Annotated in this window: 65 protein-coding genes and 2 other annotated features (1 of these 67 running past the window's edge); of the genes, 26 read left to right on the plus strand and 39 right to left on the minus strand. The window is 39.9% G+C overall.

Features of this window, described 5'->3' with window-relative positions:
• From ATZ99_RS02515 to ATZ99_RS02605, 20 genes are all read right to left on the minus strand, one after another.
• A partial coding sequence (locus ATZ99_RS02515; protein ID WP_281178153.1) for a tetrahydrofolate dehydrogenase/cyclohydrolase catalytic domain-containing protein occupies positions 1-398 on the minus strand: 398 nt, incomplete at its 3' end.
• Between the two features lie 13 nt (positions 399-411).
• Positions 412-1,047 carry a cyclodeaminase/cyclohydrolase family protein gene (locus ATZ99_RS02520; RefSeq protein WP_068747673.1) on the minus strand — a complete coding sequence of 212 codons (636 nt, stop codon included), beginning with the start codon at positions 1,045-1,047 and terminating at the stop codon, positions 412-414.
• Positions 1,048-1,074: 27 nt separating this feature from the next.
• Positions 1,075-2,754 carry a formate--tetrahydrofolate ligase gene (locus ATZ99_RS02525; protein WP_068747674.1) on the minus strand — a complete coding sequence of 560 codons (1,680 nt, stop codon included), beginning with the start codon at positions 2,752-2,754 and terminating at the stop codon, positions 1,075-1,077.
• Positions 2,755-2,825: 71 nt separating this feature from the next.
• Positions 2,826-3,206: a glycine cleavage system protein GcvH gene (gene gcvH, locus ATZ99_RS02530; protein WP_068747675.1), complete on the minus strand. Its 381-nt coding sequence runs from the start codon at positions 3,204-3,206 to the stop codon at positions 2,826-2,828.
• 22 nt (positions 3,207-3,228) lie between these two features.
• Complete coding sequence (locus ATZ99_RS02535; protein WP_068747676.1) at positions 3,229-4,035, minus strand: formate/nitrite transporter family protein; 807 nt, start codon at positions 4,033-4,035, stop codon at positions 3,229-3,231.
• 140 nt (positions 4,036-4,175) lie between these two features.
• Positions 4,176-4,322, minus strand: coding sequence for a hypothetical protein (locus tag ATZ99_RS11770; protein ID WP_157074688.1), 147 nt, complete (start codon positions 4,320-4,322; stop codon positions 4,176-4,178).
• A gap of 12 nt (positions 4,323-4,334) precedes the next feature.
• Positions 4,335-5,486: a uroporphyrinogen decarboxylase/cobalamine-independent methonine synthase family protein gene (locus tag ATZ99_RS02540; RefSeq protein WP_068747677.1), complete on the minus strand. Its 1,152-nt coding sequence runs from the start codon at positions 5,484-5,486 to the stop codon at positions 4,335-4,337.
• Between the two features lie 70 nt (positions 5,487-5,556).
• Positions 5,557-6,249 carry a DUF1638 domain-containing protein gene (locus ATZ99_RS02545; protein WP_068747678.1) on the minus strand — a complete coding sequence of 231 codons (693 nt, stop codon included), beginning with the start codon at positions 6,247-6,249 and terminating at the stop codon, positions 5,557-5,559.
• Positions 6,250-6,365: 116 nt separating this feature from the next.
• Entirely contained in the window at positions 6,366-7,652 is a 1,287-nt protein-coding gene (locus tag ATZ99_RS02550) for an adenylosuccinate synthase (RefSeq protein WP_068747679.1), read from the minus strand.
• A 12-nt stretch (positions 7,653-7,664) separates the two neighbouring features.
• Positions 7,665-9,056 (minus strand): NAD(P)/FAD-dependent oxidoreductase, encoded by a 1,392-nt coding sequence (locus ATZ99_RS02555; RefSeq protein WP_068747680.1) that lies wholly within the window; start codon positions 9,054-9,056, stop codon positions 7,665-7,667.
• A 116-nt stretch (positions 9,057-9,172) separates the two neighbouring features.
• Complete coding sequence (dnaB, locus tag ATZ99_RS02560; RefSeq protein WP_068747681.1) at positions 9,173-10,519, minus strand: replicative DNA helicase; 1,347 nt, start codon at positions 10,517-10,519, stop codon at positions 9,173-9,175.
• Positions 10,520-10,525: 6 nt separating this feature from the next.
• A complete protein-coding gene (rplI, locus tag ATZ99_RS02565; protein WP_068747682.1) occupies positions 10,526-10,972 on the minus strand; it encodes a 50S ribosomal protein L9 in 447 nt (148 codons plus the stop codon).
• Between the two features lie 24 nt (positions 10,973-10,996).
• Positions 10,997-11,935: a YybS family protein gene (locus ATZ99_RS02570; protein WP_068747683.1), complete on the minus strand. Its 939-nt coding sequence runs from the start codon at positions 11,933-11,935 to the stop codon at positions 10,997-10,999.
• Between the two features lie 48 nt (positions 11,936-11,983).
• Positions 11,984-12,208 carry a 30S ribosomal protein S18 gene (gene rpsR / locus ATZ99_RS02575; protein ID WP_068747684.1) on the minus strand — a complete coding sequence of 75 codons (225 nt, stop codon included), beginning with the start codon at positions 12,206-12,208 and terminating at the stop codon, positions 11,984-11,986.
• A gap of 24 nt (positions 12,209-12,232) precedes the next feature.
• Positions 12,233-12,685: a single-stranded DNA-binding protein gene (locus ATZ99_RS02580; protein WP_068747685.1), complete on the minus strand. Its 453-nt coding sequence runs from the start codon at positions 12,683-12,685 to the stop codon at positions 12,233-12,235.
• An 11-nt stretch (positions 12,686-12,696) separates the two neighbouring features.
• Complete coding sequence (gene rpsF, locus ATZ99_RS02585; RefSeq protein WP_068747686.1) at positions 12,697-12,984, minus strand: 30S ribosomal protein S6; 288 nt, start codon at positions 12,982-12,984, stop codon at positions 12,697-12,699.
• A gap of 69 nt (positions 12,985-13,053) precedes the next feature.
• Complete coding sequence (locus ATZ99_RS02590) at positions 13,054-13,272, minus strand: DUF951 domain-containing protein (protein ID WP_068747687.1); 219 nt, start codon at positions 13,270-13,272, stop codon at positions 13,054-13,056.
• A 7-nt stretch (positions 13,273-13,279) separates the two neighbouring features.
• Positions 13,280-14,086 carry a mechanosensitive ion channel family protein gene (locus ATZ99_RS02595; RefSeq protein WP_068747688.1) on the minus strand — a complete coding sequence of 269 codons (807 nt, stop codon included), beginning with the start codon at positions 14,084-14,086 and terminating at the stop codon, positions 13,280-13,282.
• Positions 14,087-14,100: 14 nt separating this feature from the next.
• On the minus strand, positions 14,101-14,676 hold the full coding sequence (yedF, locus tag ATZ99_RS02600; protein ID WP_068747689.1) for a sulfurtransferase-like selenium metabolism protein YedF: 576 nt from the start codon (positions 14,674-14,676) through the stop codon (positions 14,101-14,103).
• A 13-nt stretch (positions 14,677-14,689) separates the two neighbouring features.
• The gene (locus tag ATZ99_RS02605) at positions 14,690-15,265 is read right to left on the minus strand and encodes a CvpA family protein (protein WP_068747690.1); all 576 of its coding nucleotides are present in this window, start codon (positions 15,263-15,265) and stop codon (positions 14,690-14,692) included.
• A 132-nt stretch (positions 15,266-15,397) separates the two neighbouring features.
• Here ATZ99_RS02605 and yyaC point away from each other — a divergent pair, with 132 nt between their 5' ends.
• Positions 15,398-15,982, plus strand: a complete 585-nt coding sequence (gene yyaC / locus ATZ99_RS02610) for a spore protease YyaC (RefSeq protein ID WP_068747691.1) — start codon at positions 15,398-15,400, stop codon at positions 15,980-15,982.
• On the opposite strand, the gene ATZ99_RS02615 is transcribed toward yyaC, so the two are convergent.
• The 17 genes from ATZ99_RS02615 to rpmH form a co-directional block, all read right to left on the minus strand.
• Entirely contained in the window at positions 15,972-16,832 is an 861-nt protein-coding gene (locus ATZ99_RS02615; protein ID WP_068747692.1) for a diacylglycerol/lipid kinase family protein, read from the minus strand. The genes yyaC and ATZ99_RS02615 overlap by 11 nt on opposite strands.
• Positions 16,833-16,859: 27 nt before the next feature.
• Positions 16,860-17,225: a bactofilin family protein gene (locus ATZ99_RS02620; protein WP_068747693.1), complete on the minus strand. Its 366-nt coding sequence runs from the start codon at positions 17,223-17,225 to the stop codon at positions 16,860-16,862.
• Between the two features lie 18 nt (positions 17,226-17,243).
• Positions 17,244-18,182: a M23 family metallopeptidase gene (locus tag ATZ99_RS02625; RefSeq protein WP_068747694.1), complete on the minus strand. Its 939-nt coding sequence runs from the start codon at positions 18,180-18,182 to the stop codon at positions 17,244-17,246.
• Between the two features lie 15 nt (positions 18,183-18,197).
• Entirely contained in the window at positions 18,198-18,710 is a 513-nt protein-coding gene (locus ATZ99_RS02630) for a DUF4446 family protein (protein ID WP_068747695.1), read from the minus strand.
• A 40-nt stretch (positions 18,711-18,750) separates the two neighbouring features.
• Entirely contained in the window at positions 18,751-19,446 is a 696-nt protein-coding gene (locus ATZ99_RS02635; protein ID WP_068747696.1) for a DUF554 domain-containing protein, read from the minus strand.
• A gap of 86 nt (positions 19,447-19,532) precedes the next feature.
• On the minus strand, positions 19,533-20,960 hold the full coding sequence (gene hydG / locus ATZ99_RS02640) for a [FeFe] hydrogenase H-cluster radical SAM maturase HydG (RefSeq protein ID WP_068747697.1): 1,428 nt from the start codon (positions 20,958-20,960) through the stop codon (positions 19,533-19,535).
• A 160-nt stretch (positions 20,961-21,120) separates the two neighbouring features.
• Positions 21,121-21,966 carry a ParB/RepB/Spo0J family partition protein gene (locus ATZ99_RS02645; RefSeq protein WP_068747698.1) on the minus strand — a complete coding sequence of 282 codons (846 nt, stop codon included), beginning with the start codon at positions 21,964-21,966 and terminating at the stop codon, positions 21,121-21,123.
• Positions 21,959-22,720 (minus strand): ParA family protein, encoded by a 762-nt coding sequence (locus ATZ99_RS02650; RefSeq protein WP_068747699.1) that lies wholly within the window; start codon positions 22,718-22,720, stop codon positions 21,959-21,961. Before ATZ99_RS02650 ends, ATZ99_RS02645 begins: the two co-directional genes overlap by 8 nt.
• A gap of 86 nt (positions 22,721-22,806) precedes the next feature.
• A complete protein-coding gene (gene noc, locus ATZ99_RS02655) occupies positions 22,807-23,604 on the minus strand; it encodes a nucleoid occlusion protein (protein ID WP_068747836.1) in 798 nt (265 codons plus the stop codon).
• A 97-nt stretch (positions 23,605-23,701) separates the two neighbouring features.
• Complete coding sequence (gene rsmG, locus ATZ99_RS02660; protein ID WP_222927057.1) at positions 23,702-24,427, minus strand: 16S rRNA (guanine(527)-N(7))-methyltransferase RsmG; 726 nt, start codon at positions 24,425-24,427, stop codon at positions 23,702-23,704.
• A complete protein-coding gene (gene mnmG, locus ATZ99_RS02665; RefSeq protein WP_068747700.1) occupies positions 24,417-26,312 on the minus strand; it encodes a tRNA uridine-5-carboxymethylaminomethyl(34) synthesis enzyme MnmG in 1,896 nt (631 codons plus the stop codon). Before mnmG ends, rsmG begins: the two co-directional genes overlap by 11 nt.
• Before the next feature lie 12 nt (positions 26,313-26,324).
• A complete protein-coding gene (gene mnmE / locus ATZ99_RS02670) occupies positions 26,325-27,707 on the minus strand; it encodes a tRNA uridine-5-carboxymethylaminomethyl(34) synthesis GTPase MnmE (RefSeq protein WP_068747701.1) in 1,383 nt (460 codons plus the stop codon).
• A 51-nt stretch (positions 27,708-27,758) separates the two neighbouring features.
• A complete protein-coding gene (gene jag, locus ATZ99_RS02675; RefSeq protein ID WP_068747702.1) occupies positions 27,759-28,373 on the minus strand; it encodes an RNA-binding cell elongation regulator Jag/EloR in 615 nt (204 codons plus the stop codon).
• Complete coding sequence (locus tag ATZ99_RS02680; RefSeq protein ID WP_068747703.1) at positions 28,373-29,002, minus strand: YidC/Oxa1 family membrane protein insertase; 630 nt, start codon at positions 29,000-29,002, stop codon at positions 28,373-28,375. The genes jag and ATZ99_RS02680 overlap by 1 nt, the downstream gene beginning before the upstream one ends.
• A 24-nt stretch (positions 29,003-29,026) precedes the next feature.
• A complete protein-coding gene (gene yidD / locus ATZ99_RS02685) occupies positions 29,027-29,257 on the minus strand; it encodes a membrane protein insertion efficiency factor YidD (RefSeq protein WP_068747704.1) in 231 nt (76 codons plus the stop codon).
• Positions 29,241-29,597, minus strand: coding sequence for a ribonuclease P protein component (rnpA, locus tag ATZ99_RS02690; protein WP_068747705.1), 357 nt, complete (start codon positions 29,595-29,597; stop codon positions 29,241-29,243). Before rnpA ends, yidD begins: the two co-directional genes overlap by 17 nt.
• Before the next feature lie 54 nt (positions 29,598-29,651).
• Positions 29,652-29,786, minus strand: coding sequence for a 50S ribosomal protein L34 (gene rpmH / locus ATZ99_RS02695; protein ID WP_068747706.1), 135 nt, complete (start codon positions 29,784-29,786; stop codon positions 29,652-29,654).
• A gap of 167 nt (positions 29,787-29,953) precedes the next feature.
• Here rpmH and dnaA point away from each other — a divergent pair, with 167 nt between their 5' ends.
• From dnaA to dapA, 17 genes are all read left to right on the plus strand, one after another.
• Entirely contained in the window at positions 29,954-31,300 is a 1,347-nt protein-coding gene (dnaA, locus tag ATZ99_RS02700) for a chromosomal replication initiator protein DnaA (protein WP_068747707.1), read from the plus strand.
• 254 nt (positions 31,301-31,554) lie between these two features.
• Positions 31,555-32,664 carry a DNA polymerase III subunit beta gene (dnaN, locus tag ATZ99_RS02705; RefSeq protein ID WP_068747708.1) on the plus strand — a complete coding sequence of 370 codons (1,110 nt, stop codon included), beginning with the start codon at positions 31,555-31,557 and terminating at the stop codon, positions 32,662-32,664.
• A 3-nt stretch (positions 32,665-32,667) separates the two neighbouring features.
• The gene (yaaA, locus tag ATZ99_RS02710) at positions 32,668-32,883 is read left to right on the plus strand and encodes a S4 domain-containing protein YaaA (protein WP_068747709.1); all 216 of its coding nucleotides are present in this window, start codon (positions 32,668-32,670) and stop codon (positions 32,881-32,883) included.
• 1 nt (position 32,884) lies between these two features.
• Positions 32,885-33,952, plus strand: a complete 1,068-nt coding sequence (gene recF / locus ATZ99_RS02715) for a DNA replication/repair protein RecF (protein WP_068747710.1) — start codon at positions 32,885-32,887, stop codon at positions 33,950-33,952.
• A gap of 4 nt (positions 33,953-33,956) precedes the next feature.
• Complete coding sequence (locus ATZ99_RS02720) at positions 33,957-34,442, plus strand: DciA family protein (protein WP_068747711.1); 486 nt, start codon at positions 33,957-33,959, stop codon at positions 34,440-34,442.
• Between the two features lie 5 nt (positions 34,443-34,447).
• Positions 34,448-34,705 (plus strand): extracellular matrix regulator RemB, encoded by a 258-nt coding sequence (gene remB / locus ATZ99_RS02725; RefSeq protein ID WP_068747712.1) that lies wholly within the window; start codon positions 34,448-34,450, stop codon positions 34,703-34,705.
• A gap of 15 nt (positions 34,706-34,720) precedes the next feature.
• Positions 34,721-36,628: a DNA topoisomerase (ATP-hydrolyzing) subunit B gene (gene gyrB / locus ATZ99_RS02730; RefSeq protein WP_068747713.1), complete on the plus strand. Its 1,908-nt coding sequence runs from the start codon at positions 34,721-34,723 to the stop codon at positions 36,626-36,628.
• A 20-nt stretch (positions 36,629-36,648) separates the two neighbouring features.
• Positions 36,649-39,075, plus strand: coding sequence for a DNA gyrase subunit A (gene gyrA, locus ATZ99_RS02735; RefSeq protein WP_068747714.1), 2,427 nt, complete (start codon positions 36,649-36,651; stop codon positions 39,073-39,075).
• Between the two features lie 19 nt (positions 39,076-39,094).
• The gene (locus tag ATZ99_RS02740; protein ID WP_068747715.1) at positions 39,095-40,522 is read left to right on the plus strand and encodes an aminotransferase class I/II-fold pyridoxal phosphate-dependent enzyme; all 1,428 of its coding nucleotides are present in this window, start codon (positions 39,095-39,097) and stop codon (positions 40,520-40,522) included.
• Positions 40,515-41,147, plus strand: a complete 633-nt coding sequence (tmk, locus tag ATZ99_RS02745; RefSeq protein WP_068747716.1) for a dTMP kinase — start codon at positions 40,515-40,517, stop codon at positions 41,145-41,147. Before ATZ99_RS02740 ends, tmk begins: the two co-directional genes overlap by 8 nt.
• Positions 41,148-41,164: 17 nt before the next feature.
• Positions 41,165-41,488 (plus strand): cyclic-di-AMP receptor, encoded by a 324-nt coding sequence (locus ATZ99_RS02750; protein ID WP_068747717.1) that lies wholly within the window; start codon positions 41,165-41,167, stop codon positions 41,486-41,488.
• Complete coding sequence (locus ATZ99_RS02755; protein ID WP_068747718.1) at positions 41,485-41,925, plus strand: YaaR family protein; 441 nt, start codon at positions 41,485-41,487, stop codon at positions 41,923-41,925. Before ATZ99_RS02750 ends, ATZ99_RS02755 begins: the two co-directional genes overlap by 4 nt.
• Positions 41,909-42,709, plus strand: coding sequence for a DNA polymerase III subunit (locus tag ATZ99_RS02760; RefSeq protein ID WP_068747719.1), 801 nt, complete (start codon positions 41,909-41,911; stop codon positions 42,707-42,709). Before ATZ99_RS02755 ends, ATZ99_RS02760 begins: the two co-directional genes overlap by 17 nt.
• A gap of 4 nt (positions 42,710-42,713) precedes the next feature.
• Positions 42,714-43,553 (plus strand): PSP1 domain-containing protein, encoded by an 840-nt coding sequence (locus ATZ99_RS02765; RefSeq protein ID WP_068747720.1) that lies wholly within the window; start codon positions 42,714-42,716, stop codon positions 43,551-43,553.
• Positions 43,554-43,605: 52 nt separating this feature from the next.
• Complete coding sequence (locus ATZ99_RS02770; RefSeq protein WP_068747721.1) at positions 43,606-44,313, plus strand: zinc metallopeptidase; 708 nt, start codon at positions 43,606-43,608, stop codon at positions 44,311-44,313.
• 54 nt (positions 44,314-44,367) lie between these two features.
• Positions 44,368-46,131 (plus strand): NHL repeat-containing protein, encoded by a 1,764-nt coding sequence (locus ATZ99_RS02775; RefSeq protein ID WP_068747722.1) that lies wholly within the window; start codon positions 44,368-44,370, stop codon positions 46,129-46,131.
• Positions 46,132-46,136: 5 nt separating this feature from the next.
• The gene (dapA, locus tag ATZ99_RS02780) at positions 46,137-47,012 is read left to right on the plus strand and encodes a 4-hydroxy-tetrahydrodipicolinate synthase (protein WP_068747723.1); all 876 of its coding nucleotides are present in this window, start codon (positions 46,137-46,139) and stop codon (positions 47,010-47,012) included.
• Positions 47,013-47,056: 44 nt separating this feature from the next.
• On the opposite strand, the gene hslO is transcribed toward dapA, so the two are convergent.
• Complete coding sequence (hslO, locus tag ATZ99_RS02785; protein ID WP_068747724.1) at positions 47,057-47,929, minus strand: Hsp33 family molecular chaperone HslO; 873 nt, start codon at positions 47,927-47,929, stop codon at positions 47,057-47,059.
• Positions 47,930-48,237: 308 nt separating this feature from the next.
• On the opposite strand from hslO, the gene rsmI reads away from it, so the two are divergent.
• Complete coding sequence (gene rsmI, locus ATZ99_RS02790) at positions 48,238-49,092, plus strand: 16S rRNA (cytidine(1402)-2'-O)-methyltransferase (RefSeq protein ID WP_068747725.1); 855 nt, start codon at positions 48,238-48,240, stop codon at positions 49,090-49,092.
• Positions 49,093-49,135: 43 nt separating this feature from the next.
• Here the strand turns inward: rsmI and ATZ99_RS02795 are convergent, their stop codons facing one another.
• Complete coding sequence (locus tag ATZ99_RS02795) at positions 49,136-49,384, minus strand: AbrB/MazE/SpoVT family DNA-binding domain-containing protein (protein ID WP_068747726.1); 249 nt, start codon at positions 49,382-49,384, stop codon at positions 49,136-49,138.
• 117 nt (positions 49,385-49,501) lie between these two features.
• Here ATZ99_RS02795 and ATZ99_RS02800 point away from each other — a divergent pair, with 117 nt between their 5' ends.
• From ATZ99_RS02800 to rsmA, 7 genes are all read left to right on the plus strand, one after another.
• On the plus strand, positions 49,502-50,461 hold the full coding sequence (locus ATZ99_RS02800) for a DNA double-strand break repair nuclease NurA (protein ID WP_068747727.1): 960 nt from the start codon (positions 49,502-49,504) through the stop codon (positions 50,459-50,461).
• A 21-nt stretch (positions 50,462-50,482) separates the two neighbouring features.
• On the plus strand, positions 50,483-52,318 hold the full coding sequence (locus tag ATZ99_RS02805) for an ATP-binding protein (protein ID WP_068747728.1): 1,836 nt from the start codon (positions 50,483-50,485) through the stop codon (positions 52,316-52,318).
• Positions 52,319-52,358: 40 nt separating this feature from the next.
• Positions 52,359-52,564: a binding site (T-box leader), on the plus strand.
• A 56-nt stretch (positions 52,565-52,620) separates the two neighbouring features.
• Complete coding sequence (gene metG / locus ATZ99_RS02810; protein ID WP_068747729.1) at positions 52,621-54,546, plus strand: methionine--tRNA ligase; 1,926 nt, start codon at positions 52,621-52,623, stop codon at positions 54,544-54,546.
• Between the two features lie 13 nt (positions 54,547-54,559).
• Positions 54,560-55,318 (plus strand): TatD family hydrolase, encoded by a 759-nt coding sequence (locus ATZ99_RS02815; RefSeq protein ID WP_068747730.1) that lies wholly within the window; start codon positions 54,560-54,562, stop codon positions 55,316-55,318.
• Positions 55,319-55,410: 92 nt separating this feature from the next.
• Positions 55,411-55,719, plus strand: a binding site (T-box leader).
• Positions 55,720-55,768: 49 nt separating this feature from the next.
• The gene (locus ATZ99_RS02820) at positions 55,769-56,278 is read left to right on the plus strand and encodes a tryptophan transporter (protein WP_068747731.1); all 510 of its coding nucleotides are present in this window, start codon (positions 55,769-55,771) and stop codon (positions 56,276-56,278) included.
• A gap of 119 nt (positions 56,279-56,397) precedes the next feature.
• Positions 56,398-56,988 carry a TatD family nuclease-associated radical SAM protein gene (locus ATZ99_RS02825; RefSeq protein WP_157074690.1) on the plus strand — a complete coding sequence of 197 codons (591 nt, stop codon included), beginning with the start codon at positions 56,398-56,400 and terminating at the stop codon, positions 56,986-56,988.
• Between the two features lie 19 nt (positions 56,989-57,007).
• Positions 57,008-57,389: the start of a 16S rRNA (adenine(1518)-N(6)/adenine(1519)-N(6))-dimethyltransferase RsmA gene (rsmA, locus tag ATZ99_RS02830; protein WP_245641289.1), read on the plus strand. It continues 461 nt past the right edge of the window; the window shows 382 of its 843 coding nt (coding positions 1-382); its start codon is at positions 57,008-57,010; its stop codon lies off the right edge, out of view.

Genomic DNA, 57,389 nt, shown 5'->3' on the forward strand with positions numbered 1-57,389 from the left:
TCTCCCGCGGTTATTTTTGCTACGTTTATGGGCGAAAAGCAGTCTACGTCTTTTTGGGGGTCTATGTGGTATTTTATCTGGTCTTCAGATAGGTGGGAGGGCAGCGGCCTCATTATGAGTATGCCGTGAGTGTCGGGGTCGCTGTTCAGTTCCTTTATTTTGTTTATTAGTTCCGTTTGTGTTATTTTTTCGGGAAGCTGAATTACGCTTCCTTTAATTCCTATTTCTTCGCACTTTTTGAGGGCACCTTTTATGTAAGCTACGGAGTCGGGTTTTTCTCCCGCTATTATTATTTTTAATGAGGGCATATGGCCTTTTTGTTGTAGCTGTTTCACTTCTTCTGTTAGCTGCTGTTTTAAGGCTTCGGCTACTTCTTTGCCGGATAGTATTTTTGCCATTTTTTCCGCCTCCTTATTTTTGGATTATTAGTTTTTGCAGAACTATACGGTAGGTTTCTTCGGCTATGGCTTCTGCCATGACGCTTATTTTTTCTATGTGTTCTGTGGTTTTTTCTTTAAATTCAACGTCTTCTATGCCGCCCAAGTTTATGTATACGTTGAGTTTTCCGCTTAATACAGCGGATTTTAAAAGGAGCGCTCCCACTCCCGCATCGCTTATTGCAAGTTTGTTGCCTATGTCGGCAAGCCTCCTTTGAAGTTTGAGGGCTTCCAAGGAGTATTCCATTATTTTAACGGGAACCTGGCAGGCTTCTTTTAGTGCTTTTTCTAAGGCCTGCCGTTTTTTTTCTTTTTCTTCTTCGGTGTTTTTGGGCATTTTGTAGGCGGCGGCTACGCTGCTGAATACTTTTGCGTCTTCGTCTATGAGCAAAAGGAGTTTTTCCTGCAGTTCCTGGGTTTTTTGTAATATTTGTTTTACTTCGGATTCTACGTCTTTGTATTTTTCTTTCCCCACCGTCAGGTTTGCTACCATGCTGCCCAGGGCATTACCGAGGGCGCCGGCTAATGCAGCGGCGCCCCCTCCCCCTGGTACGGGCTCCTTTGACGAGAGAGCTTCGGTAAATTGTCTTACAGTTTTTTCTATATACATCGGCATCCCCCTATCCCGTTTTCTACTTTAGAAAAGCCCGGAAATCCTTCCGTTTTCGTCCACATCTATATTCTCCGCAGCCGGCCTCCTGGGCAGCCCGGGCATCGTCATTATCTCTCCTGTCAGTACAACTACAAAACCTGCCCCCGCCGATACTTTTACGTTCCTTACGGTTATCCTGAAACCGGTGGGCCTTCCCAGAAGCGCCGGATTATCACTTAAGGAATACTGGGTCTTGGCCATGCATACCGGTAGATTGCCGAACCCCAGCTTCTCCAAGTTCTCTATGTCCTTTTGCGCAGCCGGAGTGTAATCCACTCCATCGGCCCCGTATATTTGTTTTGCAATCGTCTCTATCTTTTCTTTTATGGATAGTTCGAGGGGATATAAGGGAGCGTATCCGTTTTCGCCTTCCTCTATCAGCCTCAATACTTCATTGGCAAGGTCTACTCCGCCTTCTCCGCCCTTTGCCCATACTTCGGATAGCACCACGTTTACCCCCAGGGCTTTGCATTCTTCTTTTAATAAAGTTAACTCTTCTTCTTTATCCGTAGGGAATCTGTTCAATGCAACTACTGCGGGAAGTTTAAATTTCTTCGTTATATTCTCTACATGCTTCAAAAGGTTTTCAATTCCTTTCCTTAAGGCATCCAAGTTTACTTCACTTAACTTATCTTTTGTCACACCGCCGTGATGCTTTAGTGCCCTTATGCTGGCAACTATAACCACCGCATTGGGTTTAAGCCCCGCATACCTTGCTTTTATGTCCAAAAACTTCTCCGCTCCCAAGTCCGCACCGAATCCGGCTTCGGTCACCACGTAGTCGGCAAGTTTAAGCGCAAGCTTGGTAGCCATTACGCTGTTGCACCCGTGGGCTATATTGGCAAAGGGTCCTCCGTGGATGAAAGCCGGCGTGCCTTCCAAGGTCTGAACTAAGTTGGGCATCAGGGCATCCTTTAGAAGGGCTGTCATGGCGCCGTGGGCTTTCAAATCCCCCGCAGTAACGGGTCTTCCGTCGTAGGTGTAAGCTACTATTATCCTTGAGAGCCTTTCTTTTAAGTCCATTAAATCCCTTGAAAGGCAGAACACCGCCATAACTTCCGAGGCTACCGTTATATCAAAGCCATCTTCCCTGGGCATGCCGTTGGCCTTTCCGCCGAGCCCGTCGACTATGAATCTCAGCTGCCTGTCATTCATGTCCATGCAGCGTCTCCACACAATGCGCCGGGGATCAATGCCCAGTTCATTTCCCTGGTAGATATGGTTGTCAATCATTGCAGCAAGCAGGTTGTTTGCTGCTGTTACTGCGTGAATATCCCCGGTAAAATGCAGGTTTATATCTTCCATCGGGACCACCTGGGCATAGCCTCCTCCGGCTGCCCCACCCTTCACTCCGAAAACGGGGCCCAGGGAGGGCTCCCTCAAGCATATCATCGCATTTTTCCCAACTTTTCTAAGGGCATCCCCCAGACCTACAGTAGTGGTGGTTTTACCTTCGCCCGCCGGTGTAGGGTTAATCGCGGTTACAAGAATGAGCTTCCCGTCTTTTTTATCCTCTAACCTTGCAAAGACTTTTTCGTAATGTACCTTTGCTTTGTACTTTCCGTAGTATTCAATTTCGTCTTCCGAGAGGCCAATTTTTGATGCTATATCCTTAATATGCTCCAATTTGGCCTCCTGAGCAATTTCAATATCGCTTTTGTACATTTTTCATACCTCCATTTTTAGTAATTTTTTTGGTAAATATTTTAGAAAAATAATTGACACTGAGTCAATTACTAAATATTAATCTTTTCTAAATATTCCCGTCGTTCTAAAAGATCTTCAAGTTCCGATGTATCGCTTAATCTTACTTTTATCAGCCAACCTTTATCATAGGGTGATTCGTTCACAAGTTCCGGACTCTCTTCCAGTTCCTCGTTTACCGCGATTACTTCCCCGCTCACCGGTGAATAAAGGTCAGATGATACTTTTCCGGATTCAATGGCACCGAAAATACCGTCTTTTTCTACTTTATCGCCTACTTGCGGTAAATCCACGTATAATATCTCTCCCAGCTCCTCCTGAGCATAATCCGTAATGCCTATAGTACCCGTATCGCCTGCCACTTTAATCCAGGTATGTTCCGGATGATATTTAATATCTTCAGGAAAGTGCATGCTAATACCTCCTGATTCTTATTTAAACATTTAGACCAATTTTTTCATCCGTTTTTTCTCGTTTTTTAATATAAGCTATATGATACAGCAAGGGTACAAATATTGCTCCTCCCACTACATTCCCCAGGGTTACGGGAATGATGTTTTTCAATAAAATATCTCCCCAGCCCATATTAAACCCCCCATATTTTGCAAGGGGCAAAAAGAACATATTGGCTACACTATGTTCGTACCCGGATAGTACAAAAAGCATAATTGGAAACCAGCAGGAAAAAATTTTTGAAATTATATCTTGAGATGCGGCAGCCATCAATACTGCCAAAACCACCAGGATATTGCATAAAATCCCTCTTACAAAGGCCTGAGCAATGCTCAAGGAAATTTTGCTTTGAGCAATGGAAAAAGCCATGTTCATGACGTTATCCTTTAATAAACCGCTTTTTGCAATTAAATACGCGAGTATCATGGAACCCGCAAAATTCGAAAAATAAACGGTTATCCAATTTCTGATAAGAGCGTAAAACGTAATTTCTTGCTTTAAAAATGCGAAGGTCATTAGGTTATTTCCGGTAAATAGCTCGGCTCCGCACACCACCACAAGCATGAGACCCACCGGGAATACCATAGCCCCAAAAAACTTCATCAGACCCGCATCGATATTTTTCATCGTCTGCATTATTGTAATACTGCCAAACCCTCCAAATCCTATGTAGATTCCGGCAAATATACCCAAAGCCACCATCTGTTCGATGGAAAGCTGGGCTTTTTTGATGCCGTTAGTCACCGTCAAATTAATGGTTTCCTGAGGTGATAAAAATCTTTTTTCCAATATAGACCCCCTTTCAAAATCTGTTTACATGTATATACATTTATATACTATCACATAATTTTATAATTTGTCAATATTATAAAATTATTATAATTTTATAACATTGCTATTATTCATTATTAAGGCTATTTTTTTATTCCTTACATCAGCAAAAACATGATAAAATTAAAAATCGAATCCTCTTCCCTTCTAATATTTGGTATAATGAATGACTCCTCTTCTGGAGAAATATTGTACTCCTCAATGTAATCCTTTTCCCCTTTGTAATACTCAGAAAATATTTCCATTTTTTCGCCTCCTTAATACACCGCATATTCCCTTACAAATCTGTTAACCGCAATTATGTTCTCGGGTTTTGCATCTTTCAGCGCCATGGGGAGTTTATCAAAATTGAAAATAAACCCTCCGCCCGGGGCTAAAATATCTACCAGTTCTCTGGCTACATTAACGCATTCCTCAGGAGTGCCCGTCCTCAATATGGAAATGGGATAAAGACCAGTTATTATATATTTTTTGCCGAGCTTATTTTTAATTAAAAGAGGATCTCCGTATTCAAACCACATTTTTATTCCCCGAGGAAGTTCTGATAAATAATCCAAATAACGCATCCAATCCTGTTCCAAATAAAGGTCTACTCCCACATTATTTTCCGCAAGTCCTTCTACCAGCTTTTTAAAGGTAGGCCAGAATAGTTTCTCAAAGTCGGAAGTGCGAAGATAGGGAGGCATATGAAGGGGTATGAATGTCCTTTTATAAATTGAAGGTTCCCTCGGAATCCCCGCTTTTATCATTAAGGGAAGCACCGCTTCACACGCTTCTGCAACTTTTTCGGGAATTCTTCTTATATCTCTCACCATCCCGGTAAACCCTCTTATTTGATCGGCTATAAAATCAAAGGGGGCTTCGGTTAATGCGCTCATTCCCTCTATACTCAAACCATATTTTTGAGCGGCTTTTGATGAGAACGTTTTTATTTTTATCGTGGAATTAATATATACCCTGTAAGCCTTTGCAAAAACCAAAGTTTTTTTTTCAGCACTGTCGTTTAATTTCTCATATATTCTTGGAAGGACCTTTTCAATTATAAATTTATAGGGATCCCGGATAAGTTCATCATATTCTTCTGCACGCATAGCACTTACTTCGGGATGCTGAATGAAACCTTCCGAGCCCATAACAAAGTTTTTTGCTCCGAGCAATTTGTACATCAGCGGAAACCTTAAAATTACCGTAGGCACCACATCGCTTTCTAAGTCTTTCGATACCTTATCAATTACTTCTTCCAGTAAATCTAAATTCCACTGGGCTTCTTTTAAATTAAACCCCGAATACTGGATAGCGTAAGTTATGTCCACCTTTGTAGCTACAGGCACCCTTTTGGGTAATTTCCCTTCATAGATGTCCCTAAAAATTTGAGCCCTTTCCTCAATTATTTTTTTTCTTTCATCCATTTATTCGAAGCTCACCTCCTTTAAATTATCATTATTTTTTGAAATTTCGCCGTACAATATGTGTAAAATTTTATAAGATTATTGAATCCTGATGAAATGAATCTTTATCCGTAAATCCAAAATGTTCTACCGTTACCTTTTCTCCTTTTTTAACCACGCAAAAATCTTCATCATAAGGTCCTTTCAAAAGTTTAATCAAAAACCAGATATCTCCTTTTTCCAGCAGTAATTTCAGCGAAGTCATCCTCGCGATTTCTTCAGCCTTTGGAATATATTCCGCTACATTGTATGCCCCCGTATCGATGAGCATTAAATACTTGTAGTTCTTAAGCATAATCTCGAAAATCATTTTAGTTTTTTTTAATCCGTATTTTTTTAAAGCATTTTCAAATTCTTTGCTAATGCTTTTTGAACTCTCTATCCACCCTTTGGTAAGAAAATAAGTTTCTTTCACCCTCTCGTACTTTTCTCCGGGCTTGCTCATGACCATTGAAATACAATCCTCGGTTTTGGGTATTATTAGATTGGCGGTGGAAGCGTGTATCCCCACAAGCCCATTTCCGCAGCAGCCATATGCAAATAGCAGGTTATCGGCATCCTTTACCGAATCTACCGTTTCCTGAAGTTTTTTTCTAAGTTTATTAGGATCCGAATGATATTCGGAATCTATCCAAATTACGGGATAAGTGCAGTTGGTCAATGCATAAGCTAAATTTAATTCATCACTCAGGGTGTGGCAAGCTATTACTACATTATTCAACAATTATTCACCTCCGATATATCTTTATATTGTTTTCTACTTTAATAAAAAAAATTCCTGCAAGTAATCACTTACAGGAATTATATATTTATAAATTCGGCTTTATGCCACTTAAAAATCTAAAAAAGATCGGTTATTTCAAAACCCTGCTCCCTTCCGGGCCCTATGGATATAAAAGCTGCTTTTACCCCGGTTAATTCTTCAATTCTTTCCACATATTTTATCAGGTTATCGGGCAGCTCTTCGATTTTTTTGATTCTTGAAACTCCTTCCTCCCAGCCCGGGAGCTCTTCGTAAACGGGCTCGCATTCGGCAAGTACATTTAAACTTGCCGGGAAGTCGGTGAGGATTTTCCCTTTATACCTGTACCCTACGCATATTTTTACCTTGTTTATTCCTCCCAGCGTATCGAGTTTGGTAATAGCAATATAGGAGAGGCCGTTGACCTTTACCGCATAACGGAGCATAACTATATCCAGCCAGCCGCACCTTCTCGGTCTTCCCGTAGTGGTGCCGTATTCATATCCTTTTTCCCTGATAAAATCACCGGTGGCATCAAATATTTCGGTAGGGAAAGGTCCTTTCCCCACGCGCGTGGTATAGGCTTTAACCACTCCCACAACTTTATCGATAAATGTCGGACCTACGCCTGCACCTATGCACACCCCTCCCGCCACCGGATGAGAGGAGGTTACATAGGGATATGTCCCCAGGTCCACATCGAGTAGGGTCCCCTGGGCGCCTTCGTACAGTATTTTTTTATCGCTTTTAGAAAATTCATATATTATTGACGTGGTGTCGCATACCATTTCTCTAATCTCTTCCCCGGCTTTCAGGTAAAGGTCAATTATCTCTTCTTTGTTTACGCCCTTTTTCCCGTATACTTTCTGAATAATCTCGTTTTTTATTCTCAGGTTCTGTTCCACCTTCTCTTCAAAGTATTCTGGTTCCAGAAGGTCGCATACCCTTATCCCCATTCTTTCGGCTTTGTCCACGTAGGCGGGACCGATACCCCTTCGGGTGGTTCCCAGTTGCAATTCTCCCTTATGTTCCTCTATAACTTCATCTAAAAGTTTATGATAGGGCATTATTAAATGTGCCCTGTCGCTGATTTTAAGTCTGCTTCTCACTTCTATTCCGTAGCTTTCCAGATACCTTATTTCTTCCACCAGAGCAACGGGGTCTATTACCATGCCGTTCCCAATGATGCAGACCTTTCCGGAATGAAGTATTCCCGAAGGAATCAGGTGAAGTTTATATCTTTTATCGTCCACCTCCACCGTATGGCCCGCATTATTCCCTCCCTGATACCGTACCACCATATCAGCGCGGGATGCTAAAAAATCCACTATCCTGCCCTTTCCTTCATCGCCCCACTGGGCTCCTATGACCACTATCCCCGGCATAACATCACCTCGTTATCCTTTTAATATCCTTTTTATTATTTCTCTTGCCACAATAACTCCGGAAACCGAAGCCTGGGCTAAACCCCTTGTAACCCCGGCCCCATCTCCCGCAGCAAAAAGATTTTTTACCTGCGTCTCCAGGGATGAAGAAAGGGCGGGTCTTGATGAATAAAACTTCACTTCTACACCGTAAAGTAGAGTGTGATTGGAGTTTACTCCCGGTACCAATTTGTCCATTGCCTGAAGCATTTCCAAAATGCTTACCAGATGCCTGTAGGGGAATACTAAGCTGAGGTCCCCCGGAGTTGCCTCTTTCAGCGTGGGCTCCACCAGACCCCTTTTTATTCTCTCAGGGGTGGAACGCCTGCCGGACAAAAGGTCTCCCAACCGCTGTACTATAACCCCTCCGCTCAGCATATTGGCAAGGGTAGCGATGTACTTACCGTAGGAGATAGGCTCTTTAAAAGGTTCCGTAAAGGTCTTACTTACCAGTAAAGCAAAATTTGTGTTTGTGGTTTTCCTATCCGCATAGCTGTGCCCGTTGACGGTAATTAATCCACTATTGTTTTCTATGACCACTTCACCGTAAGGATTCATGCAAAAAGTCCTTACCTTGTCATCGAAGGATTTGGAGTAGTATACTAATTTGGATTCGTATACCACATCCGTCAGGGGTTCCATCACCACAGAAGGTACTTCCACCCTTACACCAATATCCACGGGATTTATTTCCATATCCAGTCCAAGTCTGACGGCTTCCCTGGCGAACCATTCAGCACCTTCCCTTCCGGGAACGGTCACGATGTAATCCGCACAGTAATTATCCCCCTTAACCGTCTCCACGCCCACAGCCCTATTTTCTTCCACCAATATCTTTTTTACCGGAGTAGAGGTTAATATTTCTACCCTGCCTTTGAGGTAATCGTACATCTTTTTCAGTATCAGCCAGCATTTTTCCGTACCCAGGTGTTTTACCTTTGCCGGTATTAATCTCAAATCGGCAGTTGCTGCCTTCTGTTGAAGCTCTTTAACCTTATTCTGGTCTGTACCGTGCACAATCTCCGTAGCACCAAAGCTTAAAAATATTCTATCTATATAGCCTATAAGCTCGGATACCTCTTCTTTCGATATATATTCATCCAACCAGCCGCCAAATTCGGTGGTTAGGGTTAACTTTCCATCACTGAAAGCTCCGGCTCCGCCCCATCCATTAACTATGGAACAGGGGTCACAGTGCATACACTTTATCTTTTTTTCCTTTGAGGGGCATGCCCTGTGCTCTATGTCCTTTCCTTTTTCTAAAATCAATACCGATGTATTTGGCGCTTTATCTACAATTTCCAGAGCGGTAAAAATACCCGCAGGTCCAGCCCCGATGATGATTACATCGTAGTTTTTTTTCATCTCGCATCCCCGCCTTATGCTTTTTCTAAAAAACCCTAATAAATATAGCAGAAAAAATTTTTTTAGTCAATTATATATGAATAATTTTATGAATTGTTTCTTAAAATATTCGCATTTTATGTCATCTCATTTTGCCTATATTTTTCCACGCTTACAAACTTAGTATACTGGGATAGCCACAGAAGCTCAACCTTCCCGGTAGGACCGTTTCTCTGTTTTGCTATGATAACCTCTACTATATTCTTTTTATCGGTGTCCGGATTGTAGTAGTTTTCCCTGTACAAAAATGCAACCAGGTCGGAATCCTGCTCCAAGCTCCCCGATTCCCTTAGGTCGCTTAATACCGGACGATGGTCAGCCCGGGCGTCGGGAGCCCTTGAAAGCTGGGATAAAGCAAGCACGGGCACGTTTAATTCCCTGGCCATAGCTTTCAGGGAACGGGAAATTTCCGAAATTTCCTGCTGCCGTGTTTCCGACTGATTTCTGCTGGATATCAGCTGAAGATAGTCAATTACCACGAGCCCCAATCCTTTTTCAGCTTTTAGTCTTCTGGCTTTTGCCCTGATTTCCAGGCTGGTAATTCCGGGAGTATCATCGATGTAAATAGGAGCTTCCGAAAGGGGCCCCATTGCCCTGGCAAGCCTTGGCCAGTCCTCCTCTTCCAATTTCCCGGTTCTTAATTTGTGGCTGTCTACATTGGATTCGGCGCACAGCATTCGCTGAACCACCTGCTCTTTTGACATCTCAAGGCTGAATATGGCTACCGGTATTTTATACCTTATAGCCGCGTTTTGCGCAATATTCAGGGCAAAAGCGGTTTTGCCCATGCTCGGCCTTGCCGCAACTATAATCAGGTCCGACGGCTGCAAACCCGATGTCATAGAGTCCAAATCAGGAAAACCGGTGGGTACCCCCGTTATCCCGCCTTTTGTATGGTAGAGCTTTTCAATTCTTTCAAAGGTGGAAAGGATCAAATCCTTTACGTGGTAAAAATTTTCCACCCTTCTTTTCTGGACTATATTGAATATTTTTCTTTCAGCCTCATCAAGGATTTCTTCCACATCTTCTTTTGGCTCATAGGCAGAAGAAAGAATATGAGAGGCCGTTTCGATGAGTTTCCTTAAAAGAGCTTTTTCCTCAACTATTTTGCAGTACTCAGCTATATTTGAAGGTGTAGGCACTATTTCGGTGAGGGTGGCCAGATAAGTGGCTCCTCCCACATCTTCTAACAACCTTTTATTTCTTAGAGATTCGGTAACGGTAATGAGGTCCACGGGATTTCTGTTTTCGTGAAGCTCTACAATGCATTCAAATAGTTTTCTGTGGGACTCCTTGTAGAAATCCTCGCTCTTTAACCTTTCTACAGCAACATAAATAGCCTCCTTAGAAAGAAGCATGGAGCCGAGGACCGACTGCTCTGCTTCAATATTGTAAGGAGGCACTTTTGAAAGGGCTTTTTCCATATATTATCACCCTTCAATTACGTTAATTTTAAACTTTGCTTCCACTTCCGGATGGATTTTTGCTGTGGCTTCATACACTCCGAGGGTCTTTATTACCTCCTGCAATACGATTTTTCTCTTATCGATATCTATTTTAAACTGTTCTTTCAAGCCCTCAGCAATGTCCTTTGTATTAATAGAACCGTATAATTTGCCCTGTTCACCGGCCTTTACCTTCAATGTTAGGGTGCAATTTTCTATTTTTTTGGCAAGTTCCAGGGCCTCTCTTTTTTCCCTTTCCTTTTTATTCTCCACCGCCTTTTTTTCCTGTTCCAGCTTTGCTATGTTCCCCGAGGAAGCCTCTATGGCTAAATTCCTGGGGAAGAGGAAATTGCGGGCATAACCGTCGGCCACATTAACCACATCGCCTTTTTTGCCCAGGTTTTTAACATCCTGAATTAAAATGACCTTCATTTTTCTCACCCCTATAATATTAAGTTACAATTTTCTAAAATTCATTAATATATCAAACATTCCGGCCCAGGCTACTATTTGCGCAAAGAAAGGATTGAAGAACACCAATAAGACCGCAAGAACTCTTAATGGTTTTGATACATTGTATTTGCCAAAGTAATAGGCAAGAAGGGAAAAGCCTTCTATAAAAAAGGCAAAGTAAAATACCAGCTGCAAATTCATCCCTATGGTTTTTAATATTCCCGCAGGCCAGTAGGGTTCAAGGAAAGTGAGCAATATCCCAATCATGAAAAAAAATACCGTAAAGGACGGAAGCTTCCACTGCCAGAAAGGGGTAAAATCCTTAATCCTGCTTCCTAACTTTGTTATTACAAGTTTTGCCACACTGTAATTTAAAAAGGAGTCTACAATGGAAGCGAGCACAAATACCCCGGGGATTGCCATTGAGAGAAGGTTTACCGCCTGCTTAAAGTTTTGTGTGGTCTGTTCCACCAATTCTTTATTCATGCCCATGGATGTGTAAAATTTCGTTACCTGCTCCACGGATTCTTTCAATGCAGCAATTTCCTCATTTATAGGGTTAATTCCCATTACGTAAAGGGAAATAATAATCAAAACCACCTTGGCTATAAGGGAAGCCACGGTGCCCACCGCCAAGCATTTTTCTGCGGAAAAATCCTTACTTATTGCCCATCCTAAGGCTATCCCTATAAGCCCAAATCCCAAAATTACGGTAAGAGCCTGTAGAGGTCCTTCCAGCATGGCTACGATGATGCCCGATACGACTGTGGCAAGGATGCTTATTTTCAATCCATGCCTTATACCGAGAAGTATTATAGGTACAGGCCAGACAAGGCTTGCAAAGGTCCCCAGAATCGGTATATAAAGCGAAAGCAAGCTTAGAATAATCGTAATTGCTGATAGAAGCGCTCCCTCAACCAGTGCCCTGGTATTGTTTTGCATAAGTTTTCCCCCTTTTTGCTTAAAAAAAGAGAGGGATTACCCCTCTCTTTATTCCGTGGTAAACGGCAGTAAAGCCATGTTTCTGGCTCTTTTGATGGCAACGGTAAGCTGCCTTTGATGTCTTGCACAATTACCTGTAATCCTACGGGGCAAGATTTTTGCTCTTTCGGTTATAAATTTCCTCAATCTTGCCACGTCTTTGTAATCAATATAATCTATTTTATCCACGCAGAAACTGCAGACCTTTTTCTTCTTGTTCTTTTTCGCCTTCACCCTCTATCCTCCTTTTCTTAATACTTAGAAGGGCAAATCTTCTCCGGCGTTTAAATCCTCATCGAAATCAAAATTCAAATCTATATCCGGGTCATTAAATCCTTCTTCAAAAGCACCCGTCTGGGGTTCGGGTTCCCTTTCCTGGGAATCCGTTGCCTTAGGCCTATCCAAAAATTGTATTTCTTCAGCTACCACTTCGGTAACCCATTTTCTTGTACCATTTTGAGTCTCAAAAGACCTCACCTGCAGCCTTCCGCTAACCCCCACGAGTCTGCCCTTTCTAAGGTTGCTCGCACATTGTTCGGCCAATTTTCTCCAAACCACGATGGGAATAAAATCCGTATCTCTTTCCCCTTTTTGATTCAAAAAGGGCCTCGAGACGGCCAGCGTGAAGGTAGCCACGGCTACCCCGCTCCCAGGGGTGTACCTCAGTTCGGGGTCTTTTGTAAGCCTTCCGATTAAAATAACCTTATTCAAGTTTTACACCCCTATCTATCCTTCCGGATAACGATGTGCCTTAAAACGCCGGTGGTAATCTTCAAAAGCCTTTCCATTTCCTGCACCGCCGATGGGTCTGCAGTAAAGTACATTATTACATAATACCCTTCTTTGCGGTGCTCAATGGGGTAGGCCAATCTTCTTTTTCCCCACCGTTCGATCTCCTGTACCTCTCCCCCTCTGTCGGTAATTACGCTTTTGAACTTTTCAATCAAAGAATTGGTTGAATCCTCATTCAAATCGGGGTCGAGGATGTACATGGTTTCATAGCTCCTCATCTTTTCACCTCCTCGGACATTTGGCCCCGGAATTTCACCGGAGCAGAGATGCTCTTGCGTATTATATCATTATTCTGTCAGATTTTCAAGCTCTCCCGGTCCCATACTTTTTACTATCTTTTTAACGCCTTTTTCGAATTTTGGCCGCGGGATCATGACTTTTCTTCCACATCCCAAGCATTTTATCCCTATATCGGCTCCCAGCCTCCATATTTCCCATTGAAAGCTTCCGCAGGGGTGCTTTTTTTTCATTTCAACTACATCACCGAGATAAAATTTCAATTGCATCACTCCTTTAAGCACCTTTTAGCGGGGCTTTAAAATAAGCAAAACTTATTTTTTCTTTTTCAAAACGTTCCTTGATTTTCTTCCTGATTTCCCTTTCTACCGCCCACTGCTTAAGCGGAGTTGTCTTAGATATAATGGTGAATTCGATTCCTTCCAGTCCAAAATCTGTGATACCTAAAACATCCGGGCCTTCTTTTATGTACTCCAGGGTTTTAATTTCCTCGCATATTTCCCTTAGAATGCTGAAAACCCTTTCTATATTTTCTTCATAGGATACCTTTACCTTCACGAGCGCCCTCATATTGCCCCTCGTGTGGTTTGTTACCCTTTTAATCTCCCCGTTGGGTATTATATGGAGCTGTCCACCAAAATCCCTGAGTTTTGTAATTCGGAACCCTACCTCCTCCACAAAGCCCTCTACTTCTCCTGTTTCAATGTAATCCCCCACCTGGTATTGATCTTCAAACAAAATGAAAAATCCCGCAATTACATCTTTCACAAGGCTTTGGGCTCCAAATCCCACCGCGATGCCGCCGATGCCCGCAGCGGTTAATAGAGAAGAGGTGTTTATACCTGCCAGGTCCAGAAGTATCAGGAGCGCGACGAAATATACGGTGTATTTCAAAAGGCTTTTTAAAAGCCCTCCCAAGGTTTTTATTCTGTTCTCATTTGTCTTAATTATTTTCGTCTGCCGGTGAAAAAGGCCATCAATGAACCGGTTTAATATTTTTACGATTAATACCGATAAAATTATAACATAAAGCATTTTTGCGTATTTAGTGTTTAAAAAACTCAGCTGAGTCCAATAGTTCATAAAGAAAACACCCTTTATATAGTAATGGTTTTAAACAACGTCATTTTTTCTACGATTGTGTACATATTCGTAATGCTTCCCACCTGCAGTTTCTCTTTAAGGTTATAGTAATCCAAGCAGGTGCCACAGGAAAGTATGCTTACTCCTTTTTCTTCAAGGGTTTTTAATATTCCCGTAATTTCCGAACCCCCGGTGGTCAGGAAAACTCCGCTGTTTACAAAAATTATGGATTCGGGTAGTTTTTGCGATTCGCTCAATGCATATAAAAAACTTCTCATAAGCAATTTCCCGAGCTCTTCGGAACCTTGTCCAAAAGTATTCCTGCCAATCAGAACCACATAATCATCTTTTCCCTCGGTTTTATCTTCTTTTTTTTCTTCCTTATGAGCAGTTAAATAAAATAGTCCTTCCTTTTCTTCCGCTTTTACGGAAAATCCTCTGCTTTTTAGAAACTTAGATACATTCTCTTTTGATACCTCATTATCCACGATTACAGTTATATCTTCAATGTTTTCATTTTCTTCCAGTGCGTTTTTGGTCATAATAACAGGTTCCGGGCATTTTTTCCCCCTGCAGTCCACGCTTACCATATTTTTCCTCCTTTTAAATAAATTTTATAACCTTCGGAAATATTGTATCAATAACCCTTAACTGATTCAATATCTTCGATTCATTGAGCAAGTTCCAAAAGTATCTATTGTTAAAAATTGTGAAAAAGGGCTGAAAAGCCGTTGTAACTATGGAAAGCCATAAAGCAATAGCGATAAGGGATAAAAAAGCTCCGGACAGCCTGTTTAAAAAAGACATTTTTGTTTTCTTTGTTAACCCAGCAATAAAATATTCAGCCACGGCAAAAATAATCTGTATCCCGGCGAAGATAACGAGAAAAGCTATTGCATTTAATGCCATATCCAAAATCATTCTATGATTTAATATCCCGGCCGGAAGGGGATCGGAAGGCAATCTCCCGGTGCCCAAATTAAAAACCTGAGCCAATCTTCGTTCCAGGCCAAAATTTTTTGAAAGAAAATCTACAGTGTTTTTTTGATAAAAAATAGCAGCATAGATTGAAATTATTATTCCCACTACATTTATAGCTGATGTTACAATCCCTCTTGTGTACCCATCTACAGCTCCTTTTATAAAAATAAAAAGTAAAAAAATATCGAGGAAATTCATAAAAAGCATCTCCTCTACAAAAGGATACTTATTAATAAGATATGCATTTTATGGAATTTTGTTACAAAAATGAATAGATTTTTACTATCAGTGTCAATAATATTAAAAAATGCTCTGTTTAGGAGGTTTCCGATGATAATACCGCAGTTATTGCGAACCGAGGAAATAAGGGTTCATATAGAAAATCCTCTTGCTTCTGAAATCCTTTCAAGGGGCATAGGGAGAATTTTAGAAGAGGAATGGAAGCAGCAAAGCGAAATTGTTTTTTTATGTATCGGAACCGATAGATCCACAGGTGATTCCTTGGGGCCAATGGTTGGAAATTTTCTTTTAGAAGATCCTGTTATAAAAAAAATCCCCCTTGTAAACGTTTTCGGATGTTTGAAAGAGCCGGTTCACGCTGGAAATCTCGAAAAAGTATTGCAGGAACTTAACGATTCAAAGGAAAAACCTTTTATTATAGCTATTGACGCTTCCTTAGGAAGGCTCGAAAATATCGGCACTATTAAGCTGGGCAAGGGACCGTTAAAGCCCGGTGCCGGGGTGAAAAAAGAATTACCTCCCGTTGGGGCTTTTCATATTACGGGAACCGTCAATTTTGGAGGCCTGATGGAGTACTTAGTCCTGCAGAATACGAGGCTTTATATAGTTTACGAAATGGCAAAGGTTATATCGGATTCCATACATAAAGGAATAATCCTTTATTTCAGGAAATAATGTTTATAGCCCCGGGCCATAATTCAAAGGTTTTTGGCGTAACCCCGATTATATCCCCATCGGTGTGAACCAAAATCGGAGACCGGCTTTTTATTGTAACCTTCTTCCCCCGTATGGTTTCGTACGACCGATGGGTGGTATGCCTTCCTGTGAATACTTTTGGTAAAAATCTTAATATCTCGAGTTTGCCAACCTCATTTACTATCGAAACGTCTAAATATCCGTCATCCGGCTGGGCGGTAGGGCATATCATCATACCGCCGCCATAATACCTGCCATTGCTAACCGTAACAAGCCACACCCTTTTTTTTAGCACTTTACCATCGAGAATAATTTCAACTTCCTGGGGTTTAAACCTTAAAAGGGTCTTTATTACCGCAAATATATAGGCCGCGCTGCCCTTTAAAAACTTAACTTCATTATTCACGCAATCCGCTACGAAGGCATCCAGCCCTGCCCCCGCTGCGTTGATAAGTATTTCACCATTACAGCTTATAACATCTACCTTTCTGGTGTTTCCCCTTTTAATCAAATCTAAAGATTTCTCTATATCTTCGGGAATACCCACGGTCCTCGCAAAATCATTTCCTGTTCCCGCAGGTATTATACCTAATTTTACTTCTTTACCGGCTAAGGATTTTACAATTTCCCTTATGGTTCCATCTCCACCCACGGAAACTATGGTGTTAAAACCCTGTTCCCAGGCTTTTTGCGCTAAATAAGTAGCTTCTCCTGCCCGACTGGTAAAGCAGTAATTGTATTTTATATCGATCTTTTTTTGGATTTTAGACCAAACCCCTTTAGCCCTTCCTCTCCCTGCTACTGGATTTATTACAAAAAATACCGACAACCGTTATTTCTCCCCTTCCTGCATTTTTTATCCGTTTTCCGTCCTTATCATTTCGCATTTACCGTTAAACTCAGCGCCCTCTTCAACTATAATCCCTTCAACCTTCACATCTCCGGTTACCTTCCCCGAAGTTTTAATATAAAGTTTTCCTTTTAAAAATATATTACCCTGGTACTCGCCCGCTATTACGGCATTGTTGGCTTTTATCTGGGCTTTTACCTTAGATCCTTCCGATATTATTATATCGCTTTCGCTTTCTATCTCTCCCTCCATCGTTCCATCGATTTTAAGGACCCCGCTGGAAATTATCTTGCCCTGAAATTCTGCATTTTTCCCTATAATCGTTTCTACCCTGTCTTTCGCCGAATTTAATTCTTCCTTTTTGCCGAACATAAATTCCCCCCTGTTTTTTCAATCCTGATAGGATTGTTTTTTTATGTAGGTTAAAGGATCTATAAATCTACCATTGTGTAAAATAGAAAAATGAAGGTGAGCACCGGTGCTTCTCCCCGTGCTTCCCACCGCAGCTATATCCTGGCCCTTTAAAACTTTTTGTCCTTTTCTTACAAGTATTTTTGAGGCATGAGAATACATGGTCTGTATTCCATTATTATGATTAATAATAACGGTATATCCGTATCCCGCCTTGTATCCGGCAAATACCACCACTCCGTTTGCCGCCGCTTTAATCTTTGTACCGTAAGCTGCCGAAATATCAACTCCATCGTGAAACTCTCTGCCTCTCCCGAAGGGATTTTTCCTGTAGCCAAAATCAGAAGTTATTTCACCCTGCACCGGCCATAAACCCGGGATGGAATCTACCCTTTCCTTCATTTCCATTAAAGCTTCTGAAAGATTTATCAGATTTTTTTCCTTTTCCTCCAATTTTTCATTTAGGTCGTTTAGTATCAAAAGTAATTCTCCTCGATTTATATCCCCACGGCTGGAAAGCCCCATAGTTTTCTGCTGTGTAAGCCCGTAATCTTGTATTTTAAATGTACTGTCTTTCAAGACCTGGTTTAATTTACCTTCCAATTCCTCTATTTTGGACAATTTTTTTTCGACCTCATTTATTTTGTCTTCTAATTGTTTTTTCTGCTGATTGTATTCCTTTATTTTATGTTCCATTTCCTTGTAATTTTCATTTTCCTGTAAGAGTTTATAATTTTCCGATTTGATGAGATTTATGTATCTTATAAGGTTAAAGGTTAAAAGCACAATAAGAAACAAAGAAAATATCACGCCGTATTTAACTATGGAAATTTTTTTAGAATCCAGAAAGAAGGAAAGGGTTTTTTTATCCGAATGGGGCACTATCATTATGGTCATACTATCTTTCTTTTTTTTCATATATCATCCTCCCGGCTATTCGGAGAGTGCCTTTTGTAAAACCTTTTTCTCCTCTTCACTTAACAGATACGTACTGGTTCCGCCGCTGATGGGCTTTAAATACACCCTGTTCTCATCCCTCCCGTAAATGCTGGTTATTATAAATCCATCGTTATTCCCGTTTAACAGAGCAATACTAAAGCTAAGATCGCTTCCCATATTTTCAAAAGCATTGTACCTGATGGCGTGAAATTTTTGTAATGCAGCCTTAGACCTTGCCTCAAAATCTTCCACTTTTTTTTTGATACTTACCCCATCTTCCTTTGTTTTTTCCACTTCCCTGGCTATCATCATCAAAATTTCCTCCAGGTTTTTCCCATCCATTCCCCTTGTAAGTGCCTGATATTTCTTCATAATTTTTGTCAATTTTACGCTGACGGCAATAAAAATTATAAGTGCGGCAATATAAAGGAAAACGGTTATCAATATAAGTGTATCGATATTTTCTCCAATTAGTCTCTTTACTTCCTGTATGTACTGTAGCTGCATTTTTATTTGCCTCCCTTAGATCCTTAATCTGCACATCACATTAATAAAAATTATATTTCATGAATAAATAAGTTATAAATATCGCGGTAAATATTGCGGGCAGAAAATTACCCACCTTTACTCGAGATTTCCCCGACAGCATGTTTATGCCTATGCCGAAAATTAAAAGACCCCCGGTAGCAGTCATTTCTCTTATTATTTCCTGGGTTAAATACGCTTTAATAAATCTTGCAGAAAGCGTTATGGCCCCCTGGTAGATAAAAACCGGAAGGGAGGAAAAGGCCACTCCTATACCCAGGCTGGAAGTGAAGACTATAGACGAAACCCCGTCGAGTATTGACTTAACAAAAAGAATACTGTGGTTTCCGCTTAAACCGCTTTCAATTGACCCCATAATAGCCATGGCCCCCACGCAGTATACCAGACTGGCCGTTACAAAAGCCTTTGTAAACTCTCCTTCGGTTTTTGAGAACTTCTTCTCAATTCTTCCTCCTATCTTATTAAGTCCTTCTTCTATTTTTAAACTTTCGCCGATGATCGCTCCGGTGACTATACTTAAAGTAACCACCAGTAAGTTGTTTGTCTTGATGCTCATGGATATTCCTATAAGCATTACCGTAAGGCTAAGCCCCTGCATCACCGTGGACTTAATATCTTCGCTGAAACTGTTTTTTAAGAAATATCCCAGCAAGGAACCTATCAGTATAGATACTGAATTTACTACCGTGCCCAGCAATTTTTATCCCCCAATTCCTTTTGTTATAACATTTCCTTAAGTTAAAGGTTTTTATGAAAAAACCCGGGGATTTTCCCGGGTTTTCACTAAAAGTATAGATCCCTCTCCCCCCGTTCCAATCGCGATAATTTTTCAACAGTCTTTTTTCTGATGGTTTCGTTGGGAATATCCATTAAGCTTTTTTGAATTACCTTTTCTCCTATTTCTTTCAATTTTTCATCGGCGTAATCCATCAGAAATTCTTTAAAAGTCAAAATGGCATTTGGCTGGCAAAGGTTTTGTATGTTTCCGGTTTTTGCCAGTTCCATGAACCTGTCGCCGGTCCTACCCATCCGGTAGCAGGCGGTGCAATAACTGGGCAGGTACCCCTGCCGGCATAGGGACATCAATACCTCGTTGGGAGTTCTTTTATCTTCCACTTCAAATTGGTAACAGGCATTTTTTTCTTTTTTACTGATTTCGTCGTGATATCCTCCCACACCTGTACAGGATCCGGCGCTTATTTGCGAAATCCCTACCGAAATAACCTCTTCTCTAAAATCCGGCTTTTCCCTGGTTGAAAGGATCATTCCTGTATAGGGGACGGCGAGCCTTACAATGGCTACAATTTTCTTGAAATCTTTATCGCTTACCAGATACGGGAAGCTTTTCAAATCAACCCCTTTTGCCGGCCTCAATCTGGGAAAGGAAATGGTATGGGGCCCCACCCCGTACTTTTCATCCAAGTATTTAGCGTGCATTATCAGCGCCACCACTTCATATTTAAAATCGTAAAGGCCAAACAGCACGCCCAATCCTACGTCATCTATATCCCCCAGCATGGCCCTGTCCATAGCAGTAGTGTGATAATTGTAATCGCTTTTCGGTCCGGCGGGATGCATGTATTTGTACGTTGGTCTGTGGTAGGTTTCCTGAAATAGGATATACGTTCCAATACCTACCTCTTTCAATTTTTTGTAATTTTCCACATTAGTGGCTGCTATATTGACGTTAACCCTTCTTATACTGCCGTTTTTTAACTTGGTATCGTACACGGTTTTAATTACTTCCAGAGTATAATCTATCGGGCAGTTTACCGGATCTTCTCCCGCCTCTAAGGCAAGTCTTTTATGCCCCATTTCTTCCAGTATTTGTACTTCTTCCCTAACTTCATCCATGGTCAGCCTTCTTCTCTTGGCATCATTTTCTCTTCTATAACCGCAGTACCTGCAGTTGTTTACACAGTAGTCGCTGAAATAAAGAGGTGCAAATAAAACTATCCTGTTACCGTAAATTTTGTTTTTGACTTCTTTGGCAACCAGGTATAATTCTTCCAGCAACTCCTCATCTTCTAAATAAAGAAGGCTTGCCACTTCATTAATATCCAAACCTTTTGCTTCTCTCGCCTTTTCAATTATTTCCCTTATTTCGCTTTTTGCGGTTTTTTCCCCTCTTTTCAGGGCTTCTAAAATTTTTTGATCATCGATGAAATCTGCCTTAAAATTTTCGGGATCCTCTTTCAATACATACTCCATTACTTTCCCTCCTTAATTTATTGATTTTAGTGACAGTTACTAATCTTTATCCTCCCGGAGGGAAAGCCGCTTTTAAAATTGACATGAATTTCTCCCCCCTTCGCTCAGGAATTTCCCTCACGTCAGGATATAATTTAAAAAATGTTTCACGTGAAACAATTTATATTGTTATTAATTCAATTATCCTCTCCAGATCTTCCTTAGAGTAAAATTCAATTTCAATCTTGCCTCTGTCGCCACTTCCTTTAATTTTTACCTTGGTTCCCAATGCGGAACGTAAAATTTCTTCAACATCATTGAACCTGTTTCCTTCCTTTCCTCTATCTTTATTAAAATTTTCCTTTGTTCTATTTTCTCTCGCCTTTTTTATAAACTCTTCGGTTTCCCTTACCGATAATCCCTCTTTTAAAATCTTTTTAGCCAGTGACATCCTTTCTTCGGAATCTTCCAATGCCAACAGTGCCCTTGCATGTCCCGAGCTTATTTCTCCCTTAATCATCATACTTTTTATCTCATCATCCAAATTCAACAATCTCAATGTATTTGCTATAAAAGGTCTGCTCTTGCCGAGCTTTTTGGCCAGTTCCTCCTGAGTTAATCCGCATTGTTCTATTAAAGTCCTGTATGCTTCAGCCTCTTCAATAGGATTTAAATCTTCCCTCTGGATATTTTCAATTAAAGCGACCTCCATTATTTCTTCTCTGGTCAGTTCCTTTACTACGGCGGGAATTTTTTTTAATCCGGCTATTTTTGCAGCCCTCCATCTTCTTTCACCGGCAACTATTTCATAACCTCGTTCGGTTTTTTTCAGTATAATAGGCTGAATGATTCCGTGTGTTTTTATAGATTCGGCAAGTTCTATCAGTTTTTCTTCATCAAAATTTTTCCTTGGCTGATTTTCCCGCGAATATATTTTATCTACATCTATCTCTATTAGATTCTCTTCTTTTCCTTCATCTAAGGGGATTAAAGCCCCAAGTCCCTTTCCAAGAGCCTTCTTAGGCAATTCCGAGCACCTCCCTTGCCAGTTCCATATATACTTCGGACCCTTTGGATTTGGGGTCATAGGCTATTATTGGCTTTCCGTGGCTCGGTGCCTCACTCAACCTTACATTCCTGGGTATGATAGTTTTATATACTTTATTTCTAAAAAATTTTTTCACTTCTTCTACTACCTGTATTGATAAATTTGTTCTGGCGTCAAACATGGTGAGCAAAACTCCTTCAATTTCAAGGGTTTCATTCAATGACTTTTGAACCAATTTTATTGTATTCATCAGCTGGCTTAAACCTTCTAACGCGTAATACTCGCATTGTATGGGTATCAAAACCGAGTTGGCAGCCGTAAGGGCGTTAATTGTAAGAAGTCCCAGAGAAGGAGGGCAATCAATGATAATATAATTATAACGATCGCTTATATTTTCCAGGGAATTTTTTAACAAATACTCCCTTCCTTCCATCATAACAAGTTCGATTTCAGCTCCGGCTAATTGGATATTCGAAGGGATAATGTGGAGGTTTTTATATTTAGTATCAATGATATTGTCTTCAACCGGTTCACCGTTGATTAAAACATTATACAGGGATCCTTTTAATTTTTCTTTATCAATTCCCAGGCCGCTGGTGGAATTTCCCTGCGGGTCTATATCTACTATCAGGACTTTTTTCCCTAAGGAGGCTATACAGGAGCTAAGGTTTACAGCAGTGGTGGTTTTGCCCACACCGCCCTTTTGGTTTGCAATTGCTATAATCTTTGCCATCCTTTCACCAACCCAGCTTTATTATAATAATTATTTCTATTTTATCATTTTATTTCCTTCTATTAAATAAAAAAAATAATGGTTCTCTACCTCTTGGGTATTTGAACCACCAGCTCTATATAATCCCCTTTATCGTATTCCTTATATTCCGCACTGAGGCCTGTGTCTTTTATATTCGATACCAATTTTCTAATAGAATTTACAAATATCCTGATATCCTTTATCGCGATTTTTAGATTTTTTTTCTTATTTTTCTCTTTCTGCTTTTGCTTTGTCAAATAGGAGTCAACTAATTCTTCAGTTTGTCTCACATTCAAGCCCTTTTCAACTACTTTTTTAATTACCTCCCTTTGCATTTCCTCGTCGGGAATTTTTAACAGGGCTCGAGCATGCCTTTCAGTCAGGTTTTCCTGGGAAATAATTTTCAAAATATCAGGTGGTATCTTTAATATACGTATTTTGTTAGCTATGGTAGACTGGCTTTTCCCTATCCGCATTGCCAATTGTTCCTGTGTTAGACCGTGTTCTTCCATAAGAAGCCTGTAACCTTCTGCTTCCTCTATAAAATTCAAGTTCTCCCTCTGTAAATTTTCTATTAATGCCATTATAGCGGTTTCGGTTTCCTTAGCATCTCTAATAATTGCCGGAATTTCCTTCAGCCCCGCTATTTTGCTCGCTCTCCATCTTCTTTCTCCGGCAATTAATTCGTAGTTTGTTTTCCCGATCCGTCTAACTATTATTGGCTGCAGAACACCATAATTTTTTATGGATTCGGTTAAATCTTTAAGGGAATCATCATCGAAATTTTTTCTCGGCTGATAGGGGTTGGGCTTTATCGCATCTACCGGTATGTTTACTATCTCATTCCTCTTCTCCCCCCACACCAATTACCACCGCCTTACATTTTTTCTATTTATTTTTAATAAATTCTATTCTTTTTAAAAATATCCTTCTTACTTCTAAAAAACATGCTTATTCTTTTTATTTTATCGGCCTTTTTTCAGGTATACCCGGCCTTCGAGGGTAATTTTCGGGTGTATTTTTTATCTTTCGGATTACTATAATTTTTCTTTTATACCCCGACGGCAAATCATAGGATATTATATCTTCAATTTTCCCTCCCATTATTTCCACAGCTTTAATTGAACCATCTATTTCTTCTTTTGCCTTTTCCCCCTTCATCGCTAAAAAAAATCCTCCCACCTTCACAAAAGGAAGGCAAAATTCGGCCAGGGTAGAAAGGTTGGAAACCGCCCTCGCTACGGAATAATCGTAATTTTCCCTGTGTTCCCTATTTTTCCCTAAATTTTCGGCTCTGTCATTTATAACATAAATATTTTTTAAATCCAATTTTTCGATAACATCATTGAGAAAATCCGTCTTCTTTTTAACAGAATCAAGTAAAGTAATATTTAAATCATCTCTAACAATTTTTAATATTATCCCGGGTATTCCGGCTCCCGTTCCGACATCAATCAATTTTCCCGATTCGCTTAAATAGAATAATTTATTCAGATAAAGGGAATCTATTATATGTTTTTCTGCAAATTCCTTTTCATCTATGACAGAAGTCAGATTTATTATTTCATTGCGCCTTATAACTTCCTGGAAATAATTTTCCAGAAGATATAGTTTTTCCTCCGTCAAAAGAATTTCACATTTTAAAAGTTTTTCTTTAATTATCTCCTTCATAACATTATTCTTCACTTTCTTTTCCCTTTTTTCTTTTTTCCGACTCCAAATAAATCAGTAAAATGGATATATCCGCTGGATTCACACCGGATATTCTGCTGGCCTGTCCTATAGATTCGGGCCTTATTTTCTTTAGCTTTTGCTTTGCTTCCGTGCGAAGTCCATAAATTTTATCATAGTCAATATCGGGAGGAATTTTCTTATTTTCCAGCTTTTTGAAAGCCTCCACCTGTTTTAACTGCCTGCTTATATATCCTTCATAGGCAATTTCCACTTGAACCTGTTCGATTATTTCCTTTGGCAAATCCGGTCTACCCTTATCAAATACCTTTATCTTTTCATAGTCCAATTCCGGCCTTTTCAATAAATCTTCCAAAGTTACAGGTGTATTTATGGGACTCGTTCCTAATTCTTCCAATTCTTCGTTTACTTCTTGTGTTGGTGTGATTTTTATACTCCTTAATCTTTCAATTTCCTCTTCAATCATTTTTTTCTTCTTTAAAAATTTCTCATACCTTTCTTCACTTATCAATCCTATTTTATATCCTATTTCCGTAAGCCTCATATCTGCATTATCATTCCTTAAAATCAGCCTGTATTCTGCCCGAGAAGTAAGCATTCGGTAAGGTTCGTTTGTACCTTTTGTTACCAGGTCGTCTATCAGTACACCTATATACGCATCGGACCTTTTCAAAACCAAAGGCTCTCTATCCTTTAATTTTAACGCTGCATTGATGCCAGCAATTAAACCTTGGGCAGCAGCTTCTTCATAGCCCGATGTTCCATTAATCTGGCCTGCCATGTACAAACCTTCAATTTCTTTTGTTTCCAGGGTCAGGTGCAGCTGCGTAGGAACGACGTAATCGTATTCGATAGCGTAACCTGGTCTCATTAGTCTAACGTTTTCCAGACCCTTAATAGACCGCAACATCATAACCTGGACATCCTCGGGTAAACTTGTAGAAACTCCCTGAACATACATTTCATTGGTATTGAGTCCTTCGGGTTCGATGAATACTTGATGGGATTCTTTATCTGAAAATCTCACCACTTTATCCTCTATACTCGGACAGTATCTTGGTCCTACACCTTTTATATCTCCTCTATACAGGGGAGCTCTGTGAAGATTTTCGAGGATTATCTCGTGGGTCTTTTTTGTAGTATATGTCAGCCAGCAGGATACCTGAGGTCTATTTAACACCTCCGTTTCGTAAGAAAAAGGAATCATGATTTCGTCTCCCGGCTGCTCAATCATTTTTGAAAAATCTACCGATTTTTTATGAACTCTTGGAGGAGTACCCGTTTTGAACCTGCCCAGTTCAAAACCCAGGTCCAGTAAACAACCGGAAAGTTCGTTTGCTGGAAATAGTCCGTTGGGACCACCGCTGTAATTAACATCTCCTATTATTATTCTGCTTCTCAAATACACTCCGGTAGTGAGAATAACGGCATTGGCGTAATAAACTCCTCCCGTCCGCGTAACTACTCCCTTTACCTTTTTATTTTGCGTAATAATTTTTACCACTTCACCCTGGACTATATCTAAGTTTTCCTGACTTTCTAAGGTATATTTCATTGAAAACTGATAGGCCTTTTTATCCGCCTGAGCCCTTAATGCCCTTACAGCAGGACCCTTTTTTGTATTCAGCATTCTTACCTGTATTAATGTTTTATCGGTATTCCTGGCCATTTCGCCACCCAGTGCATCTATCTCTCTCACCAGGTGACCTTTTGCAGGACCGCCTATGGAAGGATTGCACGGCATCATAGCAATACTATCCAAATTTATTGCAAATACTACCGTTTTTAATCCCAGCCTTGCACAGGCAAGGGCAGCCTCACAACCGGCATGTCCCGCACCCACAACCGCCACATCATAATATCCAGCAGTATATTCCATATCAATTCACCTTCATTTCCCTATGCAAAAATTTTCAAATATAGCATCGAGAATATCCTCTTTAACGCTGTCACCGGTAATCTCACCCAAATATTCCCATGCTTCTCTTATATAAATAGCACTTATTTCCATTGGTAGATTGTTTTCTACAGTAATTTTGGCTTCCTTTAAACTTTCTATTGCTTTGTTTATAGCTTCTATATGTCTCTGAGCTGTAATTATTATACCTTCTTCCAAGGAACCCACTTCATTAACGATTAGTTCGTAAATTTCCTCCCTCAATAATTCTATACCCTCATCTCTCAGTGCGGAAATCTTTACAACTCTTTTCCCCGGTAGATGTTCTTTCACCTTTTTCTCATCTATTTTTTGTCCCAGATCTATTTTGTTAAAGATGATTAGAAGCCTTTTTTCTTTTATATTTTCCATTATTTTGTAATCCTCTTCCTCCAATTCACCGGAAGCATCCACCACAAAAAGCACCAGTTCAGCTCCTTCTACCTTTTCCATTGCCCTCTCCACACCTATTTTTTCTACCGGGTCCTTTGTGTCTCTTATACCCGCTGTATCAATTATTTTAATGGGTATCCCCTTAACATTTATATATTCTTCAATTACATCCCTTGTAGTTCCGGGTATTTCGGTGACAATCGCCCTTTTTTCCATAAGCAGGGAGTTTAGGAGTGAAGATTTTCCTACATTAGGTTTACCAACTATAACCGTTGAGATTCCTTCTCTTAATATCTTCCCGGCACCGGCCTTTTCTTTTAAATAATTCAATCTTTCAATATTGTAAGATATATTTTTAAGAATAATATCCGGTGAAGCTTCAGGTATCTCCTCTTCAGGAAAATCTATATTTGCTTCTACCAATGCAATAACGCTTAACAGGCTGTCCATTATTTCCTTTATTTTCTCCGATATTTTACCCTTTAACTGATCCACCGCCACTTTAAGGGCTTTATCTGTTTTTGCCCTTATTATATCTATTACTGCTTCCGCCTGGGAAAGGTCTATCCTTCCGTTAATAAAGGCTCTTTTTGTGAATTCACCGGGTTGCGCAAGCCTTGCCCCGTTTCTTAGTACCAAATTTAATATTTTTCTCACTGCGGTGAAACCGCCATGAGAGTGAATTTCCACCATATCCTCCGCGGTATAGGAATTGGGGGCTTTAAATTTTACCATCAATACTTCGTCCACCACATATTTTTCCAGATCATCGTATATATTCCCGAGGTACATTGTCCTGGGCTTCATCTCTTCAAAGCTTATCTTGCTTTTTGGGTAAAATAATTTTTTTGCTATATTAAAACTTTCTTCACCGCTAATCCTTATTATGCCTATTCCGCCTTCACCCATCGGCGTCGAAATAGCAGCAATGGTATCCTCTTTCATTTTCAAAAACCCCTTTATTTGTAATATGACCTCATGGTTTATACCATGAGGTCATTTCAAAGATATTATAACCCTTCTATAAGGTTCTTCTCCCTCGCTATGAGTCTTTACGCGTGGATCGTTTTGAAGTGTTTTATGAATTATTTTTCTTTCGTAAGGAGGCATGGGTTCCAATTTAATGCTTCTTTTTGTTTCTCTTACCCTCTTTGCCATTTTAATTGCAAGTTCCACCAGTGCTCTTTCTCTCTTCTCCCTATAATTTTCTACATCTATTATTATTTTTATGTATTCATGCCATCCTTTATTAGCAACTAAATTTACCAGGTACTGAAGAGAATTTAAGGTTTCTCCGTGTTTCCCTATTAATACTCCCAATCCTCTTCCTTTTAAATTTATTTTGAAAAAATCTTCTATTTTTTCCGTCTCCATCTCGGCATACAGGTCTAACCTTATCAATAGTCCCTTTAAAAATTTTACGGCTTTTTCTTCCGGCCTTTCCTTTAATCTGACCCGAACCCTTGCCTGTTTTGATAAAATTCCAAAAAGGCCCCTGCTTCCCTCTTCCAAAACCGTTATTTCCACTTCTTCCCTTTTTGCATCCAATTCCTTCAGGGCACTCTCCACTGCCTCCTCCACCGATTTACCCTGCTTTTCAATTTCTTTCATTACTTTGCCCCCTCTCCTTTAGAGGCTGTCGGTCTAACAATAATTAGCTGCTGGACAATTTGAATTATATTACTTACCACCCAGTAAAGCGCCAGTCCCGACGGAAATTTTAACGCCATCCACCCAATAAAGGCGGACATTACAATATTCATTGTACTTTGCTGCTGGTCTGCTTTTCCCGGCGTAGTCATCTTCGAAGATAAATAGGTAGTCAAAGCGGCGAGTACCGGTAGGATATAGGTTTTATCGGGAGCTCCCAGATTGGTGATCCATAAAAACCCCGTATTTCCGAAATTATAATGCTGTAATAGACTGAACAGTGCTATAATAAACGGGAATTGAATTAACAGGGGAAGACATCCTCCCATTGGGTTATAACCGTGTTTTTTATAAAGGTCCATTAATTCCTTGTTCAATTTCTGGGGGTCATTTTTGTACTTTTCCTGAAGTTTTTTCTGTTCGGGGGCAATTTCCTGCATTTTCTTTAAGGAGTTAAATTGTTGAAAACTAAATGGTAAAAGAATAATCTTAATAATCACCGTAAGAATAATAATAGACAGACCGTAACTTTTCGTATAAATATAAATGAAATCCATTAAACTTTTCATTAAATTTTCCAAAAAGGCCACACAGAGCTCCTCCTTAATTTTTTTTTATTCCACGGGGTCATAACCGCCGGGATTAAACGGGTGGCATCTTAAAATCCTTTTTACCGCCATTACAATTCCTTTTATAACCCCGTATTTATCGATGGAAATCTTGGCATATTCGGAACAGGTGGGATAAAAGCGGCAGGTTCTTGGTTTTAAAGGAGAAATATACTCCTGATAAATTTTGATGAGAAATATTAAAATTTTTTTGCCGGCATCATTCAATCTTTTCATTTTGTTCCACCCATAGTTCCATTTTTTTTAAATTATCAACTACCTGGCTTTCAATTTCCCAGTAATTGTACTTCGTTATTTCACTTTTTGCAGAAATAACTATATCGTAACCGGGTTTTATTTTATTGTAATTTCTCCTTAAGATCTCTCTTAAACGCCTTTTAACCCTGTTTCTCACTACGCTTTTTCCGATTTTTTTACTTACCGAAATTCCAAACCTCGAATATCCAATCCTGTTTTTTTTTGCGTACATGCTAAAAAGAGGGCATACCCTTCGCCTTCCCTTTTTATAAACCAAATTAAATTCAAAATTTTTTGTTAATCTAAGGCGCTTTTCCAAATCCTTTTGCCCTCCGAAAAATCCAGTTTTAGGCCGCATTTATTTTCTTGCGGCCTATGCTGTTAATCTTTTTCTTCCTTTTAACCTTCTTCTTTTAATTACATCTCTTCCGCTCTTCGTCCTCATTCTCTTCCTAAACCCGTGAACCTTTTTTCTGTACCTGTTATTAGGGTTATAAGTAGGTTTCAAAACTTCACCCCCTCGGGATTAAAAAACTATATAGATTATAGCCTAAATATTTTACAATTGTCAAGAAAATAGATTTTTATTGAATAAAAGAGTATATTTTGCTATCATTTTATTAGCCTTCTATGGCTTTATTTTCTTTTTTTATTATCCGAGGAGGTTTCACTTTTATGACCGGAAATCTTTCTGATATTTGGCAACATGTCCTGAAAATTCTCGGGAGTGAATTGAACAACGATGTAACCTACAACACTTTCCTTAAACCCACAAAGCTCGTCTCTTTAAGCGAAGGTATTGCAATAGTAGAGGTCCCCAACGATTTTATAAAAGGTGTTCTGGAAAAACGATACCTAAATTTATTAAAAGATATTCTTACATCCATTCTTAATTCCGATATTTCCCTAACTTTTTCGGTAAGTGAATCTTCTTTAACAGAAAATAATGCGGGGACTCAAATCGAAAAAGAAATCGTTAAAACCTCTGATGACGGTCAATCCAACCTGAATCCCAAATATACCTTTGACACCTTTGTGGTAGGAAATAGCAACCGTTTTGCCCATGCGGCATCCTTAGCCGTAGCTCAATCCCCGGCAAAGGCTTATAATCCCTTTTTTATATACGGCGGGGTGGGGCTCGGAAAAACCCATCTTATGCACGCTATAGGCCATTACATTTTAGAGCATAACCCGTACTGCAAAGTAGTATACGTTTCTTCTGAAAAATTTACAAACGAACTTATTAACTCCATTAGAGACGATAAAAATGTTGAGTTTAGAAATAAATACAGGAATATTGATGTTTTACTAATCGACGACATCCAATTTATTGCGGGCAAAGAAAGGACTCAGGAGGAGTTCTTCCACACCTTTAACGCCCTTTACGAAGCCAATAAGCAAATAATAATTTCCAGCGACAGACCTCCGAAAGAAATACCGACCTTAGAGGAACGCTTAAGGTCCCGTTTTGAATGGGGACTAATCACCGATATTCAACCCCCGGATTTTGAGACGAGGATAGCTATTTTAAGAAAAAAGGCGATAATGGAAAATCTTACCGTACCCGATGAAGTAATCAACTTTATTGCGGAGAAAATCGAAACAAATATCCGAGAGCTGGAGGGAGCCCTTATAAGGATAGTAGCCTACTCTTCCCTGACAAATAAACCCATTGACCTATCCTTAGCCGAGCTGGTATTAAAGGATCTTCTTCCCAATACAAAACAAAAGAACGTTACCATAACGGATATTCTCCATGCAGTAGGTACTCATTTTTCCATAAGAATTGAAGATTTTAAATCCAAAAAGAGAACCAAAGAGCTGGCATACGCAAGGCAGATTGCCATGTACTTAGCCAGAGAATTAACCGATTATTCTCTCCCTAAGATAGGAGAAGAGTTCGGAGGAAGGGACCATACTACGGTTATTCATGCCTGTGATAAAATTTCAAAAGACATGGCAAAAGACAAAGAACTCGCTTCCATATTGGATACTTTGAAAAGAAAAATTATCAACGGTTAATTGTGGAAAATACCTTTACAATTTATGAATACTTTGTGGATTTTTGTGGATAATTTTACAGGTAAGTCTCTTTATGTTAATTATTAATAATAAGTTATACTCCATATCCACAAGTTATTAAATCTTAAAAAACCTTATTTAAAAGTTATTCACAATATTTATCCACATATCCACAGCACTTACTACTACTCCTACTATAGATAAATCCCTCTATGAAAAATAAATAAATTAGTATAAGTGAGGGAGTGGATAAAATGATTTTTTCCATAGAAAAAGATAAAATCACATACATTTTGAGTACCGTAGAGAAATTTGTCCCAAATAAAACCACTATCCCCATACTTTCAGGCATAAAATTTACTGCAAAAAATAACAACCTGATCCTTACGGCCACGGATTTGGACATGGGTATAGAGACATCGCTTAGTGCAGAAATTATTGAAGAGGGTAGTGCTGTTTTACCCTCTAAGGTGTTTTTAGAGATAATGAGAAAACTTCCAAAGGGAAACATATTTTTTAACAAAAAAGAAGATAAAATAACGGTGGAAGCGGGAGAGATAAAATTATCATTACCCTGCTTTGAACCCTACGATTTTCCGGAAATAATTCCTGAAAAATCCTTTCCTCTTTTGCGAATTTCCAATGATATATTTAAAAAAATGGTTAAACAGACAATTTTTGCAGCGGCTGAAGAATCTCTCTCAAGACCTGTTCTCACCGGAGAGCTCCTGGAAGTTAAAGATGGAAGGTTTAATATAGTGGCTTTGGATGGTTTTCGCATTGCCTGGAGATGGGAAGATGCAGACGCGAAAGACTTCAGTATAATAGTTCCCGGGAGAACTTTATCCGAATTTTCCAAAATAGATTTTGAGGATGAGGATAAAGAATTTGAATTACATTATTCCGACAACCGTGTTATTTTTAAATCAAAGGCGATAACCATAACTTCAAGGGTTTTAGAGGGGAAATTTATTGATTACAGGGAAATTGTAAAGGTTGAACCAAAGGTTAAGGTGATGTCAAGTACCGATGAGCTTTTGGAAAGCATAGAAAGGGCTTATGTCTTTGCAAAAGAGGGCAGTAAAAACAATGTGGTAAAACTGGATATCAAAAAGGATGTAATAACTGTAAGTTCCGAGTCGGAAGCGGGGATTTTCACAGAAAACGTAAAATGTAAAACATCGGGGGAGGATTTACTGGTAGCTTTTAATGCGAAATTTTTAATCGATGCTTTAAAATCCATAGAATATCCTGAAATTTCTATGGATTTCGGTGGAGAGGTAAATCCGCTGATAATTAAGCCCTTGAATGTGGAAAATCATATAAACTTTCTACTTCCCATACGCTTGAGGAGTGAAGGTTAAATTATGGATGTAATAATAAAAACGGACTGGATTAAACTGGATTCATTTTTAAAATGGGCAAATATAGTGTCCACCGGAGGACAGGCAAAGATTTTGATACATGAAGGCAAAGTCAGGGTAAACGGAGAAGTAGAAACGAAAAGGTCGAGAAAAATTTACCCGGGGGACGAAGTGGAGGTTGAAGGGATAAAGTATACGGTAAAAGGCGGGAGTGAATGATTTGAAAATAGTAGAACTCCGTCTTTGTAATTTCAGGAATTTTAAAGAACAGCAATTTTTTTTTGGAGATATCAATGTAATTTTCGGGAAAAATGCCCAGGGAAAGACAAATATACTGGAAGCCATTTATTACCTGTGCAATTTCAGGCCTGTAAAGACAACTAAGGAAATAGAGATTATAAATTTCGACAGCGATTTTTCTTACATAAAGGGAATTTTCGAGGACAATGGAGACTTAATAGACAGGGAAATTTATTTAACCAGGGATGGTACAAAAAAAATAAAGGAAATGGGCTTTGAGATAAAGAAGGTAAAGGATATATCCAACAGGATAAGGACAATTTTTTTTTCACCCGACAATCTTTCTCTGGTAAAAGGAAGCCCATCCGTCCGTAGGAGGTTTTTTGACTCATTAATTTCCGAAATTAAACCGGCTTATTACAATTACTTAAAAGATTATTTCAGGGTATTAATGCAAAAAAATAAACTGATTAAAAATAAAGATGCAAAGTTTTTTTACAATAGAGAACTTATAGAGGTATTCAATGATAAGATTATAGATTTTTCTTCAGTAATTGTTAAAATGAGATTGGCATTTTTAAAAAAATTTATACCCTTTGTTAACGAATTTTACGCAGATTTTTCCGGAAATGATACATTAATTGACTTAAAGTACAATTCCCCTATTGCCGAGGTAGGGGAATTTTCGATAGATGAAATAAAATTAAAGATGAAAGAAGAGATAAAGAGAGGGTATCAGGGCCCTCATACGGATGATTATATATTTTTGTCGGGCGGCAGAGAAGTAAAAAGGTATGGTTCCCAGGGAGAGATTAGGACTCTGGTTTTAAGCATGATTTTCAGCAGGGGGAAAATTATATATGAATATGCGGGTAAAATGCCTATAATTTTGCTGGACGACGTGCTTTATGAATTAGATTATAATCGGAGGCAAAATTTATTGAAGAACGATTACGGTCAATTGTTTATAACGGCAACCGATATAAAAAACCTTCCCGGCGAAATTTTAAAAAGGGCATCTCTCATTGGTCTTCCCAAGGAAGGATGATTTGATGGAAAAAATAAGCGATGTATTAAAAAAAAGGTATAAAGTTTTAGATGTTAATTTAAAACTGACCGAGGCAATAATAAGAATTTACTACAAAGATATAGTCGGTCATGAAATTTATAAAATTTCGGAACCTATTGCCTTAAAAGGGAAGACCCTGTTTCTGGGAGTAAAAAATTCCGTTTGGGCTCATCATCTTTTATATTTTAAAGAGGAAATAATAAAAAAGATAAACAGCAGATTTAGTAAAAGGGTGGTAAGGGATCTAAGATTTGTGGTTTCCTGGGAAGAAAAAAACAGAGAGGAAGAAAAATATAATGAATTTAACGAGGAACTTTACATTCCGCTCGATTTAACTAATGTAAACCTTCCCGATGAAAAAACTGCGTGGATCGATAGGGTATGTGCTGATATAGACGATGAGGTATTGAAGGAAAAACTGAAAGAGATTATGAAAAAAGATGTGATTTTTAAAATGCAAAAGAGGTGAGTTTTTTGTTTATCCATATAGGTAAGAATACGGTGATAAAAAGCAGGGATGTAATAGCAATTTTGGACAGCAGTACGGCTAAGTCTGCGGCTACATCGGAGTTTTTACAGATAGCAAAGGAGGAAGGTTTTGTAAAAAGTGAAGAAAAAGAGGGTAAGTCCATAATAATAACGGAAAAGAATATATATTTTTCACCTATATCTTCCATTACCCTGTTAAAAAGGGCTAATATTCTGTTTGATTTAAATGATTACATTGTTTGATACGGGGGTTTTAAAATGGACAAAAAACTGGTTTACGATGAAACAAAAATTGAAGTACTGGAAGGGCTGGAACATGTAAGGTTAAGGCCGAGCATGTATATTGGTTCTACCGACATAAAAGGGCTTCACCATCTGGTTTTCGAGGTGGTGGATAACAGTGTGGATGAAGCTTTAGCGGGTTACTGCAAAAATATAGAGGTTGTAATAAGAAAGGATGGAGCAATTAGTGTTGATGATGACGGAAGGGGAATTCCGGTAAATATCCATCCGAAAGTAGGTAAACCTGCATTGGAAGTGGCTTTAACGCGGCTCTACGCCGGGGGTAAATTTGGAGCCGGCGGCTATAAGGTTTCAGGTGGGCTTCACGGAGTGGGAGTATCCGTTGTTAACGCCCTATCGGAATGGCTTGAGGTGGAAGTAAAATGGGACGGCTTTTTGTACAGACAAAAATACGAAAGGGGTAAACCCGTTACCGAAGTTGAAAAAATTAAGGAAGTGACCGGTACGGGTACCAAGGTCACATTCCTTCCGGATAAGGAAATTTTCGAAGAAACTAACTTCAATTTTGATATCCTCGCTCAGCGTCTGAGGGAACAGGCTTTTTTAACGAAAGGCCTTAAAATAGTTTTAAGGGATGAACGCACTAATAAAGAACAGGTTTACCATTACGAGGGAGGAATAGTATCCTTTGTAAAGTATTTAAACAGGAATAAGGATGTACTGCACGAAGAGCCGATTTTTATGAGTGCCGGTAAAAAAGACGAATGGGAAGTAGAGGTAGCAATTCAGTACAACGATTCCTACACCGAAAACGTATTGAGCTTTGCCAACAATATTAACACCTTAGAGGGAGGCACTCATTTAATTGGATTTAAAACCGCATTAACCAGGGTAATAAACGATTATGCAAGAAAAATTAATCTCTTAAAAGAACAGGATCAGAATCTGTCCGGAGACGATATAAGGGAAGGTTTAACGGCGGTAATAAGCGTTAAATTGAGAAACCCCCAGTTTGAGGGACAAACCAAAACGAAGCTGGGGAATAGCGATATGAGAAGCATTGTCGACCAGGTGGTAAGCGAAGGGATGTCAAAATTTTTAGAAGAAAACCCCTCCATAGCAAGGACGATTGTAGAAAAAGCAATAAGTGCGGCAAGAGCAAGGGAAGCTGCAAGAAAAGCGAGAGAGCTGGTAAGAAGAAAGAACGCTCTGGATAAAACCACCCTCCCCGGAAAACTTGCGGACTGCAGCGAAAAAGACCCAAAGTTATGCGAATTGTATTTGGTGGAAGGAGATTCGGCAGGAGGTTCGGCGAAACAGGGGAGGGATCCAAAGTTTCAGGCTATACTTCCCCTGAGGGGTAAAATATTAAATGTGGAAAAGGCAAGACTGGACAAAGTTCTTTCCAATGAAGAAATTCGGGCAATGATTATGGCACTGGGTACGGGAATTGGAGATGATTTCGATATCGATAAATTGAGATATCATAAAATTATACTTATGGCCGATGCGGATGTGGACGGTGCTCATATCAGGACCCTGCTTTTGACGTTCTTTTACAGGTTTATGCGCCCCCTTATCGAAGCGGGTAAGGTTTACATTGCTCAGCCGCCCCTATATAAGATTTCTAAGGGGAAGGAAACGCATTACGCTTACAGCGATGAAGAATTAAAAGCAATTCTGGAAAAGATGAAGGACAAGGATAAGGTTGAGATAAAGAGGTTCAAAGGTCTCGGTGAAATGAATGCGGACCAGCTCTGGGAAACCACCATGAATCCGAAGACGAGAACAATTTTGAAAGTAAATTTAGAGGACGCCATTGAAGCGGATGAGATATTTACGATTTTGATGGGGGAAAAGGTAGAACCGAGGAAACAGTTTATATTTGAACATGCTCAAGAGGTAAGGAATCTTGATGTCTAAAATAGAACGGGGGTTTTATAATGGCTGAAACTTACGGAAAAGTAATGCCTGTGGCTATAGAAGAAGAAATGAAAAAGTCTTATATAGATTATGCTATGAGCGTAATTGTGGGAAGGGCTTTGCCTGATGTTAGGGATGGGTTAAAACCAATACACCGGCGAATCCTGTACGCTATGAGCGAACTTAACCTGACTCCCGACAGGCCTCACAGAAAATCAGCGACAATTGTGGGAGATGTGATGGGAAAATATCATCCCCACGGAGATGCGGCAATTTACGATGCAATGGTGCGAATGGCCCAGGATTTTTCCATCAGGTACCCATTAATAGACGGGCACGGAAACTTCGGCTCGGTGGATGGAGATCCGCCGGCGGCCATGAGGTACACCGAAGCCAGGCTTTCGAAAATTGCCTTAGAGATGCTATCCGATATAGATAAGGATACGGTGGATTTTATTCCCAACTTTGATGAAACCTTAAAGGAACCCAAGGTTTTACCATCCCGCTTTCCCAATCTACTCGTAAACGGTTCATCAGGAATTGCGGTGGGAATGGCAACCAATATTCCCCCCCACAATCTTTCGGAGGTTATAGACGGCACTATCATGATGATTGAAAATAAGGACGTTACTCCGGAAGAGCTGATGAAAGTAATAAAAGGCCCGGATTTCCCAACGGGGGGAATTATCGTCGGAACTGAAGGAATAAAAGAGATGTACACCTCGGGAAGAGGATCAATTGTCATAAGGGCAAAAGCAAAGATTGAGGTGGAACACGGAAGGGAAAAAATTATAATAAACGAAATTCCTTATATGGTTAACAAAGCAAAACTTATTGAAAAAATAGCGGAACTGGTGAGGGATAAGCACATAGAAGGGATTACCGATATAAGGGATGAAAGCGATAGAAACGGCATCAGAGTAGTAATTGAAATAAGAAAGGACTCCAGCGCTAAGGTGATATTGAATAAATTATACAAACATACCCAGATGCAGGTCACCTTTGGTGCAATAATGCTGGCACTGGTTGACAACAGGCCAATGGTCCTAAATTTAAGGGATATAATATATTACTATCTCGAGCACCAGAAGGATGTTATTGTCCGCCGTACAAAATACGAATTGGCGAAAGCCCGGGAAAGGGTACATATCCTTGAAGGTTTGAGGATAGCCCTTGCAAATTTAGATGAAGTGATTTCGCTTATCAGAAAATCAAAGGATGTTCCAACCGCTAAGGAAGGTTTAATAAAAAAGTTTAACCTTACCGATAAACAGGCTCAGGTAATTCTCGATATGAGGCTGCAGAGGTTGACAGCCCTTGAAAGGCAAAAAATTGAGGAGGAATACAAAGAATTACTGCAGAAGATTGAATACTACGAAAAAGTGCTTTCCGATGAGAAAATGGTCCTGGGGATAATAAAAGAAGAGCTTTTGGCAATAAAAGAAAAATTCAAGGATGAGAGAAGGACGGCAATAGTGGAAGATATTGAAGAAATAAGCGAAGAAGACCTGATTGCCCAGGAAGACGTGGTAATCACCATGACTCATTTCGGGTATGTAAAGAGAATGCCCCTGTCCGGTTATAAGAGCCAGAGAAGGGGCGGTAAAGGGGTAAATGGAATCACCACCAGGGAAGAAGACTTTGTAGAAAAAATCTTCGTTGCATCCACACACCATGTGCTCCTTTTCTTTACAAACTTAGGAAATGTGTACAGGTTAAAAGCCCACGAAGTTCCGGAAACCAGCAGAACCGCAAAAGGAACGGCCATTGTAAATTTAATTAATTTAAAACCGGGAGAAAAAATCACAGCCGTTATCCCTATTAAAGATTTCGATGAAGCAAATTACATTGTAATGGTCACTAAAAACGGTCTTATAAAAAAGACCCTTCTTTCGGAATTTAAGGCCATGAGGAAGACGGGAATTATCGCGATTAATTTGAATCCCGAAGATGAATTAATAGGAGTTAACCTGGCCAATGATGAAAATGAAGTAATTCTGGCTACATTAAAAGGACTGAGCATCAGGTTTAAGGTGAAGGACGTTTCACCCTTAGGAAGGTCTGCTAAGGGTGTAAAAGCCATGTCCCTTCAGAAAGACGACAGAATAGTTGCCTTTGACATGGTCGTTGATGACAGGGATGTGTTTATTATAACCGAAAAGGGATTTGGAAAACGCACTCCCATTAGCGAATACCGGCTGCAATCAAGGGGTGGAAAGGGAATCATAACGCAAAAAATTACCGAGAAAACGGGATACGTGGTTTCATTAAGGACCGTATCCCATAAAGACGATATAATAATTTCTACGGCTAACGGCATGATGATAAGATTAAAGGTGGAAGGAATACCCGTGACGGGTAGAAACACCAGGGGAGTGACTTTGATTAAACTGGAGGAGGAGGATTCGGTTTCGGCGGTGGCGGTGGTGAGCGAGGAAGAAGAATAGGAATAAAGGGGAATGGGTAATGTTTAAAGAAGATGCTCCTTTAATGAATCTTTTAAAGGAGTACGTAAAAAAAGACCCCGTAAGATTTCACATGCCCGGACATAAAGGTAAGTTTATATTTTCCCTCCAGAAATTGCTTTCCGGGAATTTATATAAATTTGATGTAACGGAAATCCCTGGTTTTGACAATTTGCATCAACCGGAAGGGATTTTAAAACAATCCCAGAGAAATTTGGCATCTTTGTATGGTGCCAGGAGTTCTTTTTACTTGGTAAACGGGGCCACCTCCGGGATAATTGCAGCTATGGCTTCCTTCTTGAAAGAAGGGGATAGGGTATTAGTTCCCAGGAATTCCCACAGGTCTGTTTTAAACGGCATTATTCTTACGAAATCAGAACCCGTTTACTTGATTCCCGGGGTGGATACCGAACTGGGTATATGCCTTGATGTTCCGGAGGAAAAATGGGTTTCGGCCATTGAAGATGGTAAAAATATTAAAGCATTGCTGGTGACAAATCCGAATTACAACGGGATATGCCCGGATATCGAAAAAATAATAAAAACTGCCCGAAAAATGAAAATCAAAACAATAGTAGATGAAGCTCACGGACCTCATTTTAAATTTTCAAAAAAACTTCCCCCGTCGGGTTTGGATTATAAAGCGGAAATTACCGTTCAAAGTCCGCATAAAATGCTATTATCGCTCACTCAGAGCGCCTGGCTTCATTTTAACGGCTCCGGGAAGGAAGAGGAGGTAATAAGGGAAAACCTCTCCCTTATTACCTCCACGAGCCCCTCTTACATTTTGATTGCTTCCCTGGAACTGGCCGTAATTTTTTTAAGAAAATTCGGAGCAAAATTTGTGGAAAAAGGGGTAGAACTTGCAGAATTGGCAAGGAGGGGGATAAACCGGTTTACACCCTTTTACTGTCCCGGTGTGGATTACGCTAAGAGCAAAGGTTTTTTCTACGATGTTTCCCGATTAATAGTTAACACTTCTTCTTCGGGCTATAGCGGATTATATGTAGAAAAAATTTTAAGAAAGCAATATAATATTTTTACAGAGTATGCGGATTTGAATAATATATACCTTCTAATCACAGGAGCTAATTCAAAAAAGGAAGTTTTAAACATTATAAAGGCTTTATCCACTTTCAGGAAAAAGAAAGGCAAAATTTTCCCGGTGGGAATTTTAAAAAAGCTCCCCGAAAGGATTTTGTTACCCTATGAGGTATTTTTAAGGGATTTTGAATATATACCCTTAAAAAATTCCCCTGGGAGAATATGCAGAAACCCGGTGATACCCTATCCGCCGGGAATTCCGGTTTTAAACCCGGGGGAGCTGATTACTAAGGAACATGTGGAATTATTGGAAGAGCTCGTGGCAAATAATTATATCTGTCAGGGTATAAAAAATAATTGTATTGCGGTGGTGGAAAATGGGTAAACAGGTCAGAAAAGGGAAATTCATTACAATTGAAGGAATCGACGGTGCCGGCAAAACCACTCAGGTGGAGAAATTGTGTGAGTACATCAAGAATAAGGGTAAAAGGGTTATTCGGGCCAGAGAGCCCGGAGGAACAGCCCTTGGAGAGCAGTTAAGGAAGGTGCTCCTGGACCCGGACAGCAATCCGGTTTCAACGGCTGAAGCCCTTATATACGCTGCATCCAGAGCACAAATATTAGAAAAATTGGTTATTCCCGCAATAAAAGAAGGATTTTTTGTAGTATGCGATAGATTTGTGGATTCCAGTTTGGCATACCAGGGTTTTGCCCGGGGCCTTGGCTTTAACAGAATCCTTCAGCTAAACAAATGGGTTTTAAACGGCTACTGGCCGGATATCACCTTTGTACTGGATGTAGATCCGGAAATAGCTCTAAAAAGGCTTACCCGGGGTAAGGATAGGCTGGAAAGAGAATCTTTAGAATTCCACATCAAGGTAAGGGAAGGTTTTTTAAAGCTGAAGGATGAATTCCCTGAAAGAATCAGGATAATAGATGCTTCAAAAAGCAAAGATGAAATCTTTAAAGACATTGTAATGGAGCTGGAAAGGTCTGGGATTTTCAATTAATTAAAGGAGGGCCATTTATGAAATTGATTATGGCCGTGGTCGATGACAATGACAGCATCAGGGTAGTGGAGGAGCTTACCAAGAAAAACATCGGAGTAACCAGGCTTGCAAGCACCGGAGGTTTTTTAAAAAGAGGTAATACCACCCTATTGATTGGTTTGGAGGAAGATAAATTAAAAGAAGTTTTGGACTTGCTGGAAAGGATCTGTAAACCGAGAAAACACGTGGTAACCATATTTCCAGGGGTTCCAGGAGAAACCTTTGCTCCCTATCCCGTGGAGGTTACTGTAGGAGGGGCTATAGTTTTTGTTTTGAACGTGGAGAGGTTTGAAAAAATATGATAAGGGTAAACAGGATGTCTGAAGAATTGGGCTTGAATACAATTAAGGTGGAGAAAAAAAAGAGCGCTGAAAAAGAATTCGGCGAGTACCTGAAGAAAAGCAGGGAAACCTATTCGAAAGAAGAACTAAATTTAATGTTCAAAGCTTTAGATGAACAATCGAAAAAACTTGTAAAAAATCAGACGTTGGAGGATTTCAAAAAATACAGAGAATTACTAAAAAATTTTATAAAAAAATGCTTGGATATGGGACTGGATATCTTCGAAGAAAAAAATTTTTCCCGATTTGGTCGGCAGAAGGTTTTGACAGCGATAAAAATTATTGATGAAAAGGTGATGGAATTGGCACAGCAATTTTTATCCGAGCACAGGGATGCCATAAAAATTCTTTCTCTTTTAGATGAAATAAGGGGGCTTATCGTTGACCTGTACACGTGATTTATTTCACGCCTATATATTGGTTGGGCCTGTAAAAGAAACTAAAAGAGAGGCTATAAATATTGCAAAGATTGCCAACTGCCTGCAAAGAAACGGGGACTTTTGCAATACCTGCAAAAACTGTAAAAAAATTGACAGAGGTGTGTTTGCTGACCTCCGGGAAGTAAAACCCGAAGGTTCTTCTGTAAAAATAGAGAATATAAGGGAAATAATTTTCGATTCCTATTTAACTCCCGTGGAAGGGAGAAAAAAGATTTACATCGTATACGATGCGGACAAAATGACCTTAGAAGCTCAAAACAGCCTCCTGAAAACCCTGGAAGAGCCGCCCTCCGAAAGTATATTTTTACTTCTTTCCCAGAATATAAAAAACTTAATACCTACGGTTGTTTCCAGGTGCAGTGTTATCGAAAAGATAAAACCTTATGAAAAATGCGATATTAGCCAGGAATGGGCGGAAAAACTAATCTATTTGGTAAAAGAAAGGTCGTTTTCCTTGGAAAAAATCGATATATATAATCAAATATGCGCATATGAAGACAAGGAAACGCTTTTGGAATTTCTTTTAACACTGTATAGAGACATGCTGGTGGCAAAGACTAATAGTAAAGTTAAATTTATAAATGAAAATTACCGTAATTTAATAATAAACCTTTCCGATTTATACAGCTTCGGTGAACTAATCGGAATAATAGACAGGATAAATAAAACCATGGAATATATAAAGTCAAGGGGTAATGAAAACTTAGGTTTTTTCAATTTGCTCCTTGCCCTGTGGAGGTAGAAATATGGTAAGGGTGGTAGGCATTAGATTCAAAAAGGCCGGGAAAATATACTATTTTAACCCCGGTGAAATACCTTTGAACATTGGGGATAAGGTTATTGTAGAAACGGCAAGGGGTCTTGAGTACGGCGAGGTGGTTATAGGACCAAAAGAAGTGCCGGAGGAAAGCCTGGTATCGCCTTTAAAGGACGTTATAAGAAAGGCTACCTTAGAGGACGACAGGATTTTTGAAGAAAACAGGGAAAAAGCAAGGGAAGCCGAAATTATAGCCGAAAAGAAAATCCTGGAGCACGGCCTTATTATGAAATTGGTGGATGTGGAGTATACCTTTGACCGATCAAAATTGATATTTTATTTTACAGCGGATGGAAGGGTGGATTTTAGAGAACTGGTAAAGGATTTAGCAGCTATATTTAAGACCCGAATTGAACTGAGACAAATAGGGGTAAGGGATGAAGCAAAGATGGTGGGCGGCTTGGGGCCGTGTGGAAGGGTAATATGCTGTCATACGTTCCTGGGGGAGTTTGACCCGGTATCAATTAAAATGGCCAAACAGCAAAACCTTTCGCTTAACCCCGGGAAGATATCGGGTCTATGCGGCAGGCTAATGTGCTGTTTAAAATACGAGTGCGTAAATTATCAACAGGAAGGAGTCGAGGAAAATTCCTTTGAAAAGGAAAAATTCGAACTGGGTAACGAAGTGCTAACTCCCTTAGGTGAAGGTATAATAACGAGCATCAACGAGCAAAAGGGAATAATTGAGGTGGAATTAAAGGATACAAAAGAAATAAAGGAATTTCCTAAGGAGGAAGTAGTAAAAAATGATGTTGAAATAGGTGAATAAAACATATATTATTAAATAAAATCTAAAAATTACCCTGAAAGGGGGAATAAGGATGTTTTACCCGTATTTTTTAGGATACGATCCCACGTGGATAATATTATTGCCCGCTTTAATCCTTGCTTTTTATGCCCAAGCTAAGGTCTCCGCAACTTTCGAAAGGTATTTGAGGATACCGGCCCGGATAGGTCTTACCGGTGCTGATGTGGCGAGAGAAATTTTAAGGAGAAACGGAATATACGATGTTTCCGTGGAGATGACAAGGGGCAGACTTTCCGATTATTACGATCCGAGGAATAAAGTGCTAAGGCTTTCCCCTGAGGTTTACGGCGGGCGTTCCCTGGCAGCTCTGGGTGTTGCAGCTCATGAATGCGGTCACGCCATCCAGCACAGTGAAGGATACGCGCCGTTGGCCTTGAGAAACTCCATAGTGCCCCTTGCTAATATAGGTTCGCAGATGGCTTTTCCGCTTTTCTTTATCGGGTTATTGATGAATGTTAATTCCCTTTTAACCATCGGGATATTGCTTTTTTCCCTTGCGGTGCTGTTTCAACTTTTTACCCTTCCGGTAGAATATAATGCCAGCGGCAGGGCTGTTGCGGTACTGGAAGGACAGGGATTTATAGCCCCGGATGAGACTTACGCAGTTAAAAAGGTGCTAAACGCAGCAGCACTGACCTATGTGGCTGCCACACTTATGGCGGTTATGCAGCTTTTAAGACTTCTTGCCATAGCAGGTTTTTTCAATCGGGACGACAGGTAAGGGTAATATTTTACCCTTATTTTTTTTAAATCTTTTTATTGGAAGGGATTAACAATGCGGGTTATTAAAAAAATAAAATTATTTGTGAGTATATTCACTATTATTTCTTTAATGACGTTAACCTCATGTGCCCGGCAGACTTTGATAAAATTTGAAGATGGCTACGGCAGCGTTATGCAGGAAATACCTGGGCTAAAAGAAAATATACCCTATTATCCGGTGAGCTCTGCCCTGGACGACGAGGGAAATATTTATATACTGGATCAGATTTCTACCGCCGGGAGCGTCTTTGTTTTTGATAAAAATTACAACTTTAAAGAAAAATTTGCTCCCCTTGGCGGAATAGAGCAGGAAAATGTGGACATTGCGGTGGATAAAGAGGGTGCCGTATATGTTGCTGATCTGGGAATGGGAGAAATAATAAAGTACAAAAATGAACGGGAAGTGAAAAGAATTAAACCCGATGATGGCTTTTTCCCCAGGGCTATTGCGGTAAATTCAAAAAATGAACTTATAGTTTTAAGTTATGATAAGGTATATGTATTTAATTCGGAAGGAGAGATTTTGAGAAAGTTTGGCGAAAGCGGAAGGGGAAAGGGGCAATTCATGACTTATGGCTCCGAATTTTATATAGGCCCCTTAGGAATTGCTGTGGATGAAAAGGACAATATCTACGTTGCCGATACTTTAAACAAAAGGCTGCAGCAGTTTACACCGGATGGTGCGTTTACAAAGGATTATCCTTTAGAAGATGAACCCCAGGATGTGGCGGTGAATGAAGAGGGAATCTTTGCTCTGCTAAAAAATAAAATAGTAAAAATTGATTTTAAAAAGGGCAATGTAAAGGAATTTTATAAACTGGCAGACAATAATGAGGAATTTTCTTTTTCAAGCCTTTTCGGCAAAAAGGACAAACTCATCATATGCTTACCCGATGATAAAGGAGTAGTATTTTTCGAAAAAGGAAAAGAAGTAAGGGCAATAAAAAATAATGACAAAGAAATTTTCCTTTTCCCCCATCACGTTCATGGGGATAAAGAACATATTATAGTTGTAAGCGGGAATTTTTACGAAAAGACCGGAAAAGTTCAGGTTTTTAAAAAGGGTGGTAGTTTTTTATATAATCTGTCTTTACCCGGAGAAGATTTTATTAAACCGGTGGATGCGGTAATTGTAAAAGATAAAATTTACGTTCTTGACTTAGACAGGGTCCATATTTTTGATAAGAATGGAAATTATATAAAAAGCTTCGGAGAACGGGGAGAAGATGAAGGTAAACTCGGGGTGTTTGATAATTACGGAGATTTAATGGGGCCAATGGATATTGCCGCGGGTGAAGATAATAATCTCTACATTGCCGATACCTTTAATGACAGGATAAATATATATGACGCAAATGGCAAGTTTTTAAGACAGATAGAAATACAGGAGCCGAAAGAAATAACTTTCGATGAAAAAGGCAATATGTACGTGCTTAAAAACGGTATTTTCTCCCTGGTGAAATGGGATGGGATGAGTTTTAAAGAGGTGTTGAATGATAGGTTTAAAGAACTTTTTTATGAAGACGAGAGAAATCCGGAAGATTCCGGAATTCAAGGAATTGCAGTAAAAAATGGGAGAATATATTTATCCAATACGGGAAATCACAAAATTGAAGTATTTGACCTAAAAGGCATCTATATAGAGAGCATAGGGGGGTTTGGATTTGAGAAAGGAAGGTTTAATACCCCCAAGGGCATTTTTATAGATAATGAGGATAATTTAATAGTTGCCGATAGTGGCAATCACAGGTTAATATTATTAAAAAAAGGGAGGTAAGTTTTATGGATTTCGGGAAAGTGATTACCGCAGCGGTGACTCCTTTCGACGACGAACTAAAGGTAGACTACGATGCTTTCCAAAAACTGATCGATTACCTCATAGAAAACGGCAGCGATTCTATTGTGGTTTCCGGAACTACGGGGGAATCCCCCACCTTAACCGACGAGGAAAAGTTGAAGCTTTACAGGGCGGCGGTGGAGGTTTCGGGGCAGAGAGCAAAGATAATCGCGGGAACGGGCTCTAACAATACGGAAAAAAGCATTGAACTTTCGATTAAGGCTCAGGAGTTAGGGGTGGATGGGCTTTTACTGGTAGCCCCATATTACAACAAACCCACCCAGGAAGGACTCTACAGGCATTTCAAGATGATCGCGGAAAGCGTAAAAATACCGTGTATGCTTTATAATGTGCCCGGGAGGACATCGGTCAATATTGAACCGGAAACGGTGGCAAGGTTATCGGAAGTTAAAAACATAGTTGCTCTTAAAGATGCCGGAGGAAACCTGGATAAAACAAGCCTTACTAAAATACTCGCTCCAAAGATAGATATTTATAGCGGAGACGACAGCATGACACTGCCGATGCTTTCCATAGGTGCAAAAGGGGTCGTGAGCGTAGCTTCTCATATTGCGGGTAAAGAGATAAAGGAAATGATTGAAAGCTTCGAAAGAGGAGAACTGAAAAAAGCCTTAGACTTACACTTAAAGCTTTTTGATTTATTCAAAACATTATTTATTATCACAAATCCCATTCCCGTAAAGGAAGCACTGAACCAAATGGGAATAAAGGTAGGAGGATTAAGGCCGCCTCTTTGTGAAGCCGACGAGAAAACTAAAAGGGCAGTAAGCGAATGCTTAAAGGCATTGAATAAAATATAAAATAACCCCTGTGAGGGGGTTTTTATTTTTGGGTTAAGAAAATGTCATACGCTAAAAATTTTATCTATATCTTCCTTTTCAAAACGGTAAGATTTCCTGCAGTAATTGCATATAAGTTCTACCGTTCCCTGGGATCTTAATATGTCATCCACCTCATTTTTACCGAGGCTTAAAAGAATCCTTTCGATTTTTTCTTTTGAACAGCTGCAATGGTAATTCAGCACATGTTTTGCTGTAAAGGTTATTTCAAAATCCTTCAGCAAATTCTTCAATATGTCTTCGGGTGAAAGCTTATCTTCTATCAATTGAGTTACCGGTTTTGTGCTTTTTAGCTGTTCCTCTATAGAGGCTACGGCTTTTTCCTCTGCCCGGGGCAAAAGCTGAATAATAAATCCTCCAGAAGCTTTTATACTACCGTCGGTATCCACCAGAACACCCAGTGCAACGCTGGAGGGTATTTGTTCGGATTTGTCAAAATAATAGGTCAGGTCTTCCGCAATTTCCCCTGAAACTAAGGGTACCTGCCCCACATAGGGTTCTTTTAATCCTAAGTCCTTTACGACGGTCAGGGTGCCCGTGCTACCTACTATTCCCGCCACATCAAGTTTGCCTTTTTGATTTAACGGAATATTGGCACCGGGGTTTCCTATAAATCCCTTCACATTGCCTTTAGAATCGGCATGGGCTACGATTATTCCCGCACTGCCCCCTCCATCAACCCGGAGGGTCACCGTGTCCTTTTCACCCTTCAGCATAAGACCCATCAATGCTGATGCGGTAAGAAGGCGACCAAAGGCTGCGGAGGCGGTGGGAAGGGTATCGTGGATAAGCCTTGCTTTTTCGACCAGGTTTGTTGTACGTCCGCAGAAAGCAAGGATGCCAGCTTTTTCATCTATGGCTCTTACAACGTAATCCATATTCCATCCTCCTTTGATGTAGCACATAAAATTATTTTGTAACAAAATACAAATAAAATCAACAAAAAAGCACCGGTAAATTTACCCGTGTTTAAAATTTCTTTCACTCAATTTCATCCGTGTTTTCCCACCTCTTCTATAACCGCTCTAATGTTTTCTAACTTCAAAAAAAATCCATGATTTTATGCCTTCTTCATAATATTTTTAAATGGCGTTGGTCATAATTGCAAGGATGATTATACCAATAAATAAAATTAAGATATAATATTATAAGGGTATAAAAAAGAGTGTAAGCGGGAGGAAAAATAATGGAACAAAAAAAGGGCAGGCTGTTTTTATGCCCTACCCCCATAGGAAACCTGGAAGATATCACCTTAAGGGTTTTAAAGATATTAAAAGAGGTGGAAGTTATAGCAGCTGAAGACACCCGGGTTACAAGAAAGCTGATGAACCATTACGGCATAAAAAAGCCCTTGATTTCCTACCACGAACACAATAAAACTAAAAAAGGTGAAGAAATAATAAAATTACTGCTGGAAGGCCGGGATGTAGCTCTGGTTTCGGACGCGGGGACACCGGGTATTTCCGACCCGGGAGAGGAGCTTGTTAAAGCAGCTATAGGAGAAAATATAAAAGTTGTTCCTCTACCCGGTCCATCAGCCTTTGTTACGGCATTAATAGCTTCGGGCTTTTCTACCAGAAGATTTGCTTTTGAAGGTTTTCTTCCTAAAAAAGATAAAGAGAGGGAAAAAATACTTAACAATCTTTTAAATGAAAATAGAACCGTAATTTTTTACGAGTCGCCTCACAGGATAGTTAAATTTTTGGAAGAACTTAAAGAAAAAATGGGAAATCGGAGGGTTGTCATTGCCAGGGAGCTGACCAAAATCCATGAGGAGTTTTTCCGGGGGACGGTAGAAGAAGCTCTATTAAAATTTAATGCGGAAGAACCGAGGGGAGAATTTGTCATTATTATCGAAGGGGTTTCAAAAGAAGAGACAGACGATATTTCTCTTGAAAATGTGAAGGAAAAGGCACTGGAAAAGGTAAGGGAATATTTAAAAGGCGGGATGACAAAGAGCCAGGCGGTAAAAAAGGTTTCGAAAGAGCTTAATATATCGAAAAACGAGCTTTACAGCGATATCCACAAGGGGATAACTTAAAAATTAAAAAGGCAGGTAGTTTTCCTTCCTGCCAGAATTTTTCTTAAGGGTTAGTGATTTCGCTTATACATTTTTTGCAAATATTTTTTCCCTTGAAATTTACCACTTCTTCAGCGTCAGCGTTTCCGCAAAAGATGCAGCCGGGTTCATATTTTCTTAAAATTATTTTGTCGCCATCCACATATATTTCAAGAGGGTCTTTTTCGGAAATGTTTAATACCCTCCTCAATTCTATAGGGATGACTACTCTTCCCAGCTCGTCAACTTTTCGGACGACCCCCGTCGATTTCACAAATTTCGCCCCCTTTCGACAAATTTTTCTTAACAAGAAGATACCATTTATGTAAAAAAAAGTCAATATTTGTTTATTTTTACACAAGGTTTAAGGCAGTTTAGAAAGGATGACACCATGGAAAGGATAAGCGAGGATTTTAAGGAAAAAATCAAAAAAACCGCCGAAATGCTGAAAAACAGGGGATTAAAAAAGCCCGGTGGGGAAGCTGTTAGAAAGCTCATAAAAGATAATCATGTGGGAGAATTTTTAAAGGCAGAAAGGCTTGGGGAAAAGGATTTGGACAAAATTAAATTGGAAGGCGGGATAGCCGGAGTTGATGGCTCAATAAATAGTATCGGGGGTGTTTATCCTTATATAATTTTTATAAAAAGGGCTCTCGGCATTTCTTCTGAGAAAAGCCGGGAGGAAATTGAGCTTTCGGAAGTGGATTCCCCTTTGCTTATGGAGGAACAAATTAAAGAAGAAGATTACAGGGCATTGCAGAAAAAACGGCTTGCCGAGCTGGAAGCGGAGGCGGCAAGGCAGGTTTTAACAAAGTTTCGCCCGAAGGTGCTTTTTTTGGATGGGTCCTTAGTCAGGTTTAAAATCGAAGCAAAAAGTTGTTTTGATCAAATAAAGGATATAGCGTTAAAAAACGATGTCGTAATAGCAGGGCTGGTAGAGGGTATTTCAACCTCTGTAATCAGCGGATCTATTAATAAGGGGCTTCCTCTGGAATTCAGGTATGCTGCGGACTGGGAAATATTAATGGGAGCGATGGATGAGGGTGAATACTTAGAAATAAAATCCGGACTTTTTAAAGAAGGTTTCAGGACGCTTTTTATGAGGAGCTCTAATGATCCAAAACCGATAGGAGTGGATATTCTGGAAGAACAAAAGGATTATACCCGCTTTATAGCCAACCTTGTTTACACTTTGACTCCCGAAAACGGCAGAGGAATCCCCCTCTGGATGGATATCGTGGATAAAAAGGTAAAAATTACCGATTCTTTTATGGAGGCTGTGATTAATGGTTTTTTAGGAGAGGATTTTCTTGAAATCATTACACCTAAGAGGGAAAAGAGAAATCCTTAGTTAAGAAGGGAGAAGGAAAAAATGAACGTGGTGGGTCTTACAACCTCCCATGAGGTTTATATAGCTTCAAAGGAGCGAAAGTTCAGAATAAATGAATTAATACTTATTGAGGATCCCAATCAAGGCCCGGTAATAGGTGAGGTATCGGAAACCTTTTCTTATAACAGGTACATCCCTTTTTCTTTGAATCACGATTTTTTTGATGTTAAGGTAGTGGAATCCTTAAAAAGGCTGGGTTACAGCATAGATGAAGAAGAAATAAATGTGGCAAAGGTTAAGTTAATGACCGAAACCACTTATCCCATTGTAACAGGCTCTAAGGCAAGGATACCCGACTTTCTTGAGGTTAAAGATATACTTGTAAGGGGAAGTAAGGAGGATGGCCTTGTCATAGGCGAAATAAAACATACCGAGGAAACAGCACAAACAATGGAAGAAGAGTTAAAGGGACTATTTTATATATTGAACAAAGGAAAAACTGAAAAAACAAAAAGCGTGCCTTTTATATTAGACCTCAGGTCCTTTCAGCAATATCCCCATATCGGCATTTTCGGGGGTTCCGGCTCGGGAAAATCCTTTGGTATGAGGGTAATAATGGAAGAATTGATGAAAAAAGGAATCCCTTCTATCATACTGGATCCCCATTACGAAATGGATTTTTCCACCTCTTCAGATATCGGGGAAAGGCCGGATTTTAGCGATTGCTACCAGAAATTCCAGATCGGTGAGGACATTGGTGTAGAATTTTCGGCATTGACCACAAGAGACCTCCTGGATCTTTTATCCGCCGTTAAACCTTTGACGGAGGCGATGTCCAGTGCTATAGAAATCCTCTTTAAAAGGGGAGATAGCTACGCCAGTTTTTCCTCAAGGGTTGAAGATCTATGCGAAGCTTTAGAGATGGGCAAGGCAAAGCTGGATAAAATGCTCGCATTGGAAGGAATAAAAGAAATCGAAAAAGAAAAATACAGGCGCTTAAGGGAGCTGGTAGAAGAGTATTCCAATATTCCCCTTCCCTCCGTTCAGGGTATTTCCTGGAGGTTGAAAAGACTTTATTACTCGGGGATTTTCAGCCATGATATAAACCCGGTAATAAGAGCGTTAAAGTCTGGTAAACTTTCGGTAATACAGGGACCCATTTGGCTTTTACAGGTGTTTGCAACTTACATTCTTTCAAGTTTGTACAGAAAAAGAAGGGATTACAAGGATGGAGAACTAAGAGGAGAAAAAAACTTTGAATATTTTCCGCCCTTTGTCGTCGCCACGGATGAAGCCCATAATTTTGCCCCCAAAGGTTATGATGCCCCCAGCAAGGGCATAATAAAAGAAATAGCGCAGGAAGGGAGAAAATACGGGGTATTCCTGGTATTAGCCACACAAAGGCCTACCCTTTTAGATGAAACCGTTACCGCTCAGCTAAATACCAAAATAATATTCAGGACGGTAAGGGGCAATGACATAAGCACCTTGATGGAGGAGACGGATTTGAGCTCCGAGGAAGCAAAAAGGCTTCCCTATCTTCCCTCAGGGGATGCCTTTGTCTCCACTCCGCTATTCGGCAGGACGATCGCAATAAGGGTAAGGTATCCTTACTCCATGAGCCCTCATTTGAAAAATCCGTTTGACGAGCTAATAGAAAAAAACACTCAGGAGCTGGAAGAATATTATGAACTAATTAAAAAGGAATTGCCAATATATGAATCAAATCTTTTGAGGGTTGCGAAAAATATAAGTTCACAAAATTCAAAGGTTGTAATGGAAGTTAATGCTTTAAAAAATCTTTTAGAAGAAATGGTTAAAAAGGGGAAAATAAAAAAAGAGATATCTCCCCTCGGCTGTTTCTACACTGAAGCTTGACAGGGTGCGGAAAAACTGGTATATAATAGATAAACTCCATAAGACTTCAATGAAGGGTTGAGTAGGCAAAAATAAAGGCCAAAGAGAGCCGGGTGAGGTGAAAGCCGGTGCCTGCTTTTTGCCGAACATGGACCCGGAGAAACCTTTGCCGAAGTATTTTCAGGTAAAGGCGGGTAAAAGCCCGATAAAGCTAAAAGGCCGAAAAGGCGAATTAGGGTGGTACCGCGGGTTACCCTCGCCCCTTTGTGGATGGGCGGGGGTTTTTTAATTTTAAGATTTATGAAGGAAAAGGAGGGCAATCAATGGAAGGAAAAACTTTTTATATTACAACTCCAATATACTATCCCAGCGATAAACTCCACATAGGTCATTCCTATACAACTGTTGCAGCCGATGCTATGGCCCGCTTTAAAAGGCTAACCGGCCACGATGTTTTCTTTTTAACGGGAACCGACGAACACGGTCAAAAGATCCAGAGGAAAGCCCAGGAGAAAGGAAAGACTCCAAAGGAATACGTGGATGAAATAGTAGATTGGATAAAAGAATTATGGAAGATACTTGACATTTCTTATGATCATTTCATAAGAACTACCGATGATTACCACGTGAAAGGCGTTCAGGAAATTTTTAGAAGGCTTTACGAAAAGGGAGATATTTATAAGGGCGAATACGAAGGATGGTACTGCACACCCTGCGAATCCTTTTTTACCGAAAGGGAACTGGTGGAAGGCAGGTGCCCAGATTGCGGCAGGGATGTGGAGCTGGTAAAGGAGGAGGCTTACTTTTTCAGGCTGTCAAAATATCGGGATAAATTAATTGATTACATTGAGAAAAATCCCGATTTTATACAACCCCCATCCAGGAAGAATGAAATGTTAAATAACTTTTTAAAGCCGGGACTGGAGGACCTTTGCGTATCACGAACAAGCTTTGATTGGGGGATTCCCGTTACCTTTGACGAAGGGCATGTGGTTTACGTGTGGATCGATGCCCTTTCCAATTACATCACGGCTCTTGGATATCCTTTTAATAATGAGCTTTTTAATAAATACTGGCCGGCGGATGTACACCTGGTTGGGAAGGAAATAGTAAGGTTCCATACCATTATTTGGCCTGCTATGCTTATGGCTTTGGACCTTCCCCTTCCCAGGAGGGTTTTCGGCCATGGATGGCTTATTCTGGAAGGCGGCAAGATGTCAAAATCCAAGGGTAACGTGGTAGATCCAAGAATGCTGGTGGACCTTTACGGTGTGGATGCAATCAGATACTTTTTATTGAGGGAAATTCCTTTTGGAGCTGATGGCAATTTTTCCAACGATGCCCTTGTCGATAGAATAAATTACGACCTTGCCAACGATTTGGGGAATTTGCTTTCCCGGACCGTAACAATGCTGGAAAAGTACTGTGAAGGCAGAATACCTGCCTTCGGGGAGTTCACAAAAGAAGATAAAGAGCTCATAGCTATGGCAAAATCCCTTCCGCAAAAAATAGAATCCTTGATGGATTCCTTCGAGTTTTCCGAAGCCTTAAAAGAGATCTGGCAGTTCATTGGCAGGGCGAACAAATATATTGACGAAACGGCACCCTGGGTTCTTGCAAAGGAAGAAGGAAAAAGAGAAAGGCTCCATACCGTTCTTTACAACCTTGCCGAATCCCTGAGGGTGATTTCCATCCACATATCGCCTTTTATGCCCAATACGCCCGGTAAAATCAGAAAGCAGCTGGGGATTCCCGGGGATATTTGCACCTGGGAAGCGGCAAAAGAGTGGGGATTGCTGTCACCGGGAGCAAAGATAGGACAAAAAGAGATTATTTTCCCGAGAATCGAAAAGAATACGGAAAACGATAAAAAAACAAAAGAAGAAGAAACCAGAGCAAAGGGAAATCAAAACCTGGAAGGATTGAATTTAATTACAATAGAAGATTTTGGGAAGGTGGAGCTGCGGGTGGCAGAAGTGATTGAAGCGGAAAAAATACAGGGTGCGGATAAGCTTTTAAAACTCCAGGTTAAAATAGGAGAAGAAAAGAGGCAGATAGTAGCGGGGATAGCAAAATTTTACTCACCCGAAGAACTCATAGGCAAAAAAATAGTAGTTGTAGCAAATTTGAAACCTGCAAAACTGAAGGGAGTGGAATCCCAGGGGATGTTACTTGCGGCTTCCATTGATGATAAACTCTCAATAATTACTGTAGAAAGGGATGTACCGTCAGGAGCGAAAGTAAAATAAGGGGCTGATGGTTTTGTACTTGGATGTTCACGCTCATATAGACGATGAGGCTTTTAACAATGATAGATATGAATTAATCGAAAAAATAAAAAGAGAAGGGGTTTTCTTCATTAACGCCGGGGTTGACGTAGAATCCAGTGCCTTGTCGGTTGAGCTTTCAAAAAACGAAAACGTATATGCAGCCGTGGGGGTTCACCCCCACGAAGCTGCAAAAACCAATAAAGGCTTTATTGATGAGCTGAAAAGATTTTCAAAAAATTCAAAGGTAGTAGCCATCGGCGAGGTAGGGCTGGATTACCACTACAATTTTTCTCCTAAACAAAAGCAGTTAGGGGTTTTCAAAGAACAGCTTTATTTAGCGGGTGAGCTCAATCTTCCGGTGGTGGTACACGACAGGGAGGCGCATGAGGATGTGTTAAAGCTGCTGGAAGAAGTGGGAACCCAAAAGGTCATGCTCCATTGTTTTTCAGGGGACCTTTATATGGCAGAAGAGGCCTTAAAAAAAGGGTATTATTTCTCCTTCGGAGGTTCGATGACTTTCAAAAAAAATGAAGGGGGAAGGGAAATAATAAAAAAACTGCCGGTAAAAAGAACTTTCCTGGAAACCGATTCCCCTTACCTTACACCCGAGCCCTTTCGCGGTAAAAGAAACGACCCTACTTTTATAAAGATCATTTACGATTATTTTGCACAATTAAAAGAAACAGGGTTAAATGAAATAAAAAAGTTAATGAGGGAAAATGCCGCGGAGTTTTTTGGGATCTACATTTAAAATAAAAAAATTTTTGTAAAAAGTTTTAAAACTATATTGCTTTTTTTTGAAAAATGCATATAATATTTTATAAAACTAAAACTTTAATTTGGTAAATTTCGATGAAGGGGAAAAGTAGCCTTACCGGAAGGTTAAAGAGAGCTGCCGGCGGTGGAAAGGCGGTACCGAAAGGTAGGGTGAATGGGCCCTGAAGATGTGGCAGCGAAAGGGAAAAGTAGCTGCTGCCGGGTAAGCCCTCCGTTAAAAAAGGGGCATGGTATCGCCGATACGGCCGTACCAGAAAAGGGAGTCCTGCTTTCAGGTGGCAATCACGGCATTTCGTCCTGATGGGTGAAATGCCGTTTTTTGTTATAGGCAGGACTAATGAGGGTGGCACCGCGGATAAAGCATCCGTCCCGGAGGGGATGGGTGCTTTTTTTATTAAATTAATTTTAAAGAAGGGGGATTTTTATGAAGTTAAGGGAGTCTATCTTAACCGCTCTTTTAATGGCAATCGGCTATGTTTTACATCAGGTGACTCCGCCCATTGTTGCCGGAATGAGGCCGAATTTCCTTCTTGTTATGCTCTTCCTTTCGATCTTTATTAATCCGAAACCCGCTAACGCGCTTCTCGCTGGTTTTTTAGGAGGGGTATTTGCCGCCCTTTCCACCACCTTCCCGGGTGGGCAAATTGCAAACATCGTTGATGAACTTATTACATCTCAGGTGATTGCATTACTTGTCAGGGTTACACCCAATTTAAACCGACAAATAGCGGTACCTATCTTCACCCTGCTGGGAACGATGATAAGCGGAGCAATATTTTTATCGGTGGCAATGATAGTGGTGGGAGCTCTTCCGACTGCCTTTTCTACCCTTTATACGGTAGTTGTTCTGCCTACCGCTGCCATAAACACCGTGGTAGGTGCAATATTATATAATTTGGCAAGAACGGCTCTGAGAACGGTAGTAAAATTTTAGGTATCTTTTTGAGCTGCCCCTGTAAAAGGGGCATTTTTTTATTTAATTTTTCATTGTGTAGAATTTTAATTTGTGTTAAAATAGCATAGAAAAATCCTAAGAGAATGGGCGGGGCGATTATGATAGCATATAAAATAGGAGATTCACTGTATTTAAACATCACCAACCGTTGCACGAATAAGTGCAGCTTCTGTATAAGAAACTTTGCAAAGGGTGTCGGTGGCTACGACTTATGGCTTGAGAAGGAACCGACAACAAAGGAAATAATTGAGGCAATCGGCAATCCCGAAAATTATAAAGAAATAGTTTTTTGCGGTTACGGGGAGCCTCTTTTGAGGCTTCAGGTGGTTCTGGATGTGGCGTCTTATATAAAGAATAATTTTCCTGGGATTCCGGTTAGAATAAATACAAACGGGCTTGGAAATTTGATTCATGGAGAGGATATAACCCCTCAGTTCAAAGGTTTAATTGACGTGATCTCCATTAGCCTTAATGCTCATAATTCGGAAACCTACGACAGTATTTGCCGCTCCGATTACGGTGAAGAAGCTTTCTATGCCGTACTGGAGTTTGCCAGAAAATGCAAAAATTACGTTCCGAAGGTGGTTTTAACCGTTGTGGAGCTTCCCGAAGTGGATATAGAAAAATGTAAAAGGATTGCCGAAGAACTGGGAGTGGGGTTTAAGGTCAGGAAATTCGAAAAAAGTTAACCCGAGAAGGTGGTAATCTTTGAAAATAAGAGAGATTATGAAAAAGTACGATATAAGGCCGAGTAAAAGGCTCGGCCAACATTTTTTAATGGAAGAATCTTTTTTATACAAAATGTTAAAGGCAGCTCAAATAAATGAGGACGATGAGGTGCTGGAGATAGGCCCCGGGCTCGGAGTGTTGACCCTGAAACTTTCCGACTATTCCAAAAAAGTGGTTGCGGTAGAAAAAGATTCTACGCTTATAAAAATTTTAGAAGATTTGGTAAAAGACAGGAAAAATGTTTGTTTGATTAATGAAGATGTGCTAAAATTAGATTTAAGCAGGATAAAAGAGGATTATTTTGAAAATAATTGTTTCAAAATTGTTGCTAATCTGCCATATTATATTACAAGCCCTATTT

The sequence above is a fragment of the Thermovenabulum gondwanense genome, from assembly GCF_001601575.1.
In the GTDB taxonomy this organism is placed as follows: domain Bacteria; phylum Bacillota; class Thermosediminibacteria; order Thermosediminibacterales; family Thermosediminibacteraceae; genus Thermovenabulum; species Thermovenabulum gondwanense.

Bases quoted from the DNA above. Each gene is read 5' to 3' on its own strand.
- ATZ99_RS02805 (WP_068747728.1), top strand. From the start codon at position 50,483: ATGAACGTGGTGGGTCTTACAACCTCCCATGAGGTTTATATAGCTTCA.
- hydG (WP_068747697.1), bottom strand. From the start codon at position 20,960: ATGGAGTATGTATTGAAAGAGGATCCCGAAAATTTTAAGGCAGATTTC.
- dnaB (WP_068747681.1), bottom strand. From the start codon at position 10,519: ATGGAAAAAGCCCTTTCAAAAGTGCCTCCTTACAATATTGAAGCAGAG.
- ATZ99_RS02555 (WP_068747680.1), bottom strand. From the start codon at position 9,056: ATGAAAAAAAACTACGATGTAATCATCATCGGGGCTGGACCTGCGGGT.
- yidD (WP_068747704.1), bottom strand. From the start codon at position 29,257: ATGAAAAGATTGAATGATGCCGGCAAAAAAATTTTAATATTTCTCATC.
- rsmI (WP_068747725.1), top strand. From the start codon at position 48,238: ATGGAACAAAAAAAGGGCAGGCTGTTTTTATGCCCTACCCCCATAGGA.
- hslO (WP_068747724.1), bottom strand. From the start codon at position 47,929: ATGGATTACGTTGTAAGAGCCATAGATGAAAAAGCTGGCATCCTTGCT.
- ATZ99_RS02590 (WP_068747687.1), bottom strand. From the start codon at position 13,272: ATGCAATTGAAATTTTATCTCGGTGATGTAGTTGAAATGAAAAAAAAG.
- mnmE (WP_068747701.1), bottom strand. From the start codon at position 27,707: ATGAAAGAGGATACCATTGCTGCTATTTCGACGCCGATGGGTGAAGGC.
- ATZ99_RS02825 (WP_157074690.1), top strand. From the start codon at position 56,398: ATGATAGCATATAAAATAGGAGATTCACTGTATTTAAACATCACCAAC.
- ATZ99_RS02775 (WP_068747722.1), top strand. From the start codon at position 44,368: ATGCGGGTTATTAAAAAAATAAAATTATTTGTGAGTATATTCACTATT.
- mnmG (WP_068747700.1), bottom strand. From the start codon at position 26,312: ATGGAATATACTGCTGGATATTATGATGTGGCGGTTGTGGGTGCGGGA.
- ATZ99_RS02800 (WP_068747727.1), top strand. From the start codon at position 49,502: ATGGAAAGGATAAGCGAGGATTTTAAGGAAAAAATCAAAAAAACCGCC.
- ATZ99_RS02620 (WP_068747693.1), bottom strand. From the start codon at position 17,225: ATGTTCGGCAAAAAGGAAGAATTAAATTCGGCGAAAGACAGGGTAGAA.
- ATZ99_RS02520 (WP_068747673.1), bottom strand. From the start codon at position 1,047: ATGTATATAGAAAAAACTGTAAGACAATTTACCGAAGCTCTCTCGTCA.
- dnaA (WP_068747707.1), top strand. From the start codon at position 29,954: ATGACCGGAAATCTTTCTGATATTTGGCAACATGTCCTGAAAATTCTC.
- ATZ99_RS11770 (WP_157074688.1), bottom strand. From the start codon at position 4,322: ATGGAAATATTTTCTGAGTATTACAAAGGGGAAAAGGATTACATTGAG.
- ATZ99_RS02770 (WP_068747721.1), top strand. From the start codon at position 43,606: ATGTTTTACCCGTATTTTTTAGGATACGATCCCACGTGGATAATATTA.
- ATZ99_RS02720 (WP_068747711.1), top strand. From the start codon at position 33,957: ATGGAAAAAATAAGCGATGTATTAAAAAAAAGGTATAAAGTTTTAGAT.
- gyrA (WP_068747714.1), top strand. From the start codon at position 36,649: ATGGCTGAAACTTACGGAAAAGTAATGCCTGTGGCTATAGAAGAAGAA.
- gyrB (WP_068747713.1), top strand. From the start codon at position 34,721: ATGGACAAAAAACTGGTTTACGATGAAACAAAAATTGAAGTACTGGAA.
- yaaA (WP_068747709.1), top strand. From the start codon at position 32,668: ATGGATGTAATAATAAAAACGGACTGGATTAAACTGGATTCATTTTTA.
- gcvH (WP_068747675.1), bottom strand. From the start codon at position 3,206: ATGCACTTTCCTGAAGATATTAAATATCATCCGGAACATACCTGGATT.
- ATZ99_RS02755 (WP_068747718.1), top strand. From the start codon at position 41,485: ATGATAAGGGTAAACAGGATGTCTGAAGAATTGGGCTTGAATACAATT.
- ATZ99_RS02595 (WP_068747688.1), bottom strand. From the start codon at position 14,086: ATGAACTATTGGACTCAGCTGAGTTTTTTAAACACTAAATACGCAAAA.
- metG (WP_068747729.1), top strand. From the start codon at position 52,621: ATGGAAGGAAAAACTTTTTATATTACAACTCCAATATACTATCCCAGC.
- ATZ99_RS02540 (WP_068747677.1), bottom strand. From the start codon at position 5,486: ATGGATGAAAGAAAAAAAATAATTGAGGAAAGGGCTCAAATTTTTAGG.
- dapA (WP_068747723.1), top strand. From the start codon at position 46,137: ATGGATTTCGGGAAAGTGATTACCGCAGCGGTGACTCCTTTCGACGAC.
- ATZ99_RS02765 (WP_068747720.1), top strand. From the start codon at position 42,714: ATGGTAAGGGTGGTAGGCATTAGATTCAAAAAGGCCGGGAAAATATAC.
- ATZ99_RS02750 (WP_068747717.1), top strand. From the start codon at position 41,165: ATGAAATTGATTATGGCCGTGGTCGATGACAATGACAGCATCAGGGTA.
- ATZ99_RS02820 (WP_068747731.1), top strand. From the start codon at position 55,769: ATGAAGTTAAGGGAGTCTATCTTAACCGCTCTTTTAATGGCAATCGGC.
- ATZ99_RS02605 (WP_068747690.1), bottom strand. From the start codon at position 15,265: ATGAATTTCCTCGATATTTTTTTACTTTTTATTTTTATAAAAGGAGCT.
- rplI (WP_068747682.1), bottom strand. From the start codon at position 10,972: ATGAAGGTCATTTTAATTCAGGATGTTAAAAACCTGGGCAAAAAAGGC.
- jag (WP_068747702.1), bottom strand. From the start codon at position 28,373: ATGAAAGAAATTGAAAAGCAGGGTAAATCGGTGGAGGAGGCAGTGGAG.
- tmk (WP_068747716.1), top strand. From the start codon at position 40,515: ATGGGTAAACAGGTCAGAAAAGGGAAATTCATTACAATTGAAGGAATC.
- ATZ99_RS02740 (WP_068747715.1), top strand. From the start codon at position 39,095: ATGTTTAAAGAAGATGCTCCTTTAATGAATCTTTTAAAGGAGTACGTA.
- ATZ99_RS02525 (WP_068747674.1), bottom strand. From the start codon at position 2,754: ATGTACAAAAGCGATATTGAAATTGCTCAGGAGGCCAAATTGGAGCAT.
- rpsF (WP_068747686.1), bottom strand. From the start codon at position 12,984: ATGAGGAGCTATGAAACCATGTACATCCTCGACCCCGATTTGAATGAG.
- ATZ99_RS02550 (WP_068747679.1), bottom strand. From the start codon at position 7,652: ATGCCGGGGATAGTGGTCATAGGAGCCCAGTGGGGCGATGAAGGAAAG.
- ATZ99_RS02570 (WP_068747683.1), bottom strand. From the start codon at position 11,935: ATGCAAAACAATACCAGGGCACTGGTTGAGGGAGCGCTTCTATCAGCA.
- ATZ99_RS02625 (WP_068747694.1), bottom strand. From the start codon at position 18,182: ATGAAAAAAAAGAAAGATAGTATGACCATAATGATAGTGCCCCATTCG.
- yedF (WP_068747689.1), bottom strand. From the start codon at position 14,676: ATGGTAAGCGTGGACTGCAGGGGGAAAAAATGCCCGGAACCTGTTATT.
- ATZ99_RS02630 (WP_068747695.1), bottom strand. From the start codon at position 18,710: ATGCAGCTACAGTACATACAGGAAGTAAAGAGACTAATTGGAGAAAAT.
- ATZ99_RS02650 (WP_068747699.1), bottom strand. From the start codon at position 22,720: ATGGCAAAGATTATAGCAATTGCAAACCAAAAGGGCGGTGTGGGCAAA.
- yyaC (WP_068747691.1), top strand. From the start codon at position 15,398: ATGATAATACCGCAGTTATTGCGAACCGAGGAAATAAGGGTTCATATA.
- dnaN (WP_068747708.1), top strand. From the start codon at position 31,555: ATGATTTTTTCCATAGAAAAAGATAAAATCACATACATTTTGAGTACC.